Source organism: Paenibacillus contaminans (assembly GCF_003285015.1).
In the GTDB taxonomy this organism is placed as follows: domain Bacteria; phylum Bacillota; class Bacilli; order Paenibacillales; family NBRC-103111; genus Paenibacillus_V; species Paenibacillus_V contaminans.
Genome location: NZ_QMFB01000025.1, coordinates 1 through 57,671, shown reverse-complemented (window position 1 = coordinate 57,671; position 57,671 = coordinate 1). Strand labels below are relative to the sequence as shown.

Here is a 57,671-nt window from a genome sequence, read left to right as displayed (position 1 = left end):
CTTGCCCGCGATAAATCGCTTGCATAAATATAGTCCCACTGTTCGCCGGCCAGACGCTCCGCGACCTGCTTCGCCTGCTCAAGTCCCGCTTCGTTAAGCGGAACGTCGTGCGAGCCTTGCGCCCGCCCCTCGAGATTCCAATCCGTCACCCCGTGCCTGACAAAACCGATAATCGTCATATGGCTTTCTCTCCCTTACCTTCTAATATCTCTATCGACGGTGAACCTAAACAGAACCGCCATTTTGTGAATGCAGGTTCGCGTAGTTTTTCCAGTTAAACGTATTTTTCTCGCCTCTTTACCGAAAATAACTGCAGATGTATTCACTGCCAACCCGCCATCAAATCCTGCCCGATCCACAAGCCGAGCCAAGCCAGGACGATGCCGAGCGTATAGCTTCCTCCCAAATAAAACAATAACCCGTATACGTCGCTGCTTTTCAATAGGGTGAAGCCTTCATATTTAAACGTGGAAAAAGTCGTAAACGCCCCCATAAATCCGACAGCGAGCAAAAACCACCAGCCCGTATCCTCCAAGCCGGCGCCCAGCAGCAGGCCGATAAGCAGCGATCCGAGCGTGTTGACGACGAACGTTCCGATAGGAAATCGCATCGGGAACGTGCGCACAAGCCAGCCGGCCAGCAAAAACCGGGATACCGCTCCGCACGCGCCTCCGCCCGCAATCAAAGCAAGATTGACTAGTATGCTCATGCGGATCGCCCTCCTTTAAGCACGCCGGCGTTTCCCGCAAGCCGGGAGCCGAGCCATACCGCCAGCAGGCCGCCCCAAAAGCTGATGACCACATACACCATCGCCTCCTGCTTCAGCCCTTCTCGTAACAGCTCGACCGTTTCGATGCTGAAGGTCGAGAACGTGGTGAAGGAGCCGATTAAACCCGTGGCGACTCCGGTGCGAATGTAAGGATGGATCGACTCGTAGCGGCTGAACCGTGTAAGAAACCAGCCCAGCGCAAGGCAGCCTATTATATTGATGATCAACGTGCCCAGCGGAAACGGAGAGGCCCACAGCCCATGGACAAGGCTGCCTATCCCGTAACGCAAAAGAGCTCCGACCATACCGGCCGAAGCAACGATTGCGAGCATGATCCTTTGGTTTATTTTTCCCATTTCTCCGCCCATGTTTGCACTTCATCCATAACCGGCTGCAGCGCTACGCCTTTCGCGGTCAGTTCGTATTCGATGCGAACGGGTGTCTCGGGATACACTTTGCGCGTGATGATTCCGGCAGCTTCCAGCTCCTTGAAGCGCTCGGATACCATCCGGTCGCTCATGCCGGGAATCATTTCTGAGATGTCCTTAAACCGTTTGGGACCGCTAAGCAGTACCCGAATGATTAAACCGGTCCATCTTTTGCCGAGAAGCTCAAAAGCGGATTCGAATTTGGGACACAACGAGTGCGAATGCTCTGTCATGGTGCTTCAACTCCTTATACATAAGCGAGCGTTGCCGCTCACGATGTTTTATTTAATAATATTTTATCACACCCCCTTGACAAAAGTAAGTAGTGATTTTAAAATAACTTACATAAAGTAAGTATATTACTTTAATTTATATAAGGGAGAGGTTATTGATTATGATGGCATTAGGTTTACTTCTTATTCGTTTGGTGATCGGATTGACGTTCGCGGCGCACGGCACGCAGAAGCTGTTCGGCTGGTTCGGCGGCTACGGCCCGAAAGGAACCGGCGGCTTTTTCGAATCGATCGGCATTAAACCGGGCGTCACGCTGGCGGTTCTCGCAGGACTTGCCGAGGTTGCCGGCGGCCTGTTGTTCGCAGCGGGTTTGCTGACAGGCGTCGGAGCCGCATTCATCGTGTTGACGATGCTGATTGCAATCGTGAAGGTCCACGGCCAGAACGGTTACTGGGCGACGGCAAACGGCACCGAATACAACTGGGCGCTCATCGTGATCGCCGTAGGCGTAGCGCTGATCGGCGCCGGCGACTATTCGCTCGACGCCGTATTGTTCTAACCGTCAAACAAAGCAGGCCGCTTTTGTCTTCCGACGAAAGCGGCCTGTTTCTGTCAGCTCAATTTATAGAAGCGCATGGCGTTTAATCCGAACAGCTGGTCCAAAGAGTGGGAATCGAACGTTTCCGGCAGCACCTTAACCAGTCCGTCGTATACCTCGGAATAATCGGCCGCAAGCAAGCAAACCGGCCAGTCGCTGCCGAACATGACCCGCTCCGTCCCGAAAACATCGATCGCATGCGTCACATAAGGCTTCAGGTCGGCTGGCTTCCATTTCTGATGATCCGCCTCCGTCACCATCCCTGACAGCTTGCAATACATATTCGGAAACTTGGCGATCGCCGCCATCTGCTCCTTCCACGGATAGAGCTTGCCCGCTTTAATATCAGGTTTGGCGATATGATCGACCACCCCGCGTAAATCGGGAACCTTCTCCAGTATTTCCAACACATGCGGCCAATGCCGCGGATTCATAAGCAGATCGACGGGAAAGCGATCCGCAGCCAGCCGCTTTAAGGCTTCGACGATGCGCGGGCGTAAAATCCATCCGTCGTCCGTTTCCTCTTGCAGCATAACGCGGATACCTACAAAATACCGGTTTTGCAAAAGCCGCTCGTACTCGTTCTGCCAATCGTCCGATTCCAGATCGAGCCAGCCGACTGTACCCGCCAGCGTTTCTTCCTTCTCGCAAAGCTCAAGCAAAAATTCCGTTTCTTGCACCGTCCGCGCGGCCTGTACGACGATCGTGCGCTGAATGCCGCATTTGCTCAGCTCCGAACGAAGCCGGTCTGGCAAATAATCTTCATATAATACGCCCGTTTCCGGTGTCAGCCAACCGTAGTCTCCCCGCTTAAGCAGCCAATAATGCTGGTGAGCATCGATACGCATCTTCCCGCTTCTCCCCTTGTCAGTTAAGTTTGCGCAGAACTACCAAGTCTTAATCTTAATGATGACATGTTTTTCGCCCCGCCGCAACCGCTTTCCAAGACATCAGGGATAATCGTCAAAATCTGATTAGGGCATACCGCATACAAAGCTATTCAGCGTTTCTAGTTAAGCCTGCTGAACCCTTGCAGCGCTTTCTCCACTCCCATTAGCTCATTCATATCACCGCTGTTCAGCATACCGGCAAGTTCTGCGAATACTTCGCCGATCGCTTGCCCGTACGATGCGACAATCTCAGGCGTATGCGCCAACGTCGGATAAATAACCGTCCCGGCCAAAAAACCTCTGTTCAGCATTTTGATCGTATACAGCGTCTTCAGCTCACTCGCATATTCGCCGGTAAACTCGAATTTCGCCAAGCAAGGATACCCTTCGCCCACATGGACGGGGAGACCGGATTGCAGCCCATATGTTTTCCATGCACGCATAACCGCCGATCCCGCTTCCGCAACGATGCTCGGAACGTTCACTGTCCGCATCCGCTCCACCGTTGCCAGCGCCGCGGCGGGACCAATGCTTTCCGTCCAATAGGTGCTGCTGATGAAGCTTCGATGCGCCCCTTCCATCGCTTCGCTCGTTCCGATTACCGCTCCGATCGGGTGACCATTGCCCAACGCCTTGGCAAGAACGGCGATGTCCGGATGAACGCCCAGCTTCAGATGGGCGCCGCCCAGATGCAGCCGCCAGCCGATCGTGATTTCGTCGAAAATGAGCAGCCCGCCGATTCGATGTATCGTATCTCGCACATGCTCCAGAAATCCGGATTCCGGATCGTCATATCGACAGGGCTCCATCACAACCGCAGCCAGTCGGTCTCCATACTGTTCGATCAACCGATTGAACGCCTGCCGATCGTTAGCCCGAAACGTGACCGTCGTCCCTCTCAATTCGTCCGGTACGCCCGTCGGGTCTAGTCCCGACATCAAATGTCCTTTCAAGGCGTCGTCTTCACCGAGGTTTGCCGCCAAATACCAGTCATTCCAGCCGTGGTAGCCGCAAACGGCTACGATTGAGCGGTTTGTCGTCGCGCGGGCGATCCGAACGGCTACGGTGCAAGCTTCCCCTCCCGTCCTCGTATACCGGACCTGCTGCGCCCAGGGATGAATGTCGAGCAGCGCTTCCGCCAGCTCTACCTCTTCCGGCGGATTGAGCGTACTCATGCTGCCGAGATTGATCCGCCTTCTGACGGCACGGGTTACGGCCTCATCGCGGTACCCAAGCAAGCAGGAGCCGATCCCGTTCGTGGACATATCGTAGTAATGCTTGCCGTCGAGATCCCAAACCTCGCATCCCCGGGCCTCGCTGAAGTAAGCCGGCCACTTGCCGGGGGCCAACTGCTCAGGCCTTTTGCTTAAAAGCTGCGTGCCGCCCGGAATAACGGCTTTGGCCGTCCGGTACAACTGCTGCGTCCGGTTATCCTGGGGACTTGCCAGTTTCGTTAAGCGCATCGCATTATCGTAAAAAATATGCGCAATATCCGACTTATTGAGTCCGATCATATCGGCCGCCGACTGCAAAGCCCGGAGCGACTCCAAGCCGACAAGCGTCGGCGCGGTGCGGCCGGCCCGCTCCCAATCCAGCGTCTCCTTCTGCATCCAGAAGAAGCCGTTTCCGACCGTGACGGCCCTTCCCCTGATCGCCGAAATGGGAAAATCGCTGCCCCACATCAGCTTCTCTGGCCCAAACTCGTACAGTACAGGCGCGATCGCCTCCGCCTCGCAAACGGCGGACATGTCGAAATACACATTGTCCAGCCCCCTGAGCGTTTTGACACTTTGCGCGTGAGGAGCGTGAAAGCTACGGCCGGCATGCGCCAGCACACATTTGGCATTCGGGTAGCGGCTGCAGAAATCGCGTAACTGCCGCTGGTTTTCCGGGTCCTCCAACGCGGAATCCTTGACGATATGCAGCATAAGAATAAGCCCGTGCCGGTCGGCCAGTTGCCAGAAGCGTTCCGGAAGAAACTCGTCGATCTCGGAGTCGGCCGTCGTCGGTCTAGAGCTGAAGCAATGATACGGCTTTAAGCCCACGATTTTATCGTTTTGCAAAAACAAATTGATTTGCTCTTCCGAATACTCCGGCGAAACGAGCAGCAGCCCACGGCTGCTCGTTTCACCCTCCAATTGCTCGATTAAATAGCGGTTCGCCTGATCCAGATCGCAAAACTTGGACGGCATCGGAAACAGCAGCCCGCCCAGAACCTGCCTCCCCAAAAGCTGCTCGACGGAGGAACGCCAGCGAGTGACGGACATTTCCGCTCCTCCCTCGGTCCATATCGATTCGGATTCCAGATGGAGATCCTTGACTCGCCAAATATGAGCATGCGCATCGAAAATACGCTCGGGCACAAAGCCCGCAAGCTGTTCCCTGATCAGCAAATCCTGCTCTGTGAATGTGTAGTGATTCTGTCTCTCCATCTCCATGTCCCCACTCCTATTTTTCGTCCTGCATCGAATAAAGGCGGTATATTACCATCGCGCTTTCGGCACGTGTCGTATGGCCGTCCGGAACGAACATCCCTGCTCCCCGCCCGTCAGGATCAAGCAATCCGTACCGGATCGCCGCATTCACGGCAGGTTTGGCCCAATCACTGATTTGCCGCTCGTCGTCAAACGCCGAGGACGGCTGTCCGGAATGGTCCACAGCTTGGTTACCAATCAGCCGCTCGTACGCTCTAACCAGCATCACGGCCATTTCCTCGCGAGTAACTGCCCGATTCGGCTCAAAATGCGTATCGTCGATGCCGTTGACCAACCCTGCCTCTACTGCGGCCGCAATCGCCGCGGCATACCACTTGTCGTCATCAACATCTCCAAATGTTGTCTTTACCGTTGCTTTAAGGTTCAACAATCTTGCGAGCAGCGCCGTAAACTCCGCCCTGGTCACATTTTGCTGTGGAGCAAATCTTGTACTCTCGATTCCTTCCACGAAATGCCTCGCAGTTAAAGCCCGAATAACATCAGCCGCCCAATGATCGGCCGGGACATCGGCGTACGTTTTATCATACTCGATAACGGCGTATCGTCCGGGTTTGGACAGCTCCGCTTCGATCGTATCGCCTTTAATCGTTCCGCCGATGAAAATAAATCGGCCATTGTCGCCAATCTCATAGATGCCAAGCAGCTCCCGCTTAGCCGAGGCCGGGATCGGGAATTCGATACGCAGAGGAGTACCCAGTTCATTGACAATTCTTTCTTTTCCGTCTTTCGTAACAAGAGAAACCGTAACCTGCCGCATATCTCCGACCAATGTCAGGCTGGCGTTCTCTTTACTGGCAATCCCGTTCAGCACCTTCCCTGCCTCATTCGCCCCTATCGAACCTATCTCGAACGATATTCGGGCATCGTTTCGTTCACCTGCCGGCAACGAGCTTGCGAGCTGCTGCAACAATTCCGGCGACAACGTCAGCACGGTCCCGCCTGTAGTGATGCTTACCGGCTGCCCGCCAGTTAGTTCATGGGCATTCGCCGGAAGTGTAATGCCGGCCTTACCTGCCGGCAAGGCGATCGTTACCGTTCCGCCGCTTCCCGGCTGCAAATCGCCCGCCGCAATATCAAGCCAGCCGGAACGAGCCGGTGCCTGCTTTGCTTCCGGCGTCGGCGTAGGTGCCGGCGTTGCTTGCGGTGTCGATTCCGGTCGAGGTGTAGGCGTCGGTTCCAGTGTCTGTGTTGGTGTTGGTGTTGGTGTTGGTGTTGGTGTTGGTGTCGGTGTCGGTTCCGGCTCCGTTCCCTCGTTATCCAACTGTTCCTCCGCACCGATCGAAGCTGCGCTCGGCATAGCCACGCTTGTATCCTGAATGATCAGATCATCGAGGAATACATTCGTTCCCGCGAGTAACGGGCTCTCTGAAGAAACCTGAATGTAATTGATAATATTTTCATCCCGGTAATAGCCGATGCTTCCTTTGCTTGCGCCGTTCACCAAAACTTCCGCTGTATTCGCATCGGTGTCAAAGCGAATTTCGACATCATGCCACTGGTTCAATGCCAGTTGGGTCTGCACCGGCAATGGCGTCCACCCGCCAAGAGCATTTCGGTATTGCAGCTCCCCTTCCGGGGTAACGTACAGTTGGAACATGGAGCCGAGCGCATCCAGCCCGTACGAATAGCTTTCTTTCAGGGTAACGACAAAGCCACTGGCCAAGCTTTCGGCAAACATTTTGAAATCGACTCTGCCCTGCCTGATCCCTGTCCCGAAACTCCGGATGCTTTCCGTACGGCCGTTCTCGGAAACATCATTCAACTGCAAAGAACCTGTCCCGGAGTATTTGCGGTCGTAGCTGACCTTGACGTTTTCCGACAGCTGCCACCAGTAATTCCCTAGCAAATCGGAAGACTCGAACCCGCTGAACCCTCCATGACTGCGATAGAGCCACCGGTCGAAATCTTCAATTCGCAAGTCATACGATTCTGTTCCCTTGTATTCGTAGGTCAAGATTGCGCTTCCGTCGGCGGTTATACCCATATCCGGCTGTATTATCAGTATGAACCCATCCGGAGTATGGTAGGAAGTACGCGCCAATACGTCCCGGTAACCGTGAAAGCTCGCCATTTCGTCTTTCGAATAGGCTAGGTTGAGTGGAGTTCGGATATAGGAATCCATGCCAAACGTATTGTTTCCGGCCCATAGCAAGAGAATGTCGTCATGATATTTTTTCAATGCCGGATGGGTATTACTAGAATAGACGAACGATTCGGACACCGGACTCCACGTTCTGCCATGATCCGTCGAAACGCTTTCGCCCAAGCGATACTTCCCTTTGGTTTGCGTACGGAATAACATTTTGATCGTCCCGTCCGATAATTGTACGACTGTCGGCTCCGTCGTTCCGCCTTCATAACCGTCGCTGTCGATTTGAATGTCGCTTACGCTCTTCGTCCAAGTCGCGCCTTTATCTGTCGAATATAGGACGGAAATCCGGAATCCCCCGCTATCTGTGTACACGTAACCAAAAGGCTGCAAAATATCGCCGTTGTCCAGTTCAATCGGACTCGTGACCGTCACGTTATAATTCCAGCCGGTGTTGATTTGTGTCGGTTCGGACCATGTCACCCCGTTATCCAGCGATCGGACAAAAAATAACTTTGAGGAACAAGCGGTTAAGCAATCGGTCGTTTGATAGTTGGTCACGTGAATGAAAGGAATGATTAGTTCTCCGGTCGATACTCGGATAAACGAGCCCATCCAATCCATCCCGCCCAAATAGGCGACGAACTGATGCTCTCCCCACGTTTGGCCGTTATCGCCGGAAAACCGCACGAAAATCCCGTTTGCCCCGTTGCTCGCCTGCATAAGCCTTCCGTCCGGCATCAGCTCCGTCTTGGTCTGACCGAACTCCCCCTGCGAATCCACGCGTCTTTTAAAGGTCCGATTGCCGTATTCGATCTGGAAGGTCGATAATCCATCCGATACGTTCTCCGCGCGCTCATTGCCATAGTACATATAGATCGTCATCGTGGCCGAAGGCTCCAGATATGGAATGCGGACATAGTACCCTTCCCCGGCCTCATAAAAATGAAGCTCCTCCCCCGCGTCGTCGGCAAATCGCACATCATCCTCATTCGGCTTCAGCTTGCCTTCCACGATCAAGCCCGGAATACCCAAGCTGTCGTTGCTCATATAAACCGTTCGGTCATAAACAACATCCGTCACCGAAGACTGAATTTCGATTGCTTTACGATAAGTCCACCCGTTATTGCCGCCGAATGGCCATTGCTCCGCAGGCGATTGGATGACGGCCATCATAAATTGCATGTTTCCGCCGCGCGCAGAAAATGTAGGGTCCAAGGTGTCATAATGCTGGTGAACCTTCACATACCTCGCCGTTGCCGAAAAATGATAAAGAACCGTGCGGAAATCCTGCTGCCGCATTTCCCAGCCGTCTAGCTTCGTATAGGTAATATTGTCCTGGCTGACGTAAAGGCTAATATCCGGTTTGCGAAGCCGCGTATCATTGTCGTTGTCATAAAGCATGATCTGGTTAAAGCTCCGTGCTTCCCCGAGATCGGCGACGACACTGTTCAGCTTCTGGTCAAAATGAAACTCTCCCGTATACCCCCATTCGGCAGCCACGCCTAAATAGGGGGCAAAGTCATTGCCAACGCTGCCGATTACGGCAGGTAGCGCGTTCGGATGCGCCGTCTGCTGGCCGGTAACCAGGAAAGCCTTGATCGCGGACTTGGCATGTTCCAGCATGATGTCGCCTTCTCCTGTTCCCGCAGCGACATGTACTTTCACATAGCGGGCTCTTATACCGGAAAATTCAAATACATACGCGATCTGTCCGCGAGTCGGCACCGCCTGATAATTCCAGCGGGTAATCGGGCTATAATTCACATTATCCTCGCTGCCGTACAGAACAAAGTCGGAACGGTTCATCACATGCTCCAGGTTCGACGTCCACAATTCGAGCTTGGAGACCGCTCGCGTAAAGCCCAAATCGATGCCGACGCTTCGCCCGGGCACATTCAAGGCGACGGCTCCTGCTTGTTCTTCCCATTGCTGAAGCGGCCCTGTCGCCGGAACGCCATCATATTCCTTCACGGCGGCGATGCCGGGCAGTTTGGTCTCGACAGGCGCCGCATAGGCAGCAATGTCTTCCTGCGGGTTTTGCAGGAGGAAGGTTCCGTTGCTGTCGTCGAATACGCTCGTTATTTTCACATATCGCGCGCGCAGACCGGTGAACGCGATGCGATGAACGACATGACCGGATATTTCACTGACGGTCAACGTCCAATCGTGAACGGGCGTATACGCGGTATTGTCGTCGCTCTCATAGATGCTGTAGTGCTCCTGATTCATCCTTGTGGCGTTGGCGCTGCGCAGCTCGATCGCTCCGATGTCTTTGACGTCATGCAGATCGATGCCTACGCTTCGTTTGGCCTCATCCATGAAGAGCGGCATTGTCGCTCCCCAATGGGTCAATCCTCCGCTTTCCGGATCGGCGTCTTCGTTCAGATAGCCGACTCCGTCAGCCGCCAATTCATAGGTAAGACGTTCCGTAAATGCCAGAATATCCTCTTGCGCGTTTAGCAAATGAAAGGTGCCGTCCAAATCCGCATAGGATTGATGAACTTTCATATAGCGGAACCATACCGGATTCGCAAATTCGATGCGATGATGGAGCCGGCCGTTCAACGTAAAAGCTGAGAATGTCCATCCTTCCAGCAGCTCGTAATGTTCATTGTCGCTGCTCCCGTACACCGTATAATCAGCCTGCCCCAATCTCGATGTCGCATCGGAGTCGCGCCATTGAACGGCGTAAACCGGCTTGTCGGAACCGAAGTCAACCCCGATGCTAAGCTGAGCTTCATCCATATCCAGCGAAGCCGCGTCCCCCCAGTTGCTTACCGCCGTATGGGAAGGCAGTGCATCCCCGGGTATAAATCCTGCGCGGGCAGGAGCGGCGACCTCGCTGGAGGCCGGCGTAACCGTCGCCATAGCCGGGCTAAGAAACGCTTTCAGATCGGCTTGCAAATTGGCGAGCGTAAACGTTCCTCCGGAGGAGCCGGCAAATCCCGTCTTGACCTTGACATACCGATAGGCAAGCCCTTCAGGGAAATCGATTTGGTGAACTAAACGCCCTCCAACGATTTTTGCGGAGAACAGCCAGAAGCTGATCGGCTCGTAGCTGCTATTATCGTTGCTCGCATAGATTTCATAGTCAGTTCGCTGAATACGGGTCTCCGCATCGTTATCCCACAGTTCGATCCTTCCCAATATGTTTCGGTTGCCGATGTCGATACCGACACTCGTTTCGTAAGTATCGAGAACTACCGATTGACCGCTTCTCCCCCACTGAGCGAATGTCCCGTTCCATGGAGCCGAATCCTCGGGAAGATAGCTTGTTTTACGGTCAGCCTCCGCCAAGTCGGCAGGCAGCGCCGCCTTGCTGTATACTTTAATATCCTTCTGCATTCGGCTTATGACGAAATCGGCCAATTCGTCTTCATACAACGTTCGAAACTTGATATATCTGGCTTTGATGCCATCTCCAAATTCAAACACATGAGCCCTCTGAAAATTTTGCCGTCCCTCTTCATGAAACGACCATTGCGTGACAAGACGATAGGACCGATTATCATCGCTGACGTAGACTTCGTAATCCTCGGCGCGTTGACGGGTCGTCCCCTTGTTGTTCATGATCTCCACCCTGGCGATCGTTCGCACTTGTCCAAGATCGGAACCGACGCTGCGGTTTAAATAATCGAGCGCGGCCGCTCCGGTAAAGTCCCAGCTATCCAGCGGCAAACTGCCGTTATCATGGAGCAGGACCAAACCGTTTTTCGTGCTTACTTCGATTAGCTGCTCGGAACGATCGGCTGCAAAAAACTTCAAACTGTCCGCGTCGCTAAAGGTAAACGTGGCGTCGTCATCGCTGTACAGCGAATGAAACTTGAGATACCGGGCTTGGACGGCTGTACCGAAGCGGAACGTATGCACGGTTCGCCCTTCCCTGATTTCCTCCTGCATCGTCCAATCGCTCACCAAAGCAAACGACATGTTATCGTCGCTGCGATACACTTCATAATCGTCTGCCGTCTGCCGCGTCGGAGCGCCGTTCGCCTGAACCCAGTTCCATAACTCCGCCGTGGCAATGTCGCGAACGGCTCCGAAGTCGGCGCCGATGCTGCGTTCACGATAGTCCAGCGAAAATCCCGACGGGAAACTATACGGTTGGAGGGGCAGAACGCCGCCGGTGTCGTTCTCCATCACGATCCCGACTGTTTTATCCGTGATTTCGCTCGAATCGGTCTGCTCATCCGTGGCAAATAAGACGATGCTCGCCGCATCGCTAATGGCGAACGTCCCGCCGTCATCGCTGTGCAGCGAATGAAACTTGAGATAGCGGGCCTTGACGGCCGCAGCGAACTGAAACGTGTGCACGATCCGGCCTTCTCTTACCTCTTCCTGCATCGTCCAGCCGTCGACTATTTGATAGTTGATATTATCGTTGCTGCGATAGATTTCATAATCACTTGCCGTTTGCCGCAGAAAAGCAGTGGCTGGCTGATTCCAGTTCCATAGCTCCGCCTTTGCGATCCTTCGGGTAGTCCCCAAGTCAGCGCCAATGCTGCGTCCGCGATAGTCCAGTCCAAAAGCCGACGGAAAACCGTAAGGCTGCAGGGACGACGCTCCTCCGAAATCGTTTTCCATCACGACGCCTACTGCTTTATCCGTGACTTCCAGCAATTCCGGTTGCTCTTTCGGGGCAAAAAAGACCATGCTTCCCGCGTCGCCGATGCCGAACGAAAAATTGTCGTCGCTATGCAGCGAATGGAACTTGATATAGCGTGCCTGGACGCCAGCGCCGAACTGAAACGTATGCACAATCCGGCCCTCTCTTATGTCCTGCTGCATCGTCCAGTCGCTCACCAACTGATACGTCAGGTTATCGTCGCTGCGATATACTTCGTAGTAGTCTTCCGTTTGCCTTGTCGAAGTGTTGGTTGACAGGCTCCAATTCCATAGCTCCGCCTTCGCCACACTTCGCACAGTCCCCAAATCTGCGCCGATGCTGCGTTCGCGGTAGTCTAACGCAAAGGCCGATGGGAAACTGTAAGGCTGAAGCGCCGCCGCTCCCCCGGTATCATGCTCCATCACAATGCCGATTGATTTATCCGTTATTTCCGCCAAATCCGTTCCTTCGTCTGCAGGGAACAGCTTTATGCTGTCCGCGCCGCTAATGGTGAAAGTCGGATTTTCGTCGCTGTACAGCGAATGAAACTTGAGATACCGAGCGTTAAGCGCCATACCGAACTGGAACGTATGCACAACCCGCCCTTCCCTTACCTCCTCCTGCATCGTCCAATCGCTCACCAACTGATACGTAACGTTATCGTCGCTGCGATAGATTCGATAATCCTCTTCCGTTTGCCGCGTCGAATCGCCGTTTGGCCGATCCCAATTCCATAACTCCGCCTTTGCGATACTTCGGGCATTCCCCAAATAGGCGCCAATGCTGCGTTCGTGATAGTCTAACGAAAATGCCGACGGAAAATGATAAGGCTGAAGCGGCTTCGTTCCATCGGTATCATACTCCATCACGACGCCGACCACGATGCCGACCGGATCATGACCCGCAAGCTGGACGGCACCGGCTTGCGCGTACTGTACAACATGTAAGTTAACGGGAAGCAACAGACATAAAGCAAGCAATAACACGAACAGCTTTCTGCTTATTTGCCGATTTTCCATACCTGCATGTATCTCCCTTCAACGTTTCTCTGATTTTTTCAGACCGCGGGGTTTACCGCTTCCGTCCACGGAAAGCTTCCTTATTCGATTATGACCGCTTTAAGCTTTGGCGAGTTCACGAAACCCGGAGCGCAGAAGCACGCCTCATATTGCATAAAGCCGCTTCCGGTCGGCGCGCTGATCGTCGTTCCGCTCACCGCAATCACTGCGCTCCATGCGGCATTCTCCGTCTCCTCTTCACTGCCGCCGAATCTTACGCGGAATGTTATCGCTGTTCGATATGGCGTTTCGCCTGCCCATGAAATCCGCGTAGGCTGTTCGCAAGCGAATACTGGAGACTTGTAATATTCCTTGTCGCTCCGGTCATAGCTGTTCCCTTGCTGTACCGCGGTAAAATTATGCGGTCCGTATCCGGCAATTTCCTGCACATGATCAAAATCGAGTCCATCCGGCCCATTCATAATGAGCTTGGAATTGACCATATGGCCGAGGTCGTTGCGATGGCAGCATATGAACAGATCCGGGTATCCATTGCCATTCAAGTCCACCGGCGTAAATGCGATGGAAGACAGGCAATCCATACATTGAGGATGCTCCCAATCAAAATTCCCCTGACCATCTCCCCGGAAAATGCGTGCCGGCAGCTCGCGGGTTTCTGTCGTCGAATAGAACGGAAGCAGCAAATCGAGATTTCCGCTCCCGTACATATCTGCCAAAGCGGCAAATCCGGTTGTCCCCCCAGTCTCAAACCGCGTGCTTGCCGCTTCCGGATACCCTTGTCTCCCGTCTTTCAGCACATAAACATGGCTTGCTTTACGCGTATAATGTCCGGCCGTCGTAACGAACAACTCCAGCCAGCCGTCCTGATCCACATCCGCAGCCGCAATGCCCATAATCGGCGCCCCGTTATACTCCTTAAGCGTAATACGGCCCGTCCGCTCCAGCTCGAAGCCTTGCAGTCCTCCATAATAAACGCCGATATGCCCTTCACCGTCGCCATAGAGAAAATCGGCATAGCCGTCATTGTTAATGTCGGCCAGCAAAACCGCTTGCGACATTTTGGTGAATGCCGGCAATAACTGACGTCGATCCGCACAATAACCTTCAGGTCCCCCGAAAAAAATGTACACAGAATCATTCAAGTCTTCCTCTGTATGTTCCAGCACCCACGGCACCATCATCACATCGAGCCAGCCATCGCAATTGTAATCGCTTACAATCACACCGCCTACGAGCCGCCCCTGCTCCCCGTTTTCGGCAGACGGATGAAGCAAGTCGACATATTGCCCCGGGTCCGGCCCGTCAGCCGTCCCTTTAAAAATACGAATACCATTCATTGTAGTGACCAGCAGCTCGGTGAACCCGTCATTATCCACATCGGCGGCCGCATAAGTATGGCACATCGCGTTGACCGGATAATGCTTGCGGTTTTCGGTTTTATACTGATAATCATCCGTTCCGTAATAGACAAAGACAGGGAACTCCGGATCATACTGCGATGGACCGCTCATCGTATTGCAAAATACGATTTCCTTGATTCCGTCATTGTCCAAATCGGCCGCCAGGCACCCCATCGGCCCATGCGTATCGAACGCCGTCACATGCTCTGCGCTAAACCCTGCTTCACGATTCCAGAAGACGAGAGACTGGGTATCGTATGTTTGGGTCGTGCAATAGTGAGAAGTAATAATGTCCAGCCGCCCCGTATTGCGAATATCCGCCGTCTTGACCCAGGAACATCCGTAGCACGGCAGCTTCTGCCAAATCTCCTCCAAACGGTCCGTCTTTCGGATTTCTACGCCGTCTATCGTGCCGATAACCAGCTCCGGGATACCGTCGCAATCGATATCAGCAATATCGGTCGTCAGCATCCCTTGTATGAACTGGCCTTGCAGACCGGGAATTTCCAACACCTTGCAATCATTTGCCGCAAACCGGCCGGCACGGTTCCAATAAATCGTGATCGTATTTCCGCCGGTAAAAATAATCTCCTTCCAGCCATCGCCGTTCAGGTCGGCGGCTTGAACCTGAACGGCATAGCGCGTAGGCAGCCTGGTTGGATCTGTCGTATGAAATCCGCCGACGCCGCCCCAATAGATCGTCGATTCGACATCATAGTGATAACCTTCGCGATAATTCGCCAGTACAAGCTCGGGATAACCGTCTCCGTTCAAATCTTCGCAAATCAGCGATACGGTCGCTGTTCCCGCCAGCTTGTATTGCTCCGTCCTATCGGCAAACTCGCGCGGGGCTGTCTGTTCATACACCTTCTGGTACATCGGTATGCCCGGATTGTGATGGTCCTGCCACGAAGTCGCGAAGATGACCGACTTGAGGCCGCTTCCGCTTATATCGCAGACAGCGGCATCGTAAGCGCCGATCGTGTCGAAGGCGGTGCGTTCACCCGTCAAGCCTTGCGGCCCGCCCCAATAAATGTACGACTGCAATTCGGACGTGACCCCGTTCTCACCATTCAGGACGATTAAGTCCAAATAGCCGTCACCGTCTACGTCGGCTGCGATCGGTTTCCAGCCGCTGTCATGAGGGAGCTGAGCTTTCGCCCAGCCCTCCCCCGCAGCGGTGTACACATAAGTGGGAGCGCGTTCCATGTATCCGTGCGAATTCGGCAGCACAAGATCAAAACAGCCGTTGCCGCGCAAATCATTGTCCATAATGCGGCGCATGATTCCGCTCGCATCGACAAACAGATTGCCGCCCCCGCCGCCGAATGTCCCTTTTCGAAGCTGCTCGAATCCTTTATGTTCCATCTTCACTCCAACACTCTCTCCCTGCCGCTATAGTCCCAAAAACTTGATCGCATTTTCCCGGGCAATCTTGTTAAACACGGTTTCGCTGATTTTGTTCGAATCGCGCCATTGAATCAGCGTGTCGACCAAATCCACCGGCATCGTCTTCGTACAAATATCGGTTCCGAAAAATAGCCGGTCCTGGAATTCAGTAAGAAACTTGGGACCGTACTCGGGATCGCGGGCTATCGCGTTATGAGCCGTAAAATCGGATAAATCGCCGTACAAATTCGGATACCTGCGGAACAGAACCGGCACGACTCCTTCTTCCTCGATCGGGCCTTCAGGCAGTCTGCCCGTCTGGCCTCCATTCAACTTGAAAATAAACGAGCGCTCTCCAGGCGTACGGAGCCGGCCGATTTCCGCCCAGAACACCGGACCGTGCCCGAATATAGCCAAATTCGGGAACCTTTGCAGCGTATGCTCGAGCTGCGGCAAGCCGGGATCGTCGTACAGGCCGAAGTCACCCGTTTTCTGATCGGAGCCGTCGAAGACGATCGGCAGCCCTACGCGCTCTGCGCAGCGAAATAAATTTTGCACAAGCGGGTCCATCAGTTCGGCGTTGAGCATTACCTCGCCTACCCCTTTGCAGCCTTTCTCCTTATAATAGGCAAGCACCTTATCCAGCGGCGCCTCCGCCGAATTGGTCAACGCCCGCGGATCGATATTGCAGTAAGGGATGAACCGGTCGGGATATTGCGCGGCCATATCAAGAATATCCTCATTGGCTTGCGGAAAATAAATTTCTGGACTGACGATCGGCAGCAAGACGCCCTTCTCGATCCCTAGTTCATCATAGCGCTGGATCAGTTCCTCCGCCGTGCAGAACTGAACGACGAAAGGCACTGGCTTTCGGTATGCATGAGCATGAATGTCGATAAACATGTAGGTTCCTCCCCGGTCTTGCATTTTATTTTGTTTCAACCTGCAAGGCAATTCCCTTTCTCCATCACATGCTGTCTCCCCTGATGTTTCATTGGTTCCAACTTATACTGCTGTTACATCATGCTTCAACCATGCAAGAAAGGCATCGTCGAACCACGCTTCCGGATTTTCCTTGAATGCCGCCAGCACGTTGTCCACATATTCGTCGGCCTTGATGCTCGTAAATAGCGAGTTGCCGCACTTGGTATACGTGACCAGGCCAAGTTTATCCAGCATGGCTTGCGTTTTCACCGTATCGTGAAACGGCCAAACTCCCGGAACATTATGTCTGGCCAGCTTCGACATGGCTGCGCATTTCATCCCCGGATCCCGGATCGTGCCGCAATAATGCTCCACAAGCGCGTATTCCGCAAAATGCTTGAACGTATTGTAAAGCGTATCGATGCCGATAAAGACGATTCTCGCTTTATGCAAATACATCTTCTGCCACGGCGACGAATACGAGAAGCAATAATCGCCGAAGACGCCCATCCGCGGGCCGTAAGCCGAATGCTCGCTTGTGATCTCGGCCGCCCGCTTCCCCCAGGCGGCTACCGAATGCGTTTCCTGATCGCTCCGGATGCTGTCCGGCAGCAGGCGGAACGTTTCGGTAATATTTCCTACGTCGGACGGGGAATTGCGAATGTCCCAGTTGCGGTAGGCGTTCGCAAAATCCCGCTGCACAAGCGTCGGAAATACGACCGTGCCGGTTTCCGTGACCGCTTCCTTAATCGCGTCGATCACGGCAAGGGGACCGCCGATGACATGGCCAAAGCTTTTTAATGAAGAATGAACGAGCACTATATCCGACGGTACGACTCCAACCTCTTGAAAAGCGCGGACGATGTCCGCTTTGCCAACGCTTGGCACCGATTCGCTGCTCATGAAATCCCTCCTGAAAGCTGCTGCTGCACATGCAGGCAGTTGAGCACTTTCTCTTGAATATCCTGACGTCTGTAATAGTAATGATTCGTCGCTTCGTAGCCGATCCGCGAATCCCTGCATATGAGCGCATAAAGCAATTTGGCCAATTCCAGCTCTTCTTCGACAAGCTCGATCAAACGGCTCCGCAGCCTTTCCCGTTCCTTCGCGTCCTCTTCCTGAAGAAACCGGTCGCGGGCAATCACGAATGAAATTTGCATAGCGGTGCTGCGGAAATGATAGTAAGCACCCATTGCCGTATGGAGAAGCTCCGTATAATCTTCTTGTCTTCCATCCGATACGGCGGCTTCCGCTTCCGTCAACTGATCCAACCCCGCCTTCCACTGCTGCGCCAGGAGCTGAAATTGCCGCTCGAACCGCTCGGCGGTATAGATGTTTTTCCAGGTGCTCAGGTCGTCGTAAGGAAAGCCGATCATCGTTGCTTTGTAGCCGGTCGGCGCAAGGTACAGCAAATTGGTCGGACCCGAGTTTTGAGGGCCGGTATAGACCGTTACAATATGAAACGGAAACTGCCGGAAGGCTTCGCTCATCTGGCCGATTGCCGCGGCGATCGGCTCCGCCGCTTCGCCGAACTTACGCTTCAGCAGCTCCGTCTTGCCGGATAAAGTCGGTGCTCCCGCAACAGTGGCATCCGAAGCGAATGAGTCGACCGCAGACGTTTCCCAGTAATATTCGGAAGCCAGCTCGAGATTGGGCGACGGATAGCCTCCGAGCGTCCAGCTTAACATTAAACCGGTGACGCCTGATGCAAGCAGACCGTTCAGATGCTCCTCAATCAGATCCAGTACAGGTAAATAAGGAACAGCGGAGCATTCCCAGGAATTGTTGAATTGCACCTTCGCGACCGTTTGCAGCCCGCGTGCCGCCGCCGCTTCCCAGCTTATTCTCGAGCGTTCCCCCGGACCGACGATGGAAATCGAGTAATCCCGCACATATCCTTGCGTATCCGCTACATGCGTCGGCATCAACTCCTCGCTTACGCACATGACGCGCATCCCATCCGGAAGGCTGCTAATTCCCTTGATAAGCGTTTCTTTCTCGTATTCGGTCCAGGCCCATGTATAGCAGATCAGCTTCGCATCCGGTTTGGCGCTGAACGCCCCTTCGGTGATGCAGCGATTCAGCTCGGCAACGACCTCGATCGGCTCCCGCTCGCGGCAGCGGGCGCATGTCGTCGTTTCGCGATTTGCATGCGAGTAGCAGTGCGTTACATTTTCCGACTTCGTAATCGTAAACAGTCCCGCCAGCTCCGGAACCTCTGTAAACAGCCGGGCCGTGGAGCTGCGGAGATAGTGCTGGATGTCGGGATGCGATGTGCATAGCACAGCGTGTATGCCGTCATGCGAATGCCCCTTCCATTCCGGATACCGCTCGAAGAACGAAAGCGGCATTTCACGCGGTTCATTGAAATACAGATAGACGCCGATACCGTACTCAGCCGCCCGCTCGGTCAACCTTCGCAAACCGTCCAGCCGCTTCTCCCAATGGACCGACAGCTCGGGCGCCGCATCCCAAGGAACCAGGTTATACAGAACCGTATGAAGCCAAACACCGTTCACACCCAGCTCGGACAAGGATTCCAGCAAAGCATCGGGATACGGGTCTACCTCCGGATCGATCAACGGATCGCCAAACACCGCGAAATAGGAATAAATAAAGCGCAGATCCATCTTCGTCTTGCGTTGCGTGCGTCCCCGCTTCAACAGCGGCCCTCCGTACTCCTCCATACGCTTCGTTATCCATTGCAAGCCCTTGAGCAGGCCCGGTTCGTCTACCGCCTGAATCGTCACGGCATGTGTGGACACCTCGATCGCATGGCTTTCCGCGAGCAAGCTGTCATCCGGACGGATGACGAGATGAACCGTTCGCGGCTGCGTGCCAGCAGCCATCTGCTCCGGGTCCAGCTGGCATGCCGTCATCTCGATCCCCCACCGCTGCTTCATCCGCAGAATAAAACGGTCGGCGAAAGTCCGTATATGTTTGCCGCCGGCTGGATAACAGACGCGCCAGCCTGAATCCAGCCGAATGTGAGCGGAATCGCCAGCGGTCAAGCTTATGACGGTTTCCGTCGCAAACATCCGCTTATCGCGATCACCGTCCCCGGCAAATCGGCTCAGAAAACCGAACGGCTTCTCCAGAATCGGATGAACGTCCGCCGGAAAATGCCGGGCGAGCTGCCGCCTAAGCTCCGCCGTCCGTCCCTGCTCCTCACCGGTCAGCGGGCGATAATAAATGGTCTCTCTCGCCGGCTTCAGCGAGCCCAGCTTGATCCAGAGGAAATCGTCCTCCTTCAGAGCGAATGCAAGCTGATCGGCCGTCCAAGCGAGCAGCACAAGCAATTGCTCGTACGTGAGCAAATGCCAGTTTGCCCGGATGAGGGTGATGTAGCCGCGTGACAGCCATAACGGGTCCACCTCCGGGAAGGCGGGCAAGCCCAGCCCTTCGGCAAGCTCCGTCACCTGCTCCGGGCTTGCCTTCAGCAGCTTCGCGATGCGTTCAACCGGCACCATGCCCCAATTCCGCCAGACGACCGCTTGCATCGGCGTCGGAAAATGAGGATACTCAAGCGCAGTCTTTCCTTGATCACTCCTAAATAAGTCGAGCACGGAAATTCCCCTATCCATAAGTTGATGCTCCTACATCTTGATCGATCCGGAGGTCAAGCCTTCGACGAACTGTTTGCTGGCGAACAGGAACATAATAACGAGCGGAATGGAGGCGATCACATAGCCGGCGAACAGCGGCCCCCAGTTGGTCGTAAACCGTTGCTGAAACACCATTAGCCCGATCGTCAGCGGCATCATACGGTCTTCGTTAACGACCATAAGCGGCCATATATAATCGTTCCATGTATTCAATACGTTCAAGACTCCAAGCGTAGCGATGATCGCCTTCGACAACGGCAGCACGATCGTGAACAATATTTTCGTCTCGCTTGCGCCGTCGACCCGAGCCGCCTCGAACATTTCCTCCGGCAGCGAAGAGAAGAAGGAGCGGAGCACGAAAATGCAGAACACTTGACCGCTGGCAATGTAAGGCCCCCATAAGCCCAGCCAGTTGTTGAGCATTTGGAATTTGATGATCAGCCCGAACAAAGGAACTAACGTCAATGTAAACGGAATCATCAGAAGCGCGATAATCAGAAAATATATTTTCTCCTTGAGAAAAAACTGCATCCTCGCCAGCGGATAGGCGGCCAAGCAAGAAATCACGAGAACGCCGACCACCGTCACCCCGCTGATGATAAAGCTGTTGCCGATATAATCGCGGATCGCCTGCCAGGCGGCGGAATAATTTTCCCAGTGGAAGGGAAATGTCACGCTCCAGCGGTTCAGGTTAAATTGCGACGAATCCTTGAACGACAAGCTGATCAATATAAAAAACGGCAGAACGGTTAATATGCCAAAAAATAAAATGATGCCGTGCCTGATGAAAAGACCGCTTTTCGTTGTATGCACGAGACACTCCTTTCCCCCTATTTGGGACTGTATTCCGTCGACGACTGCAGATATTTATTGTTGATATACGTTACGACAAAGATCAGAATGAACAGAATGACGCCGATCGCGCACGCGAATCCCATTCGGTTGTTGATCATTGCTTCCTGATACATGACAAGTCCGGGAACGGTCGTTGAGAACCCCGGCCCGCCTCCCGTCAGCACAAGCTGCGTCTGAAAGCCCTGCAGGCTGCCGATAATCGTAAGAATCAGAATCAATTTGATTTGAGACATGACAAGCGGGAGCTCGATCCGGTAAAAAATCCGAAACCCCTTGGCTCCGTCGACCGTAGCGGATTCGACGATTTCCTGCGGGATGCTCTGGAAGCCGGCCAGGAAGATCAGCAGCGCCACTCCGTTCACCCAAGGGAAGCCGATAAGCATAAGCGACATCAGAGCCGTATCGGGACTAGCGAGCCAAAGCGGAAGCCGATCCTCCGGCATGCCTAAAAACGACAGCGCCGCATTGATCATCCCCACATCCGGGTTAAGAATAAATTGCCAGAGCAGGATGATGATCATACCCGGGATAACTAGCGGAAATACGAACAGCAAACGGTATGCATTTTGCAGCCTTCCGTGCCGGACTTTATAAATCATTCTCGCCACAAGCAGCGGTACCGCGATCGAAATGACAATCTGAAACAAAGTAAGCCAGAACAAGTTCCAGAATGCCTTTGAAAACACCGGCGTTCCGAATATTTCCTTGAAATTGCCGAATCCGATAAATTCGGGCGCGTTAAATCCGTTCCACTTCGTGAATGAATACACGAACGCCGCAATGGCCGGATAATAGCTGAATACGAAGATCATCGCAAGCGTCGGCAGCAAGAATAAGAAAGCGATCACGTTGTTGTTCCTTCTTTTCACCGGCCGGCGAAACGCAGTCTGCATAACACCTGGCGATAAATTCGTCTCGCTCGTCTGGTCCAATTGACATTCCTCCTTTACTACAAAATTTTCGTACCATACCGCAGCTTAGCTGCAGCATGGTACGACACCGTGAAACGGGATTGCCGAAACGGCGGCTCTCGGCGCATGGCACGCAATCAGTGCCGCCCCCTTTTTTCCTGGCGTTATTTTTTCTGAGCCTGCTCCTGCTGCGCAATGATTTCGTCAGCACCTTTGGCGTAAGCTTTTTTCATCTCGGCCATCAGGTCGTCCAGACTCATCGATCCGCTCAAATATTGGATAAGACCGTTTTCCCACGTATCGGAGAACGATTTGCCCATATAGACGTCGTAGCCCTGAGTCACGATAAGCGGGATGTCCTCTTGGAACACCTCATGCCCTTCCGGCGCCTTCGCTCCGATAATATTAGGCTCCGACTCAGTTTCCGCATCAAGCTTGGAAATGTTCTCCGGCTTGCTGAGAAACATCAAGTAATCCATAATAATCGGCAGCTTGCTTGGATCGTCCTTCTCCAAGTAACCCGGAACGACCCACTGACCCGGCCCCCAGGGACCAAGTATTTTCGCACCTTTCTCGGTTGCGAGCGATGCGGATTCCTTGGTTACCAGCGGGAAATTGAACGATCCCCACTCGAATGGCAGCTTCATCGCATTGAACGATGCGATCGACCAGCTTCCGCCGAATATCATCGCCGCTTTGCCCGATGCGAACATTTGGTTTTGATCGTATTTGCTCATAAAGCCCTTAGGCCAGTATTGCGACCATTCTTTGAACAGGGTAAACTCCTGTCTTAAAATGTCTTCGTTCGGTAATACTCCGCTTTTAGTCGCGCGGGCGATTTCGATCGGGTCGATCCGGTTGTTCTTGTCTTCATCAAGATGAGCCATATTTCCGATCAGGAACTGGTTGTGCAGCAGCGCATCCGACCAGGAGACATCGCAGCAGCCTTTGTTGACGTGCATGAAGGCGAACGGCGTCGTGCCGCTTTCTTTGATTTTCGCCTGAACGTCCATAAATTCTTTCCACGTCTTCGGGATGCTCAGATTGAGATCCGTGAAAATTTTCTTGTTGTAATAGATCGCCACGCCTACGCCGTCAGCCGGAATATCGTACAGCTTGCCGTCCGGCGCCCGTACCGAATCAAGCATGCCCGGTATGAACGTATCGCCCCAAATTTTATTGCCGTTATACGGGGTCGGCTTCTTCATCCACTCGTCAACCGCATAAAACCAGCCTTTATGGTAATTCTCCCATGTCGATTCGAAATTGAGCCAGAAAATATCCGGCGCATCCTTGGCCATCATCCGCGCTTGCAGCCAGGCATTGCGGTCCTGCGTGGAGGGAACCTTCACAAGTTCGATCTTGACGTTCGGGTGAAGCGCCTCGTATTCTTTGTTCAGCTCATCAAGTACCTTCTTTTCCGTCGGGTCCTGCGCATCCGGTTTTTTCGGCATATGTCCCTGCGGGTCGAAGCGGATTACCCACTTCTTGTCAGCTGCGCCCTTATCATCCGCTTTTTTAGTTGGCGACGGAACTCCTGCGGCGCTGTCCGCCGGCCCAGCCGACGGCGCGGGATTGTTCTTGGAGCAGGCTGCCAGCACAAGCATAACCAGCAAAATCATGAGTGCGAAAAGGAACAAACCGTACTTCTTTTGCTTCATTCTACTTAACCTCCCTGTTCTCTCTTAATGGGCAATCGTACTGCCTGGTTCCTATTTTAGAGGCTTCGCTTTGCCCCTTACATGGCTGCGCTTTACTTCACTGTGCCGGAATTGACTTTAGTTTTGCGCGCTTCCTGCAAATGCCGCTCGCGATACTCCGTCGGACTTGCGCCCACGATTTGCTTGAATAATTGGCTAAAATGGGAAGGATCCTTGAACCCGACATCGTAAGCGATTTGGAACGATTTTGTCTCCGTTTCCTCGAGCAGCTTTTGGGCTTTGCCGATGCGCGTGCGCCACAGCAGGTCGCGAAAATTGATGCCCGTCTCTTTCTTGATAAATCGGCTAAGATAGCTATGGTTAATGCAAAGCGCTTTGGAAAGCGAAACGAGCGTAATTTCCTCCCTATAGTGGGCTTCCAAATACTGCATGACGTTTCGGATCACGACGTGCACCGATTGCTTATTGTAATTGGCGACTTTTTCGGCGATTTCGATCAGTTTGCGTTCGAGAAATTTCATCAGATCGGATAAGATATCGTAGGACAAAATGATTTTATGCGTCTCGATCCGCTCCTCCTTGCCGTTCGGCTGCTCATATCCGTCCAGCAAACGCTCCGCGCGTTCCATGATCTCGATGGCATAGTGCTGCACTTGCGTTTTGCCAAGTCCCTTGGCCAGCATCTCCCGATAGACGGACCGCAAAAAGGACATGATCATCTCTCTGTCCCCTCCCGGAAGAATGTCCAGCAGCTTGGCGACGTTGACCTCATCCTTTTTCCCGGTCTCGTCCCGAATCGAAGACAGCGTTTCGCCGGAAATGATCGAGCCTTTGCCGAGCAGCATCCGATAATCCAAGCATTCCTGAATGTCTTCAAGCCCGCTGCGCAAAAGCTCTACCGAAGGCAGCAGCCGGCTGATTCCGATCGAGATGCTATGATCGAACGAGGATTTCGCGCGGGAAACGATGTCCCGGGATATTTTCATGCTGTCCGATTTCATGTCCCCTAACGGCTGGTCCGGCTGAAAAACAATCAGGTACACGCCCCTTCGGTTCATGCAGGTCCAGTACGGATAAGGATAGACGTTCATCACATGGCAAACTTTCTCTCTCAGCATTAAGAGGGAAGGCGGCTCGCTCACGCTTCCGGCCAAATCAATATTGTCGACTTCGATAGACAGCATCATCGTTTGCTTCCCCGCGACCTCGGTCCAGCCGGCCAGCTTCTTCAATTCCGCCAAATCCGGCTTATCGGACAGCAGCACCCGCACCATTTTTTCCTGCTGCATCCGGTCATCCGTATTCGCGCGGCTTACCCCCTGCATGATCAGCTCCACGGCGTCGATCAGCTCGTTCAAATCGATCGGCTTCGTAATAAAATCGGCCGCCCCCAGCTTTAAGGCTTGCTTGGCATAAACAAAATCGTGATAGGCCGATATAAAAATAATGTGCGTATTCGGATAAAGCGAGCGCATCGCACCGGCGAACTGAATGCCGTCCATAATCGGCATTCGGATATCCGAGATCACGAGATCGGGCTTGCACTGATGCGCAAGCTGCAGCGCTTCTTCGCCGTTAGCCGCTTCACCGACGATCGAGCAGCCGATCTGCTCCCATTCCTTAAGCTCGGCCAAATGCCGGCGGATCAATTGCTCGTCGTCCACGATCATAATGTTCATTGGTCATCGTTCTCCTTGTCGAGCGTAATAGGCAACCGTATTCGTCGTCCCGCCTTCCGTGATGATCATTGGACATCGCCCTCCTGCTCTAGCGTAATAGGCAACCGTATACGTACGATCGTCCCGCCTTCCGGCTTGTTTTCCGTCGTTACGCCGTATTCCCTGCCGTAATAAATTTGGATTCGCGACGTCACATTCTCGAGTCCGGTGCCTAAGCCGCCGGGCGTTGATTTCTTGACGATTCCGGGGCCATTGTCCTCTACTTCGAGCCATAAATCGTAATCCCGTTCATAAGCCCGGATGCAAATTATGCCCGGCCTATCCGTCTGATCGATGCCATGAACGACAGCATTCTCGACGATCGGCTGGAGAATAAGCTTCGGCACTTTGACGGCGGCGAGCTCCTTTTCCACTTCCGTTAGCCAATTCAAACGATCCTTGTACCTATATTTATGAAGCTGTAAGTAGGAGTCGGCCAAATTAAGTTCCGTTTCCAGCGGAATGAAATCGTCGGCCGGTGAGATGGAGAAACGCAATATTTTGGACAGCGACCGGATCATTTCCGGCACTTCCTTCGAACCCGCTTCTCTCGCCAATATTCGCATCGACTCGAGCGTGTTATACAGAAAATGGGGATTGAGATGCATTTTAATCGCTTTCAAATCCGCTTCTTTTTTGAGCAGCTCGGTTTTATAAACTTCTTGAATCAAGCTTTGAATCTCTCTGATCAGTCTGTTAAAGCTATTGCATACTTGGGCGATCTCGTCGCGGGTGCGGATTCCTTTCATCTGCTCGAAGTCCTCCCGCTCCGCTCTGCGCATAAGGCGGGCGAGCCTGACCAGCGGATTGGTGACGTAGCGCAGAACAAAAATCGTTAGAATTAACGCCGCCACCCAAGCTGCAAACGTGATCCATGCTGCAAAGTAGGCCAGGTCTTCAATTTCTTTGTTCAACATTTTTTTGGTGATGATGCTGTAATAAACAAAGCCGGAGTATAGAGAAGTTCGTTTGTTGACGATCGTTTCGTTATCATCAGCCAGATTCAGCCGCGTATCGATTAAGTTAATATCGGAAGCTGATAGAATCAAATTACCGGAATTGGCAATAAAGAACGATTCGTTTGAGTAGGTAGCGTACATGTCGAAAACCTTTTGCGGTTTCAATGCGATCGAGATCAACCCGATTTTTTTCTCCGTGGAGTCATATTTGATTTCCATTGCCGACATCAGCCGCCGGTGATCGGTGAAGAACGCCCACCCCAGCTGACCGGGTACCTCGTGGGCTATATACGTCAGAGCCGGGTAGCTGTCAACCTCGACTGCACCTGAGGAGGCGTACATGGTACCCTTCTCGGTGAAAATATAAATCGCATCAATCATCTCATCCGCCGCTACTTCGTCATTCAGCAGCTCCTTAAGCTGTTCCTTGTACAACGTTTTTTCTTCATCGGACAAAGCGTATATTTCGGGGTCGTTTTCATGTTTGAGAATTCGATTCGCAAATATGCTGCGCGAGATAGTATCCGCTTTTTGTTTAAACAACTTTAAATTCCCGTCTATCTTATCCGCCGTTTCCACCAAGGTCTGGTTCGTCGTTTCCCTTATTTTCGTTTCGATAATTTCGGTAGAACGGAAATAAAATAAGCTGATGATCACGATGAGCGGCGTGACGACCAGCAATGAATAAATGACGACCATTCTATAAAGCAAGCGGGACGTGAAGTGCATCCATAGACGACGAAACAGATTCATAGGCTCCCCCCTGCGGGAAATTTTTTTGCGCTGCGAGCAGCTCCCAGTATTAGAAGACATGATCGCCTGCTGGCGAGCTGTACTGTGCCGGATGGAGGAGGACGATCGAACATATTTATTGAGAACGCTTCCGTTTTAACCGCCGCAATCTTTTCCATCTATTAAGTATTTTAACATTTATCCGTCCAAGCGGTATTTGAAATTAGTTATGGTAAAAGGAAGCAAATCATGCGATCCGCTCCTTGTAGTTTGCAAATCGCGCAGTGTATGGTTTGCGTTTACAGTCACACGACAACAATCGGCCGCGTGCGGGCTTGCAGCGCCCCGTTATTTCGATCCCTGTTTGATAATGTAATGATCCACTGTCAGTTTAAAGGCCTTTCACTGCAGCATACATAGCTGTATTTTACTTCGCTGTGCTGGAATTGACTTTATTTTTGCAACTGGAGGGAAGGCGCCAAATATGAAATAAAAGGAGATTAGCTGCGAGGCTAAACATTTCTGCTGCATCGAAACAAAGGATTTTGAGGTTCACTGCTACTCTCTTTATTCTCCGGCTGCCGGCTTCCCTAATTAGTCGATGCCTTTTAGTCTGGGACCGTCCAATCCGGACGGCCCCATCTATTACGAAATCTTCTTAATCCAATAAGGAATTTTACTGTCTGACGGCTATAATCCGATCGACATATAAATATTGGATGGCGGTTGAGTTTGGCGGCGCCAGCCATGCAAAATGATCCGACACCTCTTCCGGATCGTACTGATAAGTCCCGGGAAATTCTACCCAATGATATTCGCCGTCCGCCACTTGCGCATAATCCATCGTGGCTGAAGCGGCCATCGCAGGGTGGTATATCCCGTACTTGAACGCAATGTCCCCTGCCGTTCCGCTGCCCGGATCGATGCGGACATTGGCGTACAGCTTCCATTCGCCTTCGTTCGGAAGATTCGCACTAGGCAATTGAAACGCCCAGGCATTCGTGCTGCCTGTGACTTTCGCCGCTGAGCTGCCGGAGGCCCTCGCGTCTTTTACGATCTCTGCAGGCGAGGACAACTGTAAAGCGTCATCCTGATAATCCTTCCAATCCGATTCCGGCAAATCCGCCACAAAGTCAGGGATTGTCGAAACTCTGACGGCTATAATCCGATCGACATATAAATTTTCAATAGCGGTTGAGTCCGGCGGCGCCAGCCACGCAAAGTGATCCGACACCTCTTCCGGGTCGTACTGATACATCCCCGGGAATTCTACCCAGTGATATTCGCCGTCCGCCGCTTGCGCGTAATCCATCGTGGCCGAAGTCGCCATCGCCGGATGGTAAATCCCGTACTTGAATGCCGTGTCTCCTGCCGTTCCGGTGCCCGGATCAATGCGGACGTTGGCGTACAGCTTCCATTGGCCTTCGTTCGGAAGACTCAGACTAGGCAATTGAAACGCCCAAGCATTCGTGCTGCCCGTCACTTTAGCCGCCGTGTGATCGGAAGCCCTCGGGTCTTGCACGATCATCGTTCCTGCAGACGAGGACAACTGTAAAGCGTTATCCTGATAATCCTTCCAATCCGATTCCGGCAAATCCGCCACAAAGTCAGGGATTGTCGAAACTCTTACAGCTACAATCCGATCGACATATAAATTTTGAATGGCGGTTGAGTTTGGCGGAGCCAGCCATGCAAAGTGATCCGGCAATGCGTCCGGGTCATACTGATAAATCCCCGGGAATTCAATCCAATGATATTCGCCGTCCGCGACTTGCGCGTAATCCGCCGCGGCCGAAGTCCCCATCGCCGGATGGTAGATCCCGTACTTGAATGCCGTGTCTCCTGCCGCACCGGTGCCCGGGTCGATCCGGACATTGGCGTACAGCTTCCATTGGCCTTCGTTTGGCAAGCTCGTACTAGGTAATTGAAACGCCCAAGCATTCGTGCTGCCCGTCACTTTGGCCGCTGCGCGATCGGATGCCTTCGGGTCTTGCGCGATCCCTGTGCCTACAGGCGAGGACAATTGTAAAACATCGTCCTGATAGTCCTTCCAATCCGATTCCGGTAAATCCGCCACAAAGTCAGGGGCTGTCGCTACAGTCCGCTGAAATTTGACGGCTATGATCCGATCGACGTATAGATTTTGGATGGCGGTTGAGTCCGGCGGCGCCAGCCATGCAAAGTGATCCGACACCTCTTCCGGATCGTACTGATATAACCCGGGTAAAGCTACCCAATGATATTCGCCGTCCGCCACTTGCGCGTAATCCATCGAGGCTGATTTGCCGTTCGTTGGATGAGAAATACCGTATCTAAATGCCATGTCTCCTGCTGCACCGGTGCCCGGATCTATCCTGACATTGGCATACAAGGTCCATTCGCCTTCGCGCGGAAGGTTCAGATTGGGCAATTGAATCGCCCAGGCATTCGTGCTGCCTGTCACTCTAGCCGCGGCGCTATCGGAAGCCTTCGGGTCTTGTACGATTTTCGTGCCGACTGGCGAGTACAGCTGTAAAGCGTAATCCTGATACTCTCTCCAATCCGATTTAGGCAGATCCGCCACAAAGTCAGGGGTTGCCGATACGGTCCGCTGAACAATCTGTTCATAAAGAGATTCCATCGTACCGTTGATCTTATAATGCTTGATATCCGCCGTAAACGCCTTGAATCTGTCAAAACGGTTGTCGAAATCCAAATCCCAAGCGATATTGCGAGCCTGGGCCTCCTTCATGTAGTCGGCGCCGCGCATCAAAATAACGTAATCCACTTCGACACGGGTCCTCTGCACATGATTCAAAAACACAGGGTCATCCGCTACTGCAGCTTCCGCTTGGGCAAACCACTCATCGGCCTGGCGCATGACGTCAAAAGACAAGTAAGAAGACTCAAGCGATGTAGAGGTGCTGAGCATGGAATCGCTTTGTTCGAATGCGTCATGCAGCAATTCAATATACTGGCTGACATACGGTGCGGCATCCCCGTAGTAACCGGAGACAAATTGTTCAATTAACTGGCGGTAGTCCTGATTCGGTTTCCATAGCAAACGGGCGCCGACCCACGCGCGCAGATCGTTAAGACCGGTGCTGGCCGGAGCGGTAATGCCATGCATATGCTGGCCGAAATAGCCTTTGAAAGCAGGGAATTGAGCCAGGTACTGAATCGTCTCGCTCATCGCGTAAAGGCTCGGATAAGGCGTTAAGTAACCGCCACTGCCAAAGTTGATAAGATAATCCCAAATGATGATATTATCCGAAATATCCGCCCAATCTCTTGCATTATCTCCGGAGAACTGATTGGCCGGATCATTGAGCGGACGGCCGTGATCTTTAAAGATCGGAGCAAAAGTAATGACCACGTTGTCGGGGACGGTCATATTCGTAGGCGCTTTTTCTGTAAACATATAAGCAAGGGTCCCGATACGCGCATCCGGAATTTCAGCCCTTACCCGCTCCGCGACATCTCCGACCATATCGAATATTGGAGCAGCTAATGTTCCTCCGTGTTGGTCGGCAAACGCCTTGCTGTCCGGATCCACATACCATGTAGGTTCGTCTTGCTGGCTGAACCCGTAGGAAGCGTCCTTTCCCTCGCCGATTCTTTGGTTGATCAAATCGGTCAGGTTTCCGGCGGCGATACTGCGAACGTCCTCATTCATCGCTAACAATTGCCCGCCGTTATGGTATTCGGTTTGCGGCACGATTTCATGGAAATTGTGCACGTCGGACGGCCAAAAATCGGACCAGCTGTCCAGCCACGCCTCCGACTGAGGAATGCGGCCATAATGGTCTCTATATTTGCCGTTCAGTAAGTTATGCGCCCGATATTGTTCATTGTTGCCATCGTTGACATACATTTCGCGATATTCGTAACGCGGCACCTGGACGTCATTGTTTATGTTTAGCTGCAATTTAGATATGCTGGGAACGAATGTATAGGTCGGGGAGTACCATTTGACTCCGACGTAATCATCCAGGAAGTGATTCACGCCGTACATCGTCCCGCGGGAATCGCCGCCGGCGATAACGATATACCGCTGCGCCTTGCGGATGACAAAACCGTCTTCTCCAAGCGAATCGTCAGCCAATTCCGGCACAAGGCTTTCCGTCAGGGCGTTCCTGCCGACGAGCACGACGCGGCCGCTGGGCGGTTCGGCGTCTTCCGTCAGTTGAAAAGACGCGCCCGTCACTTCAGTCAAATAGTCAACCAATTCCTCGGCCGCATGTTTCTCCATGCTGTTTGCATCGCTGTGCACATGAACCTTATATAGAGCTTGACCGTCGTCGGCTAGTATCGATGCCGGCCCTTCATTACCGCCGTTTCCGCCGTTATTGCCGTTACCGCCATTATTGCCATTTCCGCCATTTCCGCCGTTTCCTCCATTGCCGCCGTTGCCGTTGTTTCCGCCTGTTCCCGACGAATAGGTAGGCTCCGGAGCTCCAGAACCCGCGCCTTCCAACAACAGAGGCTGCTTTTCAAACGTCGTTCCTCTGGCCTTGTCAGAGACAATCGCCTTTTCGATCACTCCTCCGCCAAGTACTTTTATGATCGCATCAATACTCATCGAAAGGATGCGGGCTTCCGCACCGACATCAACTTTCAAGCTTGATGCTTGTTGTGTAGCTTCGAATTGATTAATAACACCTTGCTGAAACTCGAGTACAATACCCTTCGCGGCAATATAGACATGGTCGAAATAACCGCGCAGCGTTATTTTGGAGCCTTCCGCAATCGCCTCATGCAGCTTCACCTGACTGATTCCCGCGGCGTTACCGGGAGAACCCGATTGTTCGATAATCGCAGGCGTTTTCAGAATTGCCTCGGCGATCTTGGTCGTTCCCTCAACGACAATTCGAACCGTTCCCGCCGCCTTGTCCACGATGACGGTAACAAACACGCTGTCTTTCATGTGAATACTGTTCATTCCCCCGCCTTGAACAGTCGTTGTTCCAAGAACGGTTACATTGCGAAGGAATACGTCTCCCTCTTCAATGCCTTCGGCCAACAATAAACTTCCGGCGATCCTCATATTTTGCAAGGTGACGCCGGCAGCGCTTACAATGACATTGCCGCTAACGTTTCGGATGCCTTTGTCAGGTCCGTATTTTCCTGCCTGGCTGAACTCCAGGGCGGCATCGGACTTCAGCGCCCGATCGAGAATAACCAGCAGCTCCGCGCGGGTGATGGCGGCTTCCGGACGGAATCGTCCGTCTTCATAACCTTCCACCAATTTTGCCCCTGCAGCGGCCGCCACCGCTCCTTTACTCCACTCGGGAATCTGCTCGGCATCCGCAAATCCTTCGGTAGAGGCGCTCTCCCCATCGGCATTTAATCCCAGCAAGCGGACAAGGAGAATGGCCGCCTCCTGTCTGCTGATTTCCCGTTTCGTGCCGATCGTCCCGTCGATGTAGCCTTCGATGTAGCCCGCTTTAACCGCTCTGGCCACTTCCTCATACGCCCAGTCGGAAGCGGGCAGATCGGAAAATTCTACGGACGCTTTGTCGTGATAGCCAAAGGATCGGTTGATCAACGCGATCGCTTCTCCCCGAGTTACCGCGCGATCCGGTTGGAACGTGCCTTCGGGATACCCTTCCGCGTAACCGCTCTCCATCCAGGCTTGAATGGTAGCCTTCGCCCAATGACCCTCCACATCCGGCAGCAAAGCCCGGGAGGAAGGGGGATTGTCCGATTGAGCCGCTGCCGCTCCGGTTACCGGTACGATGAACGAACCGAATGAAGAATAAATAAGACAACACATGATAAATAGCAAAATAACCTTCTTGCTTTGCTTACTCACCAAGCCCATGGCGCACCTCCTGAGTTATAACAAGTTTCTAATGTCTTGATGAATCCCGAATCTCGTGTTGCCGCTGTCCGCTCTTACTCTTTCACATAAGAGGAGGAGGCTAACGAAACGGATGCCGCATTTCCTGAAATGGCTGCGAACCGATTAATGGCAGCCGCATAGGTATCGCGCAGCGCATGGACGTCCGCGCCGATATTCAGGAAGCGATAGCCCTCGGCGATGACCGCTTCGAGAATGTCCGGCGTTGTTACCGTTCCCGGAAACTTTCCGTTTCGAATGGCACACTCGGCTACCTTTTGTCGGGCTTCCACGATTTTGGGATGATTGATTTGACCCGGAATGCCGTAATACTGCGACAAGTCGGCTGGGCCGAAAAAAATAATGTCGATCCCGTCTACGGCGCAGATTTCTTCAATTGCCGCTACGCCTTCCGGATTTTCGATTTGCACGATGACCACTTTCTCCGTATTGGAGTACGCCATATATTCATCCGTGCCGATCGCGCAATATTTGCCGTCGGCATTGCCGCCGTCCCAGGCTCTTTGTCCCAAAGGGAAAAAGCGGGTATTTCTTACGATTTCCTCGGCTTCCTTGCCGGACCTGACATGAGGGATCATGATGCCGGTCGCATCCAGCTCAAACGGTTTAATGTAATCGCTATAGCTTCCCTTTTCAATTCTGACGATCAGATCGCAATCGTAAAGCTTGGCTACTACGCTTTGCCTTTCGATAATCTCCCAGTCGCTTGCCGTATGCTCTCTGCATACCCATGTGCTGTCAATGCCGGACATCGCGGCGATCTCGAACGCCGCTTGGTTGGATACGTTCAACTTCAGGCAATTCACAAGCTGATTGTTGCGTAGTTTCTTCAGAATGACGCTTTTCTTTAAATATTTGTTTGCTTTCTCCACGTTGGCACCTACCCGATTTATTCTATGCGTACATCCGGAACCGGCACGAAACTGCGCGGGTTCCGGTTTCTAACCGTAATGCAGCTGCATTCATTCAAAAACTTCGCCAAAATTCCATTTGACTTGCCCGACAAAGTACCGCTCATGGAAAGGTATGCCGCTAGCGTAGTAGTGAGTTACGATCTCCCCATTATCCAATTGAACGCTAGTCGGGTAACCCCCGTCTTTCAATTCCCCGAAATTGCATATTGCTCTAAGTCTGCTCCAGTTTTTCCCGCCGTCCTTACTGCAGCTAACGCCAATGCCCCAAAGTCCTTGAATGCGTACGCCGCAAGTCATAAGCAGTTGACCGTTATCGAGCTTCATGACATGCGCAGGAAGAATTCCGGGGCATGTGATCTGCTGATCGAACTGCCAAGTTTGCCCGCCGTCCTCAGTTGTGAACTGATCCAGGCGATCGCAGGCGTTTTCTCTGCATATGGCGATGCCGTGTTCCTTGTCATGAAACCATAGCGCAGTCTCGTGATGATTATTGCCGGATATCAATCCGTGCCGTGTCCACGTGAACCCGTCGTCGTCGCTGAAAATAACGTATGAGCGGGTGTACTCCATATCCTTTGTTACTGTATAACAAGCGCAAGCTAACGTACTGCCTCCGATTCTGAAAATATCGCCATAAGGAACCAGCACATGGTCGTCCCCCGGCACCGTATAGTGAAACGGCGACACCTTGAAGGTCCGGCCGTTATCCGCAGAGCGACAAACGACAGCGGGCAGTCTGTTGCACTCTTCGTAAGGCGGGACAGCCTCGCCCTTGGCCGGCCGGCGGTCCCAGCCGCCGACCAGGACGAGGAAATCGCCGTTAACCGCGATACCGCAAGCGGCGTTCATTCGGTTGCACGTCGGGTCGTGTTGCGCAGGAGTCCCATGATAACGCCAAGTTGCGCCTTCGTCGTCGCTTCTATAGCAATCTACTTCCGCTTCCGCTTCCCCATGGCTTGGGTGGTTAAACACAACGCTGATCAAGGAGCCGTCCGGCATTCGGGTCAAATTCGGCCATCCGCATACGTTATCGATGACTATTGTTCGTTTCATGGTTATATCCATTCCCTTCTCTACGCTCAAAGGCACTAAGCTAATCATAGCGTTTTTTGAGCGCATATTTAGATTTTAAGTTCTCAGGATTTCAGACTTCTTGCGTTTCGCGAACTATTTGTTATCCTTGTATAACGTTTGGAATTCCGCGAGAATATCGCTTAGCCCCGCTTTGTTTGCATTTTCCACATACTTATCCCATGTCCCGTCGATATCCGCTTTGCCGGTAATGGCATTGATGTAATATTCGTCGACAATCTTGAGAACGTCCGCCCCTTTCTTCTCTTGCGCTTTATTAACTTGACTGACCGCAAAATCCATGCCGTTGAACACTTTCGGCTGTTCCAGCCCTTGGCGATGAACAATCTCGTCCCGCTCGTTCATCGTATTCTTCATCCAATCCATCGTGATCGGCATGAGGCCGAATGTTTGAGCAATACCGGCTTTGTTGATTTTCTCGCTGTTCAGATCCGGAGAAATTTTCAGCTTGCCATTCGCGTCGATTGTGTAATCCGTACCCTCCGTACCGAAATAGGCTTCCTTGTACAGCCCCCAGTCGGAGGCGAGCGCTTCCTTGATCTCCATCATCTTGGCGACAATTTCGTCCGATGCGCCCTTACCGAAATAAATGGCCCCGTCCCCTGTAATCGAAGGGAAATCGACAAACGAACCTTTGGAGCCGTCAGGTCCTTGGAATGGAGACATGAACTGGAATTGTGCAGCGCTGTTTTTCATTTCAAGCATTTTCAAGACGCCATTCTCGCCTCTGGCGGAATCCATCCAGAACCCATTGTCCGCCAAAATGCCGAATTTGCCCTCGCTCCACTTGTTGCGCTGCTGCGTGCGGTCGTCCGTGACGAATTCCGGGTCGATATAACCTGCCTTATACCATTTCTGAAGCAGCTTCAGCGCTTCTTTGTATTGCGGCAAAACGCTCGTGTAGGCGATCTTGCCGTCACGCTGCGTAAAGGTATTTGGCATTAACCCGAAAGCGCCCCATACGTAGTTGAAGTTATAACGCTGGCCGCCATGAATTCCGTAAGTGTCTTTCTTGTTGTTGCCGTCCGGATCGTTCTCCGTAAACGCCTTGAGCAAAGCTTCGAACTCCGCCAAACTTTCCGGCTGTTTCGAAATACCGACTTTATTCATCCAGTCTTTACGGGCGATCATAATGCCGCTTTCCATTAGCGGGCCGTGCGTGAACGGAATGGCGTATTGTTTGTCTTTGTATAGCATTAACTTCTTAACCAGCGCCGGATCGCCGACAAGACTTTCGACCTTCTGCATCCATACCGGCATTTTCTTGTACAATTGCTCCGTGCTGATTTCTCTGAACATCCCTTGATCGATCAGAGCGGTATAGTTTCCGCCAAACGCCATAATGACGTCTGCCTTTCCGCCCTGCGCCCAGTACAGGTTGAACTTTTCAGGCTGAGAACCGTCGACGGGGAGCACCTCGAACTTGACATGAAACCGTTCCTCAAGCATCTTTTGCGTTTTGGTTCCGTCGAGGGGCATCAGACCGTTGGCAGGATAGGCGATAATGGAAATCTTCAACGGTTCCTTTTTTTCACTAGAAGCGGAAGGGCTTGACGGTTCAGGCGAAGTGCCGCCGCTCTCCCCGCCGCATGCCGATAGCAAAAGCAAACAAGCGAGTGCAAAAACGGATCCGCGGACATGCTTTTTCTTAAACGTATGCGTTTTCAAAGACATGACAAATAGACCTCCCGAAGTTCAAATTTCAAGAAGATTCCGAAAATTTAACCTTTAACCGAGCCCACCATAATGCCTTTCGTAAAATATTTTTGGAGAAACGGATACACGCAAAGAATAGGGGCGATAGCGACGATGATCGTCGCAGATTTGATCGTTTCGCTAGTCGTGGAAGCAAGTGTAGACTGCAGGATGCTCTGTTCGGATTGCGTATCGATCAGAAGGCGCCGCAAGACGAGCTGCAGGACAATATCCTTCTCCTTGCTCGTATAAATCATCGCGTCGAACCATGCGTTCCAATGGGAGACCGCGGTCCAGATTGTCAGCGCGGCGATGATCGGCAGTGAAATCGGAAACATAACCCAAAATACGATTTTCAACGGATGCGCGCCGTCGACCAATGCCGCTTCTTCGATTTCGTGGCTGATCGAGGCGATGAAATTTCTTGTAATGATCAGGTTCCATGCGGATGTAAGCATCGGCAGAATGAGCGCCAGCTTTGTGCCGACAAGACCGTAGCTTTTCATCACCAGAAAGGTGGGGACAAGTCCGCCGGAGAAAAACATCGTAACCACAATGAAAAAAGTGATGCTTCTTTTAAAAGGAAGGCTTCTTCTGGAAAGCGTATACGCTGCACAATAAGTGACCGCAATCGTCAGCGCCGTTCCGACAACCGTACGGAACAGCGTATTTCCGTAGCCCACATAAATGCTGTGCGTCGAAAACACCGTTTTATAGGATTCTAGCGAAAACTCGAGCGGGATGAACTTCAACCCGACGCTGGTCGCATATCCGGAACCCGAAAACGATAATACGAGCGTCTGCCAAAAAGGATAAAAGAATACCATTGCCGCAAAGATCATGAAGATGTAATTCAAGCCGTCGAACACGCTCCATTTTCGCTTCACCACAGTCTGTACTCCCCCTCTCTGATCCGACCGGTGACGATATTGGCCAAAATGACGAGTATGAAGCCCACGACATTTTTGAACAAACCGACGGCAGTCGTATAATCGTACTCGAGGTTGACCAGTCCGATCCGGTATACGTATGTATCGATAATATCCGCTACTTTGTACACCGATGGATTGTACAGATTAAATATTTGGTCGAAGCCGGCATGCATGATCCCGCCAAGCTGAAAAATAAACAGAATGACGATTGTCGGCAATATGGAGGGGATCGTAATCTTGACTGCCATCTGCCATCTTGTCGCGCCGTCGATTGAAGCCGATTCGTACTGATCCGGATTGATGCCGGCAATTGCGGCCAAATAAATGATGCTCCCCCAGCCGACGGACTGCCAAATATCCGAGACGATCAGCACGCTGCGGAAGTGCTCGCTGCTGGACAGAAAATAGATGGGTTCGAAGCCGAATAACTGGATGAAATAATTGACGATTCCCCTTGTCGGCGAGAGCAGCTCCATAACGATGCCCCCCAGCACCACCCAGGAAATAAAATGCGGCAAGTACGAGATCGTTTGCACCGTTCGCTTGAATTTGACATTTCGCAGCTCGTTGAGCAGCATGGCGAAAATAATCGGCGCTACAAAAACGAAGGCGAGACGGTAAAAACTGATGATCAGCGTATTTGCCAGAACTTCATAGAAAGAATTACTGCCGAATAGGCGATTGAAATGCTCGAGCCCGACCCATTCGCTGCCAAAGATGCCTTTTGCGTAAGAAAAATCTTTAAACGCCAGTATGATGCCTGCCATAGGGACATAGTGGAAAAGGATAAAGAATAACAAAGCAGGGAGCAGAAGAATATAGTAATGTCTATTTTTCCATATCTCCTTAGCGGTTTTTCCCCTTCCGAAAGCTGTCCCGCCGGCAGATAAGTGCAAAGACGGCTCCTTTCCCGGCGAAAACGACATAGACGACTCCTCTCCTGGAAAAGTAATGCATGCTATTACGGCAAGTGTAGTCTGCCGATGCTAAGCGCTCTGCTTGCTCACCTCCTTCAAGAGATTAGGGCGATGGAGGAACGAAAATTCGGCTAAATCCGCTCCCCTTGGAGTTCTCAGACACGCCCTAGGTTTCCCGAATGACCAGGTCCGGTATGAAGTTTTTCTCGATCTTATCCGCAGCCCCTCCTCGTTCCAGTCTGTCTATCATGGTGTGTATAGCGTTTACTCCGATTTTCTCCACAGGGAATCGGACGGATGTAAGCGGCGGCGAAAAATAATGCGAGACGACATCGTTGATGCCGACGATAGACAACTCCGACGGAATATGCTTACGGCTGTTCCGAATAACTCCCTGCAGCGAACACAAGGTATGGTCCGGCCCTATGATTGCATCCACTTTTGGGAGAATAGACATCAGCTTGCTGCTGATCGTCTCGACATTGTCGTCGTACTCCAGAATATAATCGGGATTCACATCGATATTATGCTTGCGGCAAGCCGCCTCCAATCCTTGAAGCTCTTCGTCGACAAATTTCTGGCTGTCATGTTTGATCAGGCAAATCTTCTTTTTGTCTATGGAAGCTAGGTAAGTAACCGCTTTCTGAATGCCTTTGTCTAAATCCATCGAGAAGAAATCGGCGTGAACGCCTTCAATTTTACGAATAATAAAGACCAAAGGTACGGTATCGCCGAGCAGGCGGTTCAAATATTCGGCATCGCTTGACTTAGGGGTGTAAAATTTGGGAGGGATTGCGATGATTCCTTTGACTCCGCTCTCGATCAAGGATTCAATTTTCCGTTCGAATACTTTGTAGTTTTGAGCCGTGTCATGCAGAGAGAGAAAATATCCGCTGCGGATATTTTTCTGGATTTGTGCGAGAATCTCGGTTTCGACTCTAAACGGCGATACGGTATCGAAAAATAAAACGGCTATTTGCTTCTGTTCCTCTTTCATTTCCTGCACAAATGAACCTTTCCCCGCTTCAGTAATAATGAGTCCTTCATTGGCTAGCGTAGCCAGTACGTTGACCACTGTACTCTTATTCACATTGTACGCGGCGGAGAGATCCCTTACGGAGGGCAGTTTATCGCCTTTCGCATATTTATTGCTTTCCAGTTCGCGCTTCAACAATTCATGCAAATGTTTAGCCTTGTTGGCGTTGGCGGAACCCTCTTTCACAAGCAATCACCTCTGTTTGACTTCTGTACGGTACAGTTTAAATAAATAGCATAACTGTACCGTACACCAAATGTACCATGCCTATTATTCCAGTGTCAACAATCACTTTCGACTTTCATTTCAAGTGTACGGTACAGTTCATTTAATAAAGATAAACGCACGAAAAATCCCGGAACCACTCATCCCGGGATTTCTCGTACGTGACTATCTCAAACCGTCGCCTTCACTGCCGTCACCGTAATCATCCTCTTCCAGCAGCGCTTCGCCTTCCCCGTCTTCCATATACCGCCGATACGTCTCATTGCGGACAACCATCACATGTTTGCCGTACATATCGGTTGCTACGAAGTTTTCGATCGGTTCGACATAACCGTCGGCTTCGTCTTCCTCGATGCCGATATCATCGTAGCCGTCGATTTGACGATTCTCGGCCATTGCCGGAGAATTCGAGGTTCCCCAGCTCGAGACGATCTGCCAAGCGTCTTCGCCGTCGAAGCCGTTCTGCCCTTCCTTCTCGTCCAGGCTTGTGCGGCCAAACGGGGGGTTCAGGAACTGCTCCTCGACCGGCCGGCGAAAAGACTTGTCGCGCTCCTTGGCATGGTCGACGCATGTAACCGTCATCGGGAGCGCCTCAAGGCGCTCGATCGGAATCGCCTTGCCGCATACGTCGCAATGACCGTATGTACCGGCATCCATATGCTGAAGCGCAAGGTCGATATCCTCCAGCCTGAATTCCGACCGTTCGTTCAGGGCAATATCTTTACCGCGCTCGAACATTTCCGTGCCGATATCGGCAGGATGATTGTCGTAAGCGGACAGCTCCGAAATCTGTTCGCGCATCGATTCGCTGAGACCGTAGTTTTCATTTTGATTGAGGCGCCGTTCGATCTCCGTCTTCTCGCGCTCAAGACGCCCGCGAAGCTTAGTCAATTGTTCTTTCGTCAAATGGCTCATAGTGCCTGCTCCTCTCTTCCGCGTTTCGAGGGTTCAGGTGTTAGCATTCGCATCCTGCGTGTACGCCATTCAACCATATGCAAAGAACAAAACTACAGCATCGGGTGCGTTCGGCCGACGCCGATGCAGCAAATCAACGCGTCGGTGCGAAAGCTGCACCCGGTGCGGATAACGTGATTCGTCAATTATCCCCTGCTGCAATTCGCTGCTTGGCGATTACGGCCTTGATCGCAAAATAATCGATTTCCGGCGGGAGGGCATCTTTAATCGGCCGCAGCTTGTCCGCCCCGATCCGTTCGACCGCCTCCAAAATAATCGGCTCCTGGTTAGCCGGAATCAGCTCGCTCCAATCGACTTCACAGCCTTCGAGCGCGCAGCGGATAATATGATCCTGGACGGTAATCAGCCCCATTCCGCGTTCCTTGGCTACATCCTCCGGAGAAAGGCCCTCCGCGAACATTTGCCAGGAAACAAGATGACTGGCTTGCTTGTCCGCCAACGGCGAAGGCGAAGCCGAGCTTCTGGCGGTCGGACGCTCCGCAAACGAAGCGCCTAAACTTCGCTGCGGCTCCCGCCGGCCGCTCTCCGGTGCGGCAAACCCGCTTGCGCCAGCACCGGCGCTTGGCGCTGCCTGCTCACCGGCTGGCGCCGCCTCCGCCACATAAGCGGAGCCCCCGCTGCCCGCCTCCGTCTCTCCCGCTTCCTGCACCAAAAGCTCAAGGAAGGGCTGGCCGTACCGTTTGAACTTCGCAAGTCCGACACCTTTGACCTCGAGCATCGAACGCTCGTCCGTCGGCATCGTAAGCGCCATATCCCGCAACGTGCTGTCCGCAAAAATGATATACGGAGGCACGCCCTCCGCATCCGCCAATTGCTTGCGAAGCCGCCGAAGCTTGTCGAACAGCTCGTCCCCGCCGGAAACGACCTGCTTCCGTTTCGGCAGCTTGCGCATGACCTGCGCCTGTCCCCTCAGCACGGCGCCCGCTGGCTGCTGCAGACTGACGACCGGGTACTGGCCTTCGCTAAGCGCCAAATATCCCTCCGCGACAAAGGAATGAATCAAATCGGAGATCGCTTTCTCCGTATAGTTACTCATCACGCCGTAAGTCGGCAGCCTCTCAAAGCCAAACTCCGCGATCCTTTTATTACGCGAGCCTTTCAGAACCTGGCTCACAAGGGTGGCTCCGAACCGTTCGCTCATCCGCTTAATGCACGAAAATACCTTCTGCGCCTCCACCGTCACGTCCACCAGCTCGCTGTCGTCATTGCAGCTGCTGCAGTTTCCGCAGTGGCTATCCGCATCGAGCTCGCCGAAATACCGTAAAATCGCGCTGCGCAAGCATTGCTGAGTATGGCAGTAATCGGCCATCGCCTGCAGTTTTTTGTAATCGGCCGTTTTCCGTTCAGGCGAGGAAACCGACTGCTCGATGAGAAACTTCTGTGTTTGGATGTCCTGAGGGCTAAACAGCAGAACGCATGTTCCGGGTTCGCCGTCACGTCCCGCACGTCCCGCTTCCTGATAATAGGCTTCCATATTTTTCGGCATATTATAATGAAGCACATAACGCACGTTCGATTTGTCGATCCCCATACCGAACGCATTCGTCGCCACCATAACGCGGATATCGTCGCGCAGGAAGCCGTCCTGGCATTGCTGCCGCTCGTCGTCGGTCAATCCCGCATGATATTTGCCCGCCGCAACGCCCTGCTTTTGCAGGAATGCGCTGAGTTCGTCGACGTCCTTCCTTGTCGAGGCATAAATAATTCCCGCTTCCTCCGGATGATCTCGTACATATTGCACGACATAGTCCCGCTTATTCACCCCGCGCAGAACGGATAACGTCAAATTTTCGCGGTCGAACCCCGTAATCGTAACGCCCGGATCGCGCAGCTCGAGCAGCCGCACCATGTCCTTCTTTACCTCTTCGGTCGCCGTGGCGGTAAAGGCGGCTACGACCGGCCGTTTGGGAAACTGGCGCAGCAGCGGCGCAATCGCCGTATAACTCGTCCGGAAATCATGTCCCCACTGGGAAACGCAGTGCGCCTCGTCGATCGCCAGCAGCGGCACAGGCATAACTTCGAGCAGCGAGCGGAAGCTGTCGGTCTCCAGCCGCTCCGGCGCCACATACAGCAGCTTGTACTCTCCGTTCGCGGCGCTTCTCAGCCGCTGCATCGTTTCCGATCCGGTTAGCGACGAATTGATATATGCGGCCGATATGCCCAGCGTGGCGAGCGCATCGACCTGGTCCTTCATCAATGAAATAAGCGGCGATATGACGATCGTCGTACCCGGCAGCAGCAGGGCCGGAATCTGATAGCAGATCGATTTTCCCCCGCCGGTCGGCATAATCCCGAGCGCATCGCGTCCGCTCAATATCGTTTCGATCATGTTCTCTTGTCCGGTCCGAAATTTCGGATACCCGTATACGTCTTGCAGCATTTGTCTTGCAGCTTGCAGCAACAGCTTCACCTTCCGACTTTCCAAATTTCATTCCCCTATTATAACATGACAGCGGATTGGAAGACGAAGTTCCCTCGGAAACCGTTAAGACTGCGCTAAAACCGCCATGATTTTGTCCCCGCACACCTATTGAGCCGCAACAAAAAATCCGGCCGACAAAATCGACCGGATTTTCTATTTCTAATGCCCGCCGCTCCATTCCGGCTGCGGCTTGCCTTCCTTCTCTTTCTGGCCTTTGCCCGGAATAATGAGACGGGAGTTCCCCATGAACATCACCGTCACGAGCGCCAAGCCTGCGGGGATAAGCGCCCACAGAAACATGGTCGATATCGACGATGAAAGGGAATCGACGATTTTATCCATGACCTCCGGCGGAATGGCCGCCCGTTTCTCCGGCGAAAGCAGCTCGCGCGTATTGCCGAAAGCGCCGCCGTCCGCACCTGGAGCTCCGCCGGTTCCGGCGAAAGCGTCGTTCATTTTGCTTGTCAGCAGGTTACGCTGGATAATGCCGAACACGGTAAGCCCGACCGTCATGCCGAGCGACCGGACGAACGCCATCGTGGAGTTGGCCGAGCCGCGCTGCCGCATATCGAAATGATGAATCGCCGCCATGCCGAGCACCGAGAACGAGAAGCCGACGCCAAAGCCCGCTGCGATCATGTAAAACGTAAGCGTAAGCTTGGTCGTCTCCGGCGTAATCGTGCCGAGAAGAAACGTTCCGAGCACAAAGATGACCGCCGAAACAATCATGATGTTGCGGTACGACGTTTTCGTTGCCGAAAATCCGCCGACTTGCGCCGCTACGACCGAGCCTAACGTCATCGGCAGCAAAATCAGCCCCGAGTTGGTCGCCGAGCCCCCCGTTACGCCTTGCACGTAAATCGGGATGTACATTGCAAATGTGATGAACGCCGCTCCGTAGAAAAGTCCGGCCAGCGTACTTGCCGCAAACAAGCGGTGCTTGAACATGGCATACGAAATGATCGGCTCCTCGGCCTTCGTTTCTACATACAGGAAAATAGCCATCAGCACGGCCGCCGCCGCAAACAAACCGATAATAACCGTGGAGTCCCACGCATACTCTTGACCGCCGAGTTCCAGCGCGAACATCAGACATATGATAGACCCGACAAGCGTCGCGGCGCCCCACCAGTCGATTTTTTGCTTCGAATGCTCCATCGATTCATGGTAGAAAAACACGATCAGTCCCAGCGCGATCAAGCCGATCGGCAGGTTGATGTAGAAAATCCAGCGCCAATCGATATAATCCGTAATGTAGGCGCCAAGCAGCGGTCCGAACAAGCTCGACGTACCGAAAACGGCTCCGAACAAACCGCCCATCCCGCCTCTTTTCTCGGGAGGAATAACGTCGAACATAACCGTGAACGCGATCGGTACGAGTGCGCCGCCGCCGATCCCTTGAATCGCGCGATAAATGCTCAATTCCACAATGCTGTTTGCCGTACCGCATAATATCGAGCCCAGCAAGAACAAGGCAATGCCCAATATGAAAAACCTTTTGCGCCCGTACATATCCGACAGCTTGCCGAAAATCGGCATAGCGGCCATCTCGGTGACGAGGTAAGCGGAGGTTACCCAGACGAATTTCTCCATTCCTCCCAGATCGGAGACGATTGTCCCCATTGCAGTAGCTACGATCGTATTATCGATCGCCGCCACGAAAATGCCGAGCAGCAGCCCGGTAATGACTAAGCCTAACCTGCTTTTTCTTTGTACCGTCATAAACATTGACTCCTTATCATATTGAGGCTTCTTTCGCTTTCTTTCGTTCACAACCCGCGACGCCCGACGCGCAGTGCTCGGTCGCAATGCGGCCAGTCAAACCTCGTTTTTCTCCGCCATCGCTAACCTTTCGCACATTTCAGTCAAGCACGGCAGCGGTCAGACCTCGTTTCGGCTCCACTATGCGCCCCACGAGCATCGGTCTTGCATGGGTGGTCAGTCAAGCCGCCTGCATATCGAACCCGACGCTGCCCGTCACACGCTTAACATTTTCCGTTCTTGAAGCACGGTGGCGCTTTTGCTGGTTTGCAGCGTATCGCGATACTCGACCAAAGCGATATGACAGCCGGGACCAATTTTTACATGATTCCCTCTGACACTATCCGCTTTCGTATGCTCCAAGTATATGTCATCGCCTTCAATACAATCCGCTTGCAGCTCCGCATTTCCGTGCGGCGAGAGCATTTGCTTTACGGCTATCCATTTGCTTCGGCGTACCGTAATGCGCCCCCCTCCGATTTCCTTCGCCCGGCAAGGTCCGAATAAGCTGATATCAAGCTGTTCCGCATTCACAAGCCCGCGAATGTCGATCGCTCCGTTCACCTTAAGCTTGTCGGCCTCGCAAGCACCGCCTGCGGTAAGCTGTCCGGTCAGCTTTATCGATTGTCCGCGTATGTTTCCTTTCACCTGAATCTGTCCATGCCCCGTCAAGATGCCGGCTTGCATATCCCCGCCTATGACAGCCTCGCCTTGGAGGCGATAGCGCCGGGTTTGAAGCGTTCCCCCGACCATGCAATTACCCATGCATTTGAAATCCTCGCAAGCGATATCGCCGTGCACGCGGCCTTCGCCCATGATTCTGACATGATGAAAAACGCCGCCGGAAGCGGAGCCCGTTCCGGTTATTTTCACGCTCCGTTTGCTTTCATTCGCCATTTCTCAGCCCCTCCTCCCCGGCTCTAGCTCCGAAATTGCTCCGTTACGCTCGCATCGGGATGTACGACAAGCTCCGAGATGTATTCGACTCGCGCTATATTGCAGCCGGGACCGATGTAAACGCGATTGCCGCGAACCGTATCCGCCGTCGTTTCCTCCAGCCGAATATCGTCCCCTTCGATTGTCCCTGCAAACAAATGCGGCTCAAAAGCCGGTATGATCCACGCAAACATCCGGCTCCATCCGGACGGATTGCGCGATTTTTGAACCTGGATGGATTCGCCCCCGATTTCTTTCGCCTGCCCCCGGCCGTACAGCACGATATCGATCGTGCCTCCGTTGAGAAGCCCTTCGACGGTAAAGCCGCCGTTCAAATAAAAACGCTCCGCTTCGCAGTCGCCCTGAAGCTTGACGTAACCGTTCAGCTTCACTTCATCGCCGTGCATTCGGCCCCGGAGATTAAGATGTCCTTCTGCGACCACCGAATGAGCGGACAAGCTTCCTTCTCCGTTCATTTTGCCGTTCATTTCAAAATGACCCGCTCGAACGTTTCCTTTGATCGTGACGACCCCGTTCGCCCGGAACGTTTCGCAGCTTACATCGCCGTCAGCGCTCCCGATTCCTTCGATCTCCACTTTACGGTAATTACCTCCGGACGCTTTTCCCATGCCATTGATTGTCAAATCCGGCAGCTTCGTTTCGTCCATCACCGCACCTCCTACGACAGCTTGTTTTTTAGCTCCTCGATACATGCCGTCATCGACAACCGGGCGACAATCTTCACACCGCTCTCAAAATAAAGCTCGCCGGGCATAACCAGCAAAGCGAATGCCGCGACGCCCATCTTGCGAATAAAAAACAAGTCGCACGGCTTTCCTTGAAGCTTCGAAAACTGCTCCCCGAGCGTCTGCAGCAGCATCCCCGCCTCTTCCATGCTCATTTCGCCGTTCTGCAGCAGCTTGTCGGCCGTGAACAGAAACAGCAAACTTTCGAACGAAAAGGCGCCGTCTTCAACGAATCGGCTTCCGAAGCGTTCCAGGATAATCTTCGAAACAATGTTTCGCTCCATAAGCTCATCTTTGCGCAGATGGATATCGTATAGCAGCGGGGAAAGCTTATCGGCCAGTTCATCCAGCGACAAATCGTCCTTCATATGAATAATCTTTTCGATTCTCGACAACATAAGCTCTTTAGGAAAAAACGTCTCCTGTCCGGTAAACGTCGATTTCCGGATAAACCATTCCTCGGGAATCAATTGCTTCCTCTTCCAGCGGTACAGCTGCCCGTATGAGATGCCGGTCAACTCGAGAAGATCCTTCTTCGATATTAGCTCACGTTCCATGACCATCTCCTCCGAGAAAAATGTAACATAACACTGTTACGTTGTAAAGGCAAAAATGATCAACTCACGTTTCCTATCGTATCCGCTATCTCAGTATACAAATCGCCGCCGCTCGCGAACAGGGACGACAGGTTGAAAGTGTTCTCCGTCTGCAGACCGAGTTGAACGCGAGGCGTTCCTGCTGCCTGCACATTGAATTGCTTACGAAAGTCCTGCCGCCGGTTGCGCTGTCCTGTTGGACAATCAGCGGAGAATATCCTGCCAAATCAAAAAGCGGCTGAGCCGATTTGCTTCGCTCAACCGCTTTCGGTAAAGACTCATTCCCTACTACTCGATCTTATACACCGACACATCGTCAAGATACACTTTCTCGCCCTGTGCCATATCCCAGATTCCGATGCCTAAAACCTGTTTCTCCGCAGGTTGTCCGTTATAATCTTCTTTGATCTCATATTCGAATTCGAAGTAGTTCCAGATTCCTTTCGTCCAATCCAGCGGAACTTTCTCCGATTCCACATGATCCAGCCGTTCCGTGCTGTTGTGCACGTCGGTAAACCATTGAACTTTACCGTCCGTAACGGTATTTCCCGCAATGAAATAGCGGAAGGAAGCTTTGTATTTGCCGGGCTCAGCCGACTGTAATCGTTGATAAGCACTCATTCCTCCCCATAAGCCGTCCACCATTAGGCTATAACTCCCCGTCATCGAGATGTTCTCCGACCGCTTCACGTACGAAGGACTAATCACGTAGGTGTTCCACGGATCCGGCACATCTCCGGAGCCTTCTTCAAACGATGGATTGCCGATCAGATTTTTGCTGTCTACGAGATGCACCGGATTAAAATACTTGGCCTGCCAGGGAGCGCCTCCGCCCCAGCCTATCCAGTAGGCTGCTCCAATGTAATTGCGCATGAAGAAACCTTGCAAGTCACGGTTGTTTTTCGGATCGTTTATGCCGATGCTGGCAAAAGGGATCACTTGGACGAGATTCCAACGATCCGTTTTTTTGACTGCGGCGGCCTCCCAGCTGGAATCCGTCGTTAAAACCGGACCTCCGCCAGTATTTTTGTAAACGATTTTGACGGCCTTCGGATTGGTAAAGAAGCCTTTGAACTCCGAATTCGGATCTGCGGTAATATACGTTTCATTCGAATCGTCGTAGCCGCTGCTCCACCATCCGCCAGGCGCATCGTCGCTTATTACGAGATCGTCCTCATCGTCAAAAAAGTTCTCATACCCCACATACAGGTTCTCGTCATCCCACAGCAGATAAACCTTCGTCTCGACAGGCGGACTAGCTAAAGTCTCCAAAACCAGAAAATCGGAGAATGGCTCGGCGGCTGTCCAAGGACCGGAACTAAAATCAAGCGACTGCAGGATCGTCGATTTGCCTGCATCCGTTTTGACCGCATAAGCGGATATCTGCTCAATAATGCCTTTGAACTCCGGAATCCCCTTCAAAAACTCTTTCAACGCCTGACGCACGGGACCGTTCTCCGGCTCGGTTGCCGTGTAAAGCTGCAGCGCATAAATCATTTGTTTTTGCACGCCATCCCATGTACCGCTCCAAAAGTTTAACGATTGATCAAGCACAGGGTGTCCGACAAATTCCTCCGAAAGCTGTTTGCGCTTCGTTCCCATTTCATAACTTTTAATCACATCATCCAAAAGCTCCATAGCGGCCTGCTCATTCGCCGGCGTTACCGGTCTGTCTTTCGGAAAACTTAACGCCGAAGCTTCATAGTATTCGAATGCGCGAAGCAGCAGCTCAGCCCTCGTCTTTTGCGGAGCGGTCCCTGCATGGGCTACGGCTTGTTCCAGCAAGCTGCGGCTGTCGGCCAGCTCTTCCTTGGTGACTTCTTTAAGGTAGTAGTGCTCGAATATATTCATATAGTTGCTTCTCTGGGATTGATTTTTCCAGTTCAGGTACCACGCCGACTGGAATATCCGAGTCGTCCAAAATTGCTCCCAATGGTCGTAATACTGCTCCAAATACGGCGCGGCTTCAGCACCAACCGCCTTCTCATACCACTGCTGCAACAAAGCATCCACATCTTGATCCGCATTCCATTGCAGCTTGGCGGCGATCCAAGGCTTAGGCCCTTCTCCGAAATTCGGGTTCAGTTCGGCAAAATGCGCGATCGCGCCATGCTCCTGTGCGTATTTATAGTTGTCTGCCATTTGATGGACGTACGTTCTAGGCAGGTTGAAGGGAGAGCCGTACAAATACTCGTAATAACCAAGTTTCGTCGCCGACTCGAGCCATTTTTCCGTCTGCTGCATCCCAACTGCCCCCAGATCCGGATCTTTCCAAGTCATACGGTCGTCCGTAATAAAAGGAACTACATGCGGATTGAGCTTGAATGGGGTACCGTCCTCATTCATCGGCGGATCGTACATTTCCCTGTATGCCAGTACGCCGAAATATTTGTCCGGATGCTGCGCCAGTACGCCCTCTGCAATTTTATTCACCCAAGGATAGTAAATATCGGACATATGCCAGTACCCGACCGAATTTTTTCTTGTCGGCGCCTCGCAATACACTTGTCCTAAATCATTAATTCCCAAAGAATAGGTAGTATGCGATGGGTTGGCGGTAAAATAATCGTTAATCCGCACAATAGCGGCTTGTGCCGTTTGATCGTTTAAGCATGGCTGCCAGCTTTCCAAGCTGGTTGGAATAACCCCTCCTACGTAATATTCCGGATGATCGGCAAACACTTGAGGATCGAACAACTCATATAAATTATGATGCGCCAAAATGTTGTAATCGGTCCGCATGAACCTTTGCCATTCCAAAACTTCCGGAACGTACATCAAATACATATACCGGGAAAGCGTCTTAGGCTCGTCTTGAACAAGATTGTGTGGAATGGCAAGCGTCGAGTGCTGCGGAACATCCTCGCCGTCCGGCCCCGGCATCAACCAGCTTACCCCTACATAACGTTCGAGGAAGTCATAAATACCGTATTCAAGACCGCCCAAATTGTTGCCGTCGATCGTAATGTGCTCGTTTTGGGAATCGATGATAAAGCCTTGTTCATTCAGCGTTTGCAGCACCAGCTGATGCTGATCGCTCTCCTCTGCGCTGCTGCCGCCGACGTAAATTTTCAAGCCGTCATAATCCGCCGGTTCACCGGTTACAATGGGAAGCGCGACTCCCGTCGACTTTTGGATATATTCCACGAGTTTTTGCGCTAGCACTGCCGGCGTAAGATAGCTCCAGGCAAAACTCGGATTCAACGATTCGTTCGCATGCGCATCCATAACGACAACCGTAGCATTTGCCTGACCGTTCTTCACAACCTCTAGCCCATTGGCAGGCGTTGCAGTAGGAGTTGGCGTTGGCGTCGATTGCGTATCGGTTGGTGACGGCGTCGGCGTCGCTGTCGACTGCGTATCGCTTGGCGATGGCGTCGGCGTCGCTGTCGTTTGCGTATCACTTGGTGATGGCGTCGGCGTCGCTGTCGTTTGCGTATCGGTTGGCGATGGCGTCGGCGTCGCTGTCGTTTGCGTATCGGTTGGTGATGGCGTCGGCGCTGTCGTTTGGGAGCCGCCGTTATTCGACGATGGAGACGGCGTCGCCGCTCCTTCTCCGTTCACCGCGTCCGGCTGCTTCTCAAAGGTCGAGCCTTTTCCTTTGCCGTTTATCGTGGCGGTTTGAATCGTGCCTTGACCGGACGTATTAAGCAGTGCATCCAAAACAAGCTTCCCGATAATCGTGCTTGCACCGATATGGAGAGTCGATCCATCGGCTCCATCAAGCAGTTGCAGAAGCTGAAGGCTGCCGGAAGCAAGCTCGATTGCCGTTTGCGGAGAAGAAATATCCGCTTGCTCGAATGCCCCTTTCAAAGTCAGCTTAAGTCCTTCGAGCTGCGAATCGGTGACCAATATCTTCACGAAGCCTTGTCCCGTCAGACCCGACTCCTCCAGCAGCGCATTTGATTTCACGTAAACAATTGCTGCAATGGTTTTCCCTTCGGCAACTATTCGAACGGTTCCATCCTTTTTCTCGATGATAATCTCGCCCAAGCTGCTGTCCTGCAGATGAATGCTTTCCGTTCCGCCACCCCGGATCGTTGTCTTTCCAAGCACCGTTACATTTTTGAGTGTAGCATCGCCCTCCTTGATTCCTTCCGCCAGAAGCAAGCTTCCGGTAATTTTCATATTCCGAAGCGTTATATCGGCTGCAGCTACGACCACGTCTCCAGTAATGACTCGAACGCCCTGCTCAGGCCCAAAAGTACCGGCTTCATCAAAGGTCGCTGTACGTACCGCTTTTAACGTACGGTCCAGCATGACGATCAGCTCGGCGCGTGTGATCAAAGCATCGGGACGAAAGCTGCCGTCTTCATAGCCTTCAATAATTTTAGCGGCTGCAACGGCTTCGATCGCTTGTTTGCTCCAAGCCGGGAACAGTCCGGCATCTTTAAACGTCTCCCCAGAGTCTTGTTCCGTACCGTCCCGATCCAACAGCCGATTGACGATTTTTGCGGCTTCCTGCCGGGTAATCGGCTTCTCCGTCTGAATGCTGTTGTCTTCAAAACCATCCAGATACTTTGCCCTGAGCGCTCTGGCTGCCTCTTCGTAAACCCAGCTATCCTTCTGTAAATCCTTGAAATCGATTTCGGCTTGGTCGTTGAAACCAAAGGAACGGTTTACGATCGCCAGCGCTTCACCGCGGCTAATCGCTTGATCGGGCTTCATGGTGCCGTCAGGATATCCTTGAATGATCCCTGATGATGCCCATTCCTTTAGCTGTTTTTCCGACCAATGACCGGCCAAATCGGAAAAAACGGCTGATCCCGCAGCAGAAGCTCCTTCAGCCCCCGAACCGCTTAGCTCCTCACCCGATGCAATGCCGTACGACGCCGATCCGAATGCGGAAAAGACGAGGCAAAATACCATAAGCAAGATAACGACCTTGTTAGATTTCCTCTTCCATGCCAGAGACATGTCTTTCCTCCTTAGATAAATTTGTGAACGCTTTCAGATTAAGCATTTTACAAGCCGATTTCTCAACATTTCGTACATATAGATGGACATATTATGCATTACAAACCTGCCTGCTTGCTCGTCGCAAGGCCGTGCATACGACAATACCCGCCGCTACTTTATTCCCATGCTTCCACGCATCCCCCCTTTGCTCGAGTAAGCGAATCCCATAAATGATACAAAAAGAACCTTCAATACCACTATGTAAAGTGGAAATGAAGGTTCTTTTGTTAAACGAAATCATGTTCTGCCCTGCTCACAGCAACCTCGCATTCGCTCTGAGATAAACGAACTCTCGACCATATCACCTGCTTATTGAAAGCTCCCGTAAAATTTATGCCCGCTTGTCTCGGCCAACCGTTCTATTTCTTCACATTGATCTTCTTGAACGACAATGAGTACATAGCTGTCACTATTGATGTCCAGATGTCCCAAAACGATGCCATGAGGCCGCAGCCATTCATGCAGCTCCCTCAAATGATCGAAGGTATAGCCGCCCGGGCTTATTGCCTGTTCCAGGCCCCGTTCCGCCGCCGGCTGCAGCCAGCCTCTGCGATCCAGCAGCGAGTGAACGGCAAACAGGATGTTGTCGGCATCTTGCTTCCAATCGATTTCCCGCACAAGTCCTTGCTCGTCCAAAGCATCTACAAGCGCTATCCAGGCCAAATCCGGTATCGGTTCCTCGATCCCCCGGTTTATCAGCCTATCTCCCCATAACTCCACATACCTCTCTGGATGATCCGTCGCCTGAACGACTTCTTCCGCGATAGTGCCTATGCCGCAAGAAAGCTTCCCGCTCAATGCCAGTAAGGCCTCGCGTTTTTCGAAAATCGTCGGCCCCTGAACCTGCGGAACGGCTTCGGCAGCGGTTTTATTTTTCCGTTTGCCCCACCATCGAGCCCAGCCCATTTCATTTTCCTCCTTCTTGAATATGACTCATACGCTGTTCGAGCCATAACCATAAACTTTAACCGGTTCTCCTCACACTCGCTAGAGAAACCCGTCCTATGAAACCTGGTTTTAAAGAAGCTTAAGGTTATCGCCAGGCTCAGCCATTCTGGATAAGCGATAATTCGACGGCGACGTCCCGACAAGTTGACGGAACACCTTCCCGAAATAACCGAGGTCCGTAAACCCGCATTGTCCGGCAATTTCTCCGATCGGCAGGCAGCTTTGCCGGAGCAAAAATGCCGCGGCCTCGACACGTTTTCTGCGCAAATAATGAATCGGGGTGGTTCTGTAGTAATCCTGAAACTTCCGGCAGTAATGGTGCTTCGTCACGTTCGCCATCTCCGCCAATTGATCGAGGGATATATCTTGCGAATAATGTGTCTCCATCCAAACCGCCGTCCGTGAAAATGACTCAGGGATCGCGTTCCGCGTTATGGGACTCTCCACCATTCGCCTCAGAAGCGTCAGCAGCCAGTCGTACAACCGTACGGATACTTCCCACATATCTTGAAACGCACCAGCAGCCGCATCCTCGTAGAGTGCTGCAAGCTTGACAATAGTCTCGGAATCCGAACGAAAGTCGGCGACCGGCCCCTCGGCTCCCAGCCATTCCTCCCACACAGCTGAAACCTGCGCGCCCGACAAGCGAATCCACAGAAACTCCCAAGCTTCTGCCGCCGACGACTCATAATAATAACGATGCCGCCCCGGAACCGTTACGAGGAACGCTTGTCCCTTTGCCACACGATAGGTTTGATTGCCAACGGCAAGGCGGCCCTCCCCCGACAACGTATATTGAAAAATAACGCCGTCCCCTTCGCGCTTCATACCGTCCCAAAAATACTCCGGCTCCGCAATGGAATCTCGGCCAATCGACATAAGCCGCAGCAGTTCCGCCCGGGGGGCTTCAAGATACCGGTAGCCGTACGAGCCTAATACCACAATTTCTTCCCACCCCGATCACGAATTTCCCATTGATGCCAATGGTTCTATTGCATACATTGTAGTTAATTATAAACAAAAAACAAAGAAAGAGGGAAAACGATGAGCAGCGAAAAATATTTGTTTACGCACGAAGATTGTTATGTAAAGGTGGACAAGGGTCAGCTTATTATAGGAAATGCGCTTATAACGCAGACCTTCGACCTGCAGGGCGGGATGCCGCGGATCGTATCTATCCGAAATATCAAGAACGGTGACGAATGGCTGCAGCCGGGGAATATCGCTCCGATGTTCAAGCTGCCTGGCTTGAAGAAGTTTGCGGCCGATGTTATGTATATTTCCACTGATCTCGATAACGACCTCGGCATTGCAGATTTTCACATTTACGCGAAAGTCGATATCATCTGTAATGCATTGTCTCTCATTGTCCGAAATACATGGAAAGTTTACCCCGGCAGCGCGTTTGTGCAGCATGAGGTTTCTGTGAAACGGCTGTCGGCCGATTCCAGCCATTCATCCGAATCCCGAGCCCTTATGATTCCCGAAGCATGGAGCAAAAACAAGCAACCGTCGGAGACGCAGTACGATGATTATATCGGCTATCTCCCGCTAGCCGAACAGCACAGCCGCTATGAGATCATCCAGCTGAGCGATGTCACTGATCATCATAACAATCTCGTTCGAACCGATTCCGCCCTGCTATTCTCGCGTGGACACGACACCTGCGACGGCAACATCGCATTCATTGAAAAGTCGCTTCGCTCAAGCGGTTTATTGGTGATCAAAGAGGGACCGACTCCGTTTGCGAGACTTGGCGGAAACGAGCCCGATTTTGCATTCGTCGGCCTCGGTCTTTACGTGCTCGGCACAGGGCTCTCTCCTGAAGAATCCTGGGACGGTGAGTTTATGCCTGCTTACGGATGCGTCATCGGTGTATATGACGGGCACGAAGCGTCCAGATATGCTTTACTTGACACTTATGCCAGAAAGATACACATAGACCGGCCGGAACGAGACTTTTTCTTCATGTGCAACAATTGGGGAGACCGGTCAAGGGATGGACGGGTCAGTGAACCGTTTTTGCTTAAGGAACTTGAAATCGCTGCCTCCCTCGGAGTGACCCACTATCAGATCGACGATGGTTGGCAATCCGGCGCGACGATGAACTCTATACACGCCGATCAGGCGGGAGGAGGACGTTGGAGCGGATATCATACCTATGCCGCCGATTTCTGGGCCCCTCATCCGGAACGATTGCCAAACGGTTTCGAGCCGCTTTCCACCAGGGCGGAGCAGCTTAGCATCCGGTTGTGCTTATGGTTTTCCCCGGATTCGGAGGACAACTTCGTAAATTGGGAGAAAGACGCCGAAATCTTGATCAATCTGCATAGGAAATACAACATTTGTCATTTCAAACTAGACGGCATTCAGCTTCATTCCAAGCGGGGGGAACGCAGTCTGTTGAACATGATGCGCAAAGTCGTACTCGAATCCGGCAACCGCGTTTATTTCAATCTGGATACAACCGCACAGGTGCGCTTAGGATACTTTGGCAGGACTCAATATGGAGGCTTGTTTTTGGAAAACCGATACACGGATGTAGGCAATTATTTCCCCCATTGGACGCTTAGAAACCTGTGGATGTTATGCAAATACGTTCCTGCCAGAAAACTTCAGATCGAGTTTCTTAATGTCCGGAGGAATCGCGGGATATATGGAGGCGATCCCTTGTCGCCCAACGCTTGCGGAATATTGTACAGCTTCGGCGCCACGCTGTTTTCCAATCCGCTGGCCTGGATGGAGCTTTCCGGCTTGAGCGATACGGATGCCGAACTCTTGTCTCAGATCATTCGACTCGTGGCGCCGCATCACAAGGCAATCCTGTCGGGACATATTTTGCCCGTGGGGCTCGAGCCATCGGGAACGGGTTGGACAGGTTTACAATCGGTGCGTAACGAATACGAGGGATACTTGATCGTGTTTCGAGAGCTGACGGAGGACGAATCCCACAGCCTGAAGCTCTGGGGATTGGAACGGAAGCGGATTCGGCTTAATAAGATAGTCGGAACGGCAGGACCGGACGTTCTCGCGAAGCAGAGCGAACCGGAAATCCTAACTCCGGATTCCGAAGGACGCTTTCGTTTCGCATTGCCGGCACCTCTGTCCTTCTCGCTGTATTCCTACGCTGTCGAGGGATGAGTCCGCAGCAAACGTATTTTGAAAACAAAGAAAGGGGCAGCTGGCCGGCTGCCCCCTAATGTTGCTATTTGACGTTAACGTACCTGCTTTTCTAAATAGAAAAAAATCCTTAAGAACGAATGATCGTTTCTTAAGGACTGTTCTTTTGGATGTGGTGCCGGTGAAGGGACTCGAACCCCCACGGTTTCCCTCACGATTTTGAGTCGCGCGCGTCTGCCAATTCCGCCACACCGGCATATGATAAAACTTGCAAAGATGGCGTGCCCTAAGAGATTCGAACTCCTGACCTTTTGATTCGTAGTCAAACGCTCTATCCAGCTGAGCTAAGGGCACAAACTAATTACTTCATACTTCTGGTGCCGAAGACCGGACTCGAACCGGTACGGGGTCGCCCCCGCAGGATTTTAAGTCCTGTGCGTCTGCCATTCCGCCACTCCGGCAAGTAGGTGGAGGCGCCACCCAGATTCGAACTGGGGGTAAAGCTTTTGCAGAGCTCTGCCTTACCTCTTGGCTATGGCGCCATATTATGGAGCGGACGACGGGAATCGAACCCGCGACCCTCGCCTTGGCAAGGCGATGCTCTACCGCTGAGCCACGTCCGCGTGAAAATGGCTGGGGATCCAGGATTCGAACCTGGGCATGACGGAGTCAAAGTCCGTTGCCTTACCGCTTGGCTAATCCCCATTATATACTGATGATCTTACACTTATAAGAATGATATGGGGCGATCGAGGGGAATTGAACCCCCGAATGCCGGATCCACAAACCGGTGCGTTAACCACTTCGCCACGATCGCCATATATTCTTCTGGCAGGGGCAGCAGGAATCGAACCCACACCAAAGGTTTTGGAGACCTTTGTTCTACCTTTAAACTATGCCCCTATAATGGTGGAGGATGATGGATTCGAACCACCGAACTCGGACGAGAACAGATTTACAGTCTGCTGCGTTTGGCCACTTCGCTAATCCTCCATGAAACATGGTGCCGCCGAGAGGACTTGAACCCCCAACCTACTGATTACAAGTCAGTTGCTCTACCAGTTGAGCTACAGCGGCATATTCAATTATCAAAAATGGTGGCTCGGGACGGAATCGAACCGCCGACACGAGGATTTTCAGTCCTCTGCTCTACCGACTGAGCTACCGAGCCGATTTCAGGCTTCAAAGACTTTAAGTTTAAATATGGCGGAGCTGACGGGATTCGAACCCGCGGTCTCCTGCGTGACAGGCAGGCATGTTAGGCCTCTAC

At 52.5% G+C, this 57,671-nt stretch carries 34 protein-coding genes, 11 tRNA genes and 1 pseudogene (1 of these 46 running past the window's edge); 2 read left to right on the top strand and 44 right to left on the bottom strand.

The genetic code is table 11. From position 1 onward, the window contains the following. The 4 genes from DQG23_RS30880 to DQG23_RS30865 form a co-directional block, all read right to left on the bottom strand. Positions 1 to 179 carry the 5' portion of a histidine phosphatase family protein gene (locus tag DQG23_RS30880; RefSeq protein WP_113034889.1) on the bottom strand. The gene continues 409 nt to the left of window position 1, outside the view, so only the first 179 of its 588 coding nucleotides appear in the window; its start codon is at positions 177 to 179; the stop codon falls past the left edge of the window. A gap of 143 nt (positions 180 to 322) precedes the next feature. After that, the gene (locus DQG23_RS30875) at positions 323 to 709 is read right to left on the bottom strand and encodes a fluoride efflux transporter FluC (protein ID WP_113034888.1); all 387 of its coding nucleotides are present in this window, start codon (positions 707 to 709) and stop codon (positions 323 to 325) included. Next, entirely contained in the window at positions 706 to 1,125 is a 420-nt protein-coding gene (crcB, locus tag DQG23_RS30870) for a fluoride efflux transporter CrcB (protein ID WP_238178123.1), read from the bottom strand. Before crcB ends, DQG23_RS30875 begins: the two co-directional genes overlap by 4 nt. Further along, the gene (locus DQG23_RS30865; RefSeq protein WP_113034887.1) at positions 1,113 to 1,430 is read right to left on the bottom strand and encodes a winged helix-turn-helix transcriptional regulator; all 318 of its coding nucleotides are present in this window, start codon (positions 1,428 to 1,430) and stop codon (positions 1,113 to 1,115) included. The genes crcB and DQG23_RS30865 overlap by 13 nt, the downstream gene beginning before the upstream one ends. 161 nt (positions 1,431 to 1,591) lie before the next feature. Here DQG23_RS30865 and DQG23_RS30860 point away from each other — a divergent pair, with 161 nt between their 5' ends. Further along, on the top strand, positions 1,592 to 1,990 hold the full coding sequence (locus DQG23_RS30860) for a DoxX family protein (protein WP_113034886.1): 399 nt from the start codon (positions 1,592 to 1,594) through the stop codon (positions 1,988 to 1,990). A 53-nt stretch (positions 1,991 to 2,043) separates the two neighbouring features. Here DQG23_RS30860 and DQG23_RS30855 read toward each other — a convergent pair whose 3' ends face one another. The 29 genes and pseudogenes from DQG23_RS30855 to DQG23_RS30725 all read right to left on the bottom strand — a co-directional run bounded on the left by DQG23_RS30855 (position 2,044) and on the right by DQG23_RS30725 (position 54,223). Continuing rightward, on the bottom strand, positions 2,044 to 2,877 hold the full coding sequence (locus tag DQG23_RS30855; RefSeq protein WP_113034885.1) for an amidohydrolase family protein: 834 nt from the start codon (positions 2,875 to 2,877) through the stop codon (positions 2,044 to 2,046). 161 nt (positions 2,878 to 3,038) lie between these two features. Further along, positions 3,039 to 5,357, bottom strand: coding sequence for an aminotransferase class III-fold pyridoxal phosphate-dependent enzyme (locus DQG23_RS30850; protein ID WP_113034884.1), 2,319 nt, complete (start codon positions 5,355 to 5,357; stop codon positions 3,039 to 3,041). A 10-nt stretch (positions 5,358 to 5,367) separates the two neighbouring features. Beyond that, positions 5,368 to 13,131, bottom strand: a complete 7,764-nt coding sequence (locus DQG23_RS30845) for a DUF2341 domain-containing protein (RefSeq protein WP_113034883.1) — start codon at positions 13,129 to 13,131, stop codon at positions 5,368 to 5,370. An 80-nt stretch (positions 13,132 to 13,211) separates the two neighbouring features. After that, the gene (locus DQG23_RS30840) at positions 13,212 to 15,899 is read right to left on the bottom strand and encodes an FG-GAP repeat domain-containing protein (protein ID WP_238178127.1); all 2,688 of its coding nucleotides are present in this window, start codon (positions 15,897 to 15,899) and stop codon (positions 13,212 to 13,214) included. Positions 15,900 to 15,926: 27 nt separating this feature from the next. Beyond that, the gene (locus DQG23_RS30835) at positions 15,927 to 16,823 is read right to left on the bottom strand and encodes an amidohydrolase family protein (RefSeq protein ID WP_158560785.1); all 897 of its coding nucleotides are present in this window, start codon (positions 16,821 to 16,823) and stop codon (positions 15,927 to 15,929) included. 102 nt (positions 16,824 to 16,925) lie between these two features. After that, positions 16,926 to 17,747 (bottom strand): AAC(3) family N-acetyltransferase, encoded by an 822-nt coding sequence (locus DQG23_RS30830; RefSeq protein ID WP_158560784.1) that lies wholly within the window; start codon positions 17,745 to 17,747, stop codon positions 16,926 to 16,928. After that, on the bottom strand, positions 17,744 to 20,428 hold the full coding sequence (locus DQG23_RS42335) for an alpha-galactosidase (RefSeq protein ID WP_158560783.1): 2,685 nt from the start codon (positions 20,426 to 20,428) through the stop codon (positions 17,744 to 17,746). Before DQG23_RS42335 ends, DQG23_RS30830 begins: the two co-directional genes overlap by 4 nt. A gap of 12 nt (positions 20,429 to 20,440) precedes the next feature. Continuing rightward, positions 20,441 to 21,262 carry a carbohydrate ABC transporter permease gene (locus DQG23_RS30825; RefSeq protein ID WP_113034879.1) on the bottom strand — a complete coding sequence of 274 codons (822 nt, stop codon included), beginning with the start codon at positions 21,260 to 21,262 and terminating at the stop codon, positions 20,441 to 20,443. A gap of 17 nt (positions 21,263 to 21,279) precedes the next feature. Next, complete coding sequence (locus DQG23_RS30820) at positions 21,280 to 22,236, bottom strand: carbohydrate ABC transporter permease (protein ID WP_113034878.1); 957 nt, start codon at positions 22,234 to 22,236, stop codon at positions 21,280 to 21,282. 143 nt (positions 22,237 to 22,379) lie between these two features. After that, a complete protein-coding gene (locus DQG23_RS30815) occupies positions 22,380 to 23,876 on the bottom strand; it encodes an ABC transporter substrate-binding protein (protein WP_113034877.1) in 1,497 nt (498 codons plus the stop codon). A gap of 92 nt (positions 23,877 to 23,968) precedes the next feature. Continuing rightward, entirely contained in the window at positions 23,969 to 25,555 is a 1,587-nt protein-coding gene (locus DQG23_RS30810) for a response regulator (protein ID WP_113034876.1), read from the bottom strand. Positions 25,556 to 25,620: 65 nt separating this feature from the next. Beyond that, positions 25,621 to 27,306 carry a sensor histidine kinase gene (locus DQG23_RS30805; RefSeq protein WP_158560782.1) on the bottom strand — a complete coding sequence of 562 codons (1,686 nt, stop codon included), beginning with the start codon at positions 27,304 to 27,306 and terminating at the stop codon, positions 25,621 to 25,623. 655 nt (positions 27,307 to 27,961) lie between these two features. Continuing rightward, positions 27,962 to 33,088, bottom strand: a complete 5,127-nt coding sequence (locus DQG23_RS30800; protein ID WP_113034874.1) for a DUF4838 domain-containing protein — start codon at positions 33,086 to 33,088, stop codon at positions 27,962 to 27,964. Between the two features lie 74 nt (positions 33,089 to 33,162). Next, positions 33,163 to 33,999: an HpcH/HpaI aldolase family protein gene (locus DQG23_RS30795; protein ID WP_113034873.1), complete on the bottom strand. Its 837-nt coding sequence runs from the start codon at positions 33,997 to 33,999 to the stop codon at positions 33,163 to 33,165. 90 nt (positions 34,000 to 34,089) lie between these two features. Further along, positions 34,090 to 35,094 carry a sialidase family protein gene (locus DQG23_RS30790; RefSeq protein ID WP_158560781.1) on the bottom strand — a complete coding sequence of 335 codons (1,005 nt, stop codon included), beginning with the start codon at positions 35,092 to 35,094 and terminating at the stop codon, positions 34,090 to 34,092. Positions 35,095 to 35,208: 114 nt separating this feature from the next. Then, positions 35,209 to 36,807 carry a type 2 periplasmic-binding domain-containing protein gene (locus DQG23_RS30785; protein WP_113034871.1) on the bottom strand — a complete coding sequence of 533 codons (1,599 nt, stop codon included), beginning with the start codon at positions 36,805 to 36,807 and terminating at the stop codon, positions 35,209 to 35,211. 47 nt (positions 36,808 to 36,854) lie between these two features. Beyond that, positions 36,855 to 37,715 carry a carbohydrate ABC transporter permease gene (locus DQG23_RS30780; protein WP_146762414.1) on the bottom strand — a complete coding sequence of 287 codons (861 nt, stop codon included), beginning with the start codon at positions 37,713 to 37,715 and terminating at the stop codon, positions 36,855 to 36,857. Further along, a complete protein-coding gene (locus tag DQG23_RS30775) occupies positions 37,712 to 38,686 on the bottom strand; it encodes an ABC transporter permease (protein ID WP_113034869.1) in 975 nt (324 codons plus the stop codon). Before DQG23_RS30775 ends, DQG23_RS30780 begins: the two co-directional genes overlap by 4 nt. Positions 38,687 to 38,843: 157 nt before the next feature. Further along, entirely contained in the window at positions 38,844 to 39,899 is a 1,056-nt protein-coding gene (locus DQG23_RS30770) for a GntR family transcriptional regulator (RefSeq protein WP_158560780.1), read from the bottom strand. Between the two features lie 204 nt (positions 39,900 to 40,103). Beyond that, complete coding sequence (locus DQG23_RS30765) at positions 40,104 to 40,853, bottom strand: TraR/DksA C4-type zinc finger protein (RefSeq protein ID WP_113034867.1); 750 nt, start codon at positions 40,851 to 40,853, stop codon at positions 40,104 to 40,106. Between the two features lie 181 nt (positions 40,854 to 41,034). Beyond that, complete coding sequence (locus tag DQG23_RS43970; protein ID WP_475113648.1) at positions 41,035 to 41,514, bottom strand: helix-turn-helix domain-containing protein; 480 nt, start codon at positions 41,512 to 41,514, stop codon at positions 41,035 to 41,037. 27 nt (positions 41,515 to 41,541) lie between these two features. Then, positions 41,542 to 43,293: pseudogene (recQ, locus tag DQG23_RS30760) on the bottom strand (DNA helicase RecQ); the annotation flags it as partial. 201 nt (positions 43,294 to 43,494) lie between these two features. After that, positions 43,495 to 45,057, bottom strand: coding sequence for an MDR family MFS transporter (locus DQG23_RS30755; protein ID WP_113034866.1), 1,563 nt, complete (start codon positions 45,055 to 45,057; stop codon positions 43,495 to 43,497). Between the two features lie 255 nt (positions 45,058 to 45,312). Continuing rightward, positions 45,313 to 45,993, bottom strand: a complete 681-nt coding sequence (locus DQG23_RS30750) for a hypothetical protein (protein ID WP_113034865.1) — start codon at positions 45,991 to 45,993, stop codon at positions 45,313 to 45,315. Positions 45,994 to 46,016: 23 nt separating this feature from the next. Continuing rightward, positions 46,017 to 46,700: a hypothetical protein gene (locus tag DQG23_RS30745; RefSeq protein ID WP_113034864.1), complete on the bottom strand. Its 684-nt coding sequence runs from the start codon at positions 46,698 to 46,700 to the stop codon at positions 46,017 to 46,019. Positions 46,701 to 46,711: 11 nt separating this feature from the next. Continuing rightward, positions 46,712 to 47,335, bottom strand: coding sequence for a YhbD family protein (locus DQG23_RS30740; RefSeq protein WP_113034863.1), 624 nt, complete (start codon positions 47,333 to 47,335; stop codon positions 46,712 to 46,714). Between the two features lie 327 nt (positions 47,336 to 47,662). Beyond that, positions 47,663 to 52,291: a DUF4838 domain-containing protein gene (locus DQG23_RS30735; protein WP_113034862.1), complete on the bottom strand. Its 4,629-nt coding sequence runs from the start codon at positions 52,289 to 52,291 to the stop codon at positions 47,663 to 47,665. A 351-nt stretch (positions 52,292 to 52,642) separates the two neighbouring features. Further along, positions 52,643 to 53,239 (bottom strand): DUF6630 family protein, encoded by a 597-nt coding sequence (locus DQG23_RS30730; RefSeq protein WP_113034861.1) that lies wholly within the window; start codon positions 53,237 to 53,239, stop codon positions 52,643 to 52,645. A gap of 111 nt (positions 53,240 to 53,350) precedes the next feature. Next, positions 53,351 to 54,223, bottom strand: coding sequence for an AraC family transcriptional regulator (locus tag DQG23_RS30725; protein ID WP_113034860.1), 873 nt, complete (start codon positions 54,221 to 54,223; stop codon positions 53,351 to 53,353). Positions 54,224 to 54,325: 102 nt separating this feature from the next. Between DQG23_RS30725 and DQG23_RS30720 the strand changes: the two genes are divergently transcribed. After that, positions 54,326 to 56,422 carry an alpha-galactosidase gene (locus tag DQG23_RS30720; RefSeq protein ID WP_113034859.1) on the top strand — a complete coding sequence of 699 codons (2,097 nt, stop codon included), beginning with the start codon at positions 54,326 to 54,328 and terminating at the stop codon, positions 56,420 to 56,422. Between the two features lie 152 nt (positions 56,423 to 56,574). Here the strand turns inward: DQG23_RS30720 and DQG23_RS30715 are convergent. The 11 genes from DQG23_RS30715 to DQG23_RS30665 form a co-directional block, all read right to left on the bottom strand. Further along, positions 56,575 to 56,657 (bottom strand) — tRNA-Leu (locus DQG23_RS30715). A gap of 21 nt (positions 56,658 to 56,678) precedes the next feature. Continuing rightward, positions 56,679 to 56,755: transfer RNA gene (locus DQG23_RS30710), tRNA-Arg, on the bottom strand. A gap of 21 nt (positions 56,756 to 56,776) precedes the next feature. After that, positions 56,777 to 56,862, bottom strand: a tRNA-Leu gene (locus tag DQG23_RS30705). Positions 56,863 to 56,869: 7 nt separating this feature from the next. Further along, positions 56,870 to 56,943, bottom strand: a tRNA-Cys gene (locus DQG23_RS30700). Between the two features lie 6 nt (positions 56,944 to 56,949). Further along, positions 56,950 to 57,024, bottom strand: a tRNA-Gly gene (locus DQG23_RS30695). Positions 57,025 to 57,031: 7 nt separating this feature from the next. Further along, positions 57,032 to 57,106 (bottom strand) — tRNA-Gln (locus DQG23_RS30690). A gap of 36 nt (positions 57,107 to 57,142) precedes the next feature. Next, positions 57,143 to 57,218, bottom strand: a tRNA-His gene (locus DQG23_RS30685). Positions 57,219 to 57,230: 12 nt separating this feature from the next. Beyond that, positions 57,231 to 57,304: transfer RNA gene (locus tag DQG23_RS30680), tRNA-Trp, on the bottom strand. 4 nt (positions 57,305 to 57,308) lie between these two features. Continuing rightward, a tRNA-Tyr gene (locus tag DQG23_RS30675) sits at positions 57,309 to 57,394 on the bottom strand. A gap of 8 nt (positions 57,395 to 57,402) precedes the next feature. Then, positions 57,403 to 57,478, bottom strand: a tRNA-Thr gene (locus DQG23_RS30670). An 18-nt stretch (positions 57,479 to 57,496) separates the two neighbouring features. Next, positions 57,497 to 57,572: transfer RNA gene (locus DQG23_RS30665), tRNA-Phe, on the bottom strand. Positions 57,573 to 57,671: the final 99 nt, after the last annotated feature.

Coding starts and splice junctions, on each gene's coding strand:
- DQG23_RS30875 (WP_113034888.1), bottom strand. CDS start 709: ATGAGCATACTAGTCAATCTTGCTTTGATTGCGGGCGGAGGCGCGTGC.
- crcB (WP_238178123.1), bottom strand. CDS start 1,125: ATGGGAAAAATAAACCAAAGGATCATGCTCGCAATCGTTGCTTCGGCC.
- DQG23_RS30865 (WP_113034887.1), bottom strand. CDS start 1,430: ATGACAGAGCATTCGCACTCGTTGTGTCCCAAATTCGAATCCGCTTTT.
- DQG23_RS30860 (WP_113034886.1), top strand. CDS start 1,592: ATGATGGCATTAGGTTTACTTCTTATTCGTTTGGTGATCGGATTGACG.
- DQG23_RS30855 (WP_113034885.1), bottom strand. CDS start 2,877: ATGCGTATCGATGCTCACCAGCATTATTGGCTGCTTAAGCGGGGAGAC.
- DQG23_RS30850 (WP_113034884.1), bottom strand. CDS start 5,357: ATGGAGATGGAGAGACAGAATCACTACACATTCACAGAGCAGGATTTG.
- DQG23_RS30845 (WP_113034883.1), bottom strand. CDS start 13,131: ATGGAAAATCGGCAAATAAGCAGAAAGCTGTTCGTGTTATTGCTTGCT.
- DQG23_RS30840 (WP_238178127.1), bottom strand. CDS start 15,899: ATGGAACATAAAGGATTCGAGCAGCTTCGAAAAGGGACATTCGGCGGC.
- DQG23_RS30835 (WP_158560785.1), bottom strand. CDS start 16,823: ATGTTTATCGACATTCATGCTCATGCATACCGAAAGCCAGTGCCTTTC.
- DQG23_RS30830 (WP_158560784.1), bottom strand. CDS start 17,747: ATGAGCAGCGAATCGGTGCCAAGCGTTGGCAAAGCGGACATCGTCCGC.
- DQG23_RS42335 (WP_158560783.1), bottom strand. CDS start 20,428: ATGGATAGGGGAATTTCCGTGCTCGACTTATTTAGGAGTGATCAAGGA.
- DQG23_RS30815 (WP_113034877.1), bottom strand. CDS start 23,876: ATGAAGCAAAAGAAGTACGGTTTGTTCCTTTTCGCACTCATGATTTTG.
- DQG23_RS30810 (WP_113034876.1), bottom strand. CDS start 25,555: ATGAACATTATGATCGTGGACGACGAGCAATTGATCCGCCGGCATTTG.
- DQG23_RS30805 (WP_158560782.1), bottom strand. CDS start 27,306: ATGAATCTGTTTCGTCGTCTATGGATGCACTTCACGTCCCGCTTGCTT.
- DQG23_RS30800 (WP_113034874.1), bottom strand. CDS start 33,088: ATGGGCTTGGTGAGTAAGCAAAGCAAGAAGGTTATTTTGCTATTTATC.
- DQG23_RS30790 (WP_158560781.1), bottom strand. CDS start 35,094: ATGAAACGAACAATAGTCATCGATAACGTATGCGGATGGCCGAATTTG.
- DQG23_RS30785 (WP_113034871.1), bottom strand. CDS start 36,807: ATGTCTTTGAAAACGCATACGTTTAAGAAAAAGCATGTCCGCGGATCC.
- DQG23_RS30775 (WP_113034869.1), bottom strand. CDS start 38,686: ATGTCGTTTTCGCCGGGAAAGGAGCCGTCTTTGCACTTATCTGCCGGC.
- DQG23_RS30765 (WP_113034867.1), bottom strand. CDS start 40,853: ATGAGCCATTTGACGAAAGAACAATTGACTAAGCTTCGCGGGCGTCTT.
- DQG23_RS30755 (WP_113034866.1), bottom strand. CDS start 45,057: ATGACGGTACAAAGAAAAAGCAGGTTAGGCTTAGTCATTACCGGGCTG.
- DQG23_RS30750 (WP_113034865.1), bottom strand. CDS start 45,993: ATGGCGAATGAAAGCAAACGGAGCGTGAAAATAACCGGAACGGGCTCC.
- DQG23_RS30745 (WP_113034864.1), bottom strand. CDS start 46,700: ATGGACGAAACGAAGCTGCCGGATTTGACAATCAATGGCATGGGAAAA.
- DQG23_RS30740 (WP_113034863.1), bottom strand. CDS start 47,335: ATGGAACGTGAGCTAATATCGAAGAAGGATCTTCTCGAGTTGACCGGC.
- DQG23_RS30735 (WP_113034862.1), bottom strand. CDS start 52,291: ATGTCTCTGGCATGGAAGAGGAAATCTAACAAGGTCGTTATCTTGCTT.
- DQG23_RS30730 (WP_113034861.1), bottom strand. CDS start 53,239: ATGGGCTGGGCTCGATGGTGGGGCAAACGGAAAAATAAAACCGCTGCC.
- DQG23_RS30720 (WP_113034859.1), top strand. CDS start 54,326: ATGAGCAGCGAAAAATATTTGTTTACGCACGAAGATTGTTATGTAAAG.